This window comes from Streptomyces sp. NPDC053513, assembly GCF_044544765.1.
GTDB lineage: Bacteria > Actinomycetota > Actinomycetes > Streptomycetales > Streptomycetaceae > Streptomyces > Streptomyces litmocidini.
In genome coordinates this window covers 177,127-232,691 of record NZ_JBITXP010000005.1, presented here as the reverse complement: position 1 = coordinate 232,691, position 55,565 = coordinate 177,127, and the positions used below count along the sequence as shown (strand labels likewise).

Genomic DNA, 55,565 nt, shown 5'->3' with positions numbered 1-55,565 from the left:
GGCGCCCCGCCCCCGTTCGCGGACCGTCCTGGCGGCCGGCGTTGCGGTGGCCGTCCTCGCGGCGGGTTCCGTGGGCGCCTGGTTCGTCTGGGGCCGGAGCGAGAACGGGGCGGGCCCGGCGGCGGGCCCGCCGGCCTCCGTCTCGGTCACGCCGGAGACGGGCGGCCCGACCTCCGGGTCCCCGTCGGAGACCCCCTCGGAGTCCCCGTCCGCCACGTCCACGCCCTCGGACGACGTGCCCCCGCCCGGCTACCGCGCCCAGGAGGACCTCAAGGGCTTCACGATCGCCGTCCCCGAGGGCTGGAACCGCACCGAGTCCGAGCAGGGCGTGTTCTACAACGCGCCGGACGGGCGGAGCCTGATCCAGGTCTTCGTCATCCAGGAGGCGGGCATCACGCCGTACGAGGCGCTGCGCGGCGCCTCCGAGGACGGCCGGGCCAACAAGCCCGGCTACGCCGAGATCAGCCTCGCACGGGTCACGGGCGAGCCCGGCGCGCCCGCCGACTCCGCCGAGCTCGTGTACGCGTACGACCGCGAGGGCGGCCGCCGCAAGGTCGTCGACCGCGCGTTCACCGCCGAGGACGGCAACCAGTACGCGATCCTGGCCGCCGGCCCGGACGCCGACTGGCCGAAGCAGCGCGAACGGCTCGGCGTGGCCCTGGAGTTCTTCCGGCCCGGCGCCTACTGAGCCTGCGCCCGCACCTCGGCCGCCAGGTCCGCGAGCCCGCGCAGGGAGCGGAACAGCAGGCCGGGGCCGAAGGTGACGCGGGTCGCGCCCAGGCGGCCGAGCTCGGCGAAGGACGGGCCGTCCGGCAGGGCCAGGGCGTTGACCGGCAGGTCGCCGAGGGCCGCCCGCAGGCCCGGCAGGTCGGCGGGCGGGGCCTTGATCGGGTACACGCAGTCCGCGCCCGCCACCGCGTAGAGGCGGGCGCGGACGAGGGCCTCCCCGGCGGGGTCGGCGACGCCCTCGCGGAGGTACGCGTCGACGCGCGCGTTCAGGAAGAGTCCGGGCCCGGCCGTCGCCCGTACCTCCGCCAGCCACTCCGCGTGCGCCTCGGGGTCCTTGAGGCCGTTCGTGGCGTCGCTGTCCTCCAGGTTCACGCCGACCGCGCCGGTCTCCCGCACCCGCTCGACGAGTTCGGCGGGGGACAGCCCGTAACCGCCCTCCAGGTCCGCCGTGACGGGGACGGACACGGCCCGGACGACGCGCGCCACGGCGGCGAACATCTCGTCGGCGGGCGTCGCCCCGTCCTCGTGGCCGAGGGACGCGGCGACGGCGGCGCTCGGGATGGCGAGGGCGGGGAAGCCGGCGGCCTCGAAGGTGCGGGCGCTCGCCGCGTCCCACGGGCCGGGCAGCACGAGCGGGTCGCCGGCCGCGCGGTCGAGGTGCAGGGCGCGGAGGACCTCGGCGTTCTTCGAAGCGGCCTCCGAGACGGCCCTCGAAGCGCCCTTCGAGGCGTTCGCCGAAGCAGTCCCCGAAGCGGCCCCCGAAGCGTTCGCCGAGGCGGCCCCCGAGGCGTTCACCGGCGTGCTCACGACGCGGACTTCGGGGTGTAGTGGCCCGGCGTCATGCGCGTCGTGACGCCGATCCGGTTCCAGGCGTTGATCGTGACGATCGCGGCGATGACCCGGGCGAGTTCGGTCTCGTCGAAGTGCTCGGCGGCCCGTGCGTACACCTCGTCGGGCACGAAGCCGTCGGTGAGGACGGTGACGGCCTCGGTCAGGGCGAACGCGGCGAGTTCGCGCTCGGTGTAGAAGTGCCGGGACTCCTCCCAGGCGGCGAGCTGCACGATCCGCTCGACGCTCTCGCCCTCGGCCAGCGCGTCCTTGCTGTGCATGTCGATGCAGAACGCACAGCGGTTGATCTGCGAGGCGCGCAGCTTGATCAGGTGGTACAGGGTCGGGTCGATGTCCTTCGCGGCCGCCGTCTCCAGCCGGATCATCGCCCGGTAGAACTCGGGGAGGTGCTCGGCGAGGGGGAGGCGGGGCGCGTGCTCGTGGGCGTACACGGTCCGGTCGATCGATTCCGTCGTCGTCATGCCGACCACCGTACGAAGCAGTTGGCTCAGCTGTATGGTCCATTTCCATGGCGAACGACTGGGCCACTTTCGGGTCCGACCTCCACCTGGAACTCCGTGGCACCCGGCTCCGCGCGGGCCTGATGGACGCCCTGCGGGAGGCCGTCCGCAGCGGGCGCCTGGAGGCCGGCACCCGGCTGCCGTCCTCCCGTTCGCTCGCCGCCGACCTCGGCATGGCCCGCAACACCGTCGCCGACGCCTACGCCGAACTCGTCGCCGAGGGCTGGCTCACCGCCCGGCAGGGCTCCGGGACCCGCGTCGCCCGCCGCGCCGCGCCCCGCCCCCCGGCGCCGTCGGGCCCGCCCCCACCGTCCGGCACCGGCCGCGGCCGGACCGCCGCACTCGCGCACAACCTCCAGTCCGGCACCCCCGACCTCGCCTCCTTCCCGCGCGCCGAATGGCTCAAGGCCTACCGCCGGGCCCTCACCGCCGCCCCCAACGAGGCCTTCGGATACGGCGATCCGCGCGGCCGCCCCGAACTGCGCGCCGCGCTCGCCGAGTACCTCGCCCGCGCCCGGGGCGTGCACGCCCGGCCCGAACGGATCGTGATCTGCGCCGGTTTCGTGCACGGCCTGACGCTGATCGGCGGGGTGCTGCGGGCCCGGGGCGTACGGGACGTGGCCGTCGAGTCGTACGGACTCTGGCTCCACGACGAGCTCCTGCGCCGGGCCGGACTCGGCACCCCCGCCCTGGGGTTCGACGAGCGCGGCACGAGGACCGAGGAACTGGACGGCCTCGACGGATGCGGGGCCGTCCTCATGACGGCCGCCCACCAGTACCCGCTGGGCGGCGCCCTGCCCCCGGACCGGCGGGCGGCCGTCGTCGACTGGGCGCACGCCTCCGGTGGCTTCGTCCTGGAGGACGACTACGACGGGGAGTTCCGTTACGACCGGCAGCCGGTCGGCGCCCTCCAGGGCCTCGACCCCGACCGCGTCGTCTACTTCGGCACCGCCAGCAAGGCCCTGGCGCCCGGACTCCGCCTCGGCTGGATGGTCCTGCCGCAGGAGCTGGCGCAGGAGGTGGCGGCGGCCAAGGGGGCCGCGGACTGGACGTCGAGCGCCCCGGACCAGCTGGCCTTCGCCGAGTTCCTGCGCTCGGGGGCGTACGACCGGCACGTACGGGCGATGCGGCTGCGCTACCGGCGCCGCCGCGACCAGCTGGTGGCGGCCGTCACCGCGCACTCGCCGGAGACCCGGGTCAGCGGGATCGCGGCCGGCCTCCACGCCGTCCTGACCCTGCCGCCGGGCACCGAGCAGGCCACCCTGCGGGCCGCCGCCTGGCGCGGCCTCGCCGTCCAGGGCGTCAACCGGTTCCGCCGCCCCACGGTGCCGCCCACCCTCGACGGCCTCGTCGTCGGCTACGCCACGCCTCCCGACAGCGGCTGGCAGGGCGCCCTCCGGGCCCTGTGCGGGGTGCTGCCGTAAGAGCCGCTACGGCGCGGCGGACTCCGGCGCAGGGTCCGGGTTCGGGGCGGGGGCGGGGGCCTCGCCGAAGCGGGCCAGCGTCAGGGAGCCCGCCACCGCCACGGCGAAGCCGACGACCGCCAGCCAGCCGAGCCCGTCCCGCGTACGGTCCCCGAGCCAGGCCACCCCGACGATCGCGGGCCCGATCGTCTCGCCGAGCACCGCGCCCGCCGTCGCCGTGGTCACCGAACCGCGCTGGAGCGCCGAGGTCAGCAGGAGGAACGCCGCCCCGCCGCCGACCAGCAGCGCATACCAGACGGGATCGGCGAAATCGACGCCGTCGATCAGCCGGACCGCCACCTCCACCACCCCGAAACCGACACCCGCCCCGAGACCCAGGACGAGCGCCCGGGACCGCGCCGGCAGCCGGCCCGCCACCACGCCGACCAGCAGGACCCCGAAGGAGATCCCGAGGAGCGCCCAGTCCAGCGCGGCCGAGCCGTCCCGGTGGCCCTCCTCGCCGGAGGCGAGCGCCAGCATCGCGAGCCCCGCGCAGACCATGGCCACGGCCGCCCACTCCACCCGGCTCAGCCGCGCCTTCAGCACCCGGGAGGCGATGACCGCCGTGACCGCCAGACTCGCGGCGAGGGCCGCGCCCACCATGTAGATGGGCAGCGTCCGCAGGGCCACGATCTGCAGGACGAAGCCCAGGGCGTCCATCCCGAGACCGGCGAGATACCGCCACTGCCGCAGGACCCGCCCCATCAGCGCGACGTCGACGCCGCCCCCCGTCCCCGGCGCGGCGGCGCGGGCCCCCATCGCCTGGAGCACCGATGCCGCGCCGAAGCAGACGGACGAGGCCAGCGCGCAAATCATCCCGAGTAGCACGAAAAGACTCTAGGGGGTGCGGCCGGAAAACACCGGCCTACACTGTGCGGTCGCGACGGACGTGACGGGTTCGCGACAGCGAAGGTGAGGCGACGGACATGCGCAGGCTGAGGTCGAGCACGGTGGTGCTCGGCGGGATGGGTGTGCTCGCGGCGACGATCACCGCGTGCGGTTCGGAGCCGGACCGGCGGTGCGTGGACCCGCTGACCCGGGAGGAACTGCCCAGCTACCGGTGCGAGAGCGGCGGCGGAAGCGACGACGACAACGGCGGCACCACCCGGGGCGCGTACTACTACGGCGGATCCGTCCGCGACAAGCGCGTCAGCGGCGGCAGCTTCGACAAGACCGCCGTCGACAGCGGCGGCTTCGGCTGCTCCGGCACCGGCGGCGGCTGAGAGGGACGGGCACGCACGCACCATGGAACGCCACACCGTCGAACCCCGGCCCGGCTGGCAGCAGACCGTCGAGGAGCAGGGGCTCGTCTACCCCCTGACCCGCTACCCGGACGGCTCGCTGCGCCCGTACTGGGACGAGAGCGCGTACTACTCCTTCTCGCTGCCCGAGGTCGAGGCCCTGGAAGAGGTCGTCGAGGAACTCCACGCGCTGTGCCTGGCGGCGGCCGCGCACATCGTCGAGCACGACCGCTTCGCCGAACTCGGCATCACCGACCCGAAACTGGCCGGCCTGGTCGCCGAGTCCTGGCGCCGACGCGCCGAACTCCCCTCCCTGTACGGCCGCTTCGACCTCCGCTACGACGGCACGGGCCCGGCCAAGATGCTGGAGTACAACGCCGACACCCCCACCTCCCTGGTGGAGGCGGCGAGCCCCCAGTGGTTCTGGATGGAGGAACGGTTCCCCGGCGCCGACCAGTGGAACTCCCTCCACGAGCGGCTCGTCGACGCCTGGAAGCGCCAGGCCCACCTCCTCCCGCCCGGCCCCGTCCACTTCGCCCACTCGGACGGCGACGAACTCGGCGAGGACCTGATGACGGTCGCGTACCTGCGCGAGACCGCCCAGCAGGCCGGACTCGACACCGAGGCGCTCTCCGTCGAACGGATCGGCTGGGACCGGCTCTCGCGCCGCTTCGTCGACGACCGGCTCCGCTTCATCCGCAGCTGCTTCAAGCTCTACCCGTGGGAGTGGCTGACCACCGACCGCTTCGGCCCGCACGTCCTCGACACCCTCGACAACGGCGGCGGCACCGGCACGACCTGCTGGATCGAACCCGCCTGGAAGATGCTGCTCTCCAACAAGGCGCTCCTCGCGATCCTGTGGGAGCTGAACCCCGGCCACCCCAACCTGCTGCCCGCCTACCTCGACGGGCCGCGCGAACTCGCCTCCACCAGCGGCTGGGTCGCCAAGCCGCTGCTCGGCCGCGAGGGGGCGGGCGTCACCCTGCACGAGGCCGGTACGGAGCCCTTCGTACGGGACGGGGAGGCCTGCTGCTACCAGGAACTGGCCCCCCTGCCGGACTTCGACGGCAACCGGGTGGTGCTGGGGGCGTGGGTCGTGGAGGACGAGGCGGCGGGGCTGGGGATCCGCGAGTCGACGGGCCTCGTCACGGACGAGTACGCCCGCTTCCTCCCTCACGTGATCCTGTAACCCCACCGCCCCCGTTGTGGGCAGTCGTTCCGCTGGGGCGGAACGGGTGGGCACAACGGAACGGCGCCCCTTGCCGGGCCTAGGCTCCCGCGCCTGAACGGTCACCGCCGGTGCGCCGCACACGGGGTGCGGGTCCAGGCGCGGGACGCGGAGGCGCCGCTTAAGGGCGCCGTCCCGTGTGCCCACCCGTCCCGCCCCAGCGGGACGATTGCCCACACGGGCGGGTGGGCGGGAGCCCTGCCCCGCAGGGCGCGGGCCCCGTACGGAGGTGCGGGAGGGGCGCCGCCCCGTAAGTGGCCGCCGCGCGGTGCGTCAAGTCGTCAGGACCGACCTCAGCTGCTCCAGCCCCCAGTCCAGGTCCTCCTTCGAGATCACCAGCGGCGGCGCGATCCGGATCGTCGACCCGTGCGTGTCCTTCACCAGGACCCCCCGCTCCATCAGCCGCTCCGAGATCTGTCGGCCCGTCCCCCTGGACGGCACGACGTCCACCCCGGCCCACAGCCCGCGCCCCCGCACCGTCTCCACCGCGCCGCCGCCCACGAGCAGCCCCAGCTCCGCGTGGAGGTGTTCGCCCAGTTCCGCCGCCCGCTCCTGGAACTCACCCGTCCGCAGCATCGCGATGACCTCCAGGGCCACCGCGCACGCCAGCGGGTTCCCGCCGAACGTCGACCCGTGCTCGCCCGGCCGGAACACCCCGAGCACGTCGCGGTCGGCCACCACCGCCGACACCGGCACCACTCCGCCGCCCAGCGCCTTCCCCAGGATGTACACGTCCGGCACCACGCCCTCGTGCTCGCACGCGAACGTCCGCCCGGTCCGGCCCAGGCCCGACTGGATCTCGTCCGCCATGAACAGCACGTTCCGCCGCCGCGTCAGCTCCCGCACCCCCGCCAGGTAGCCGGCCGGCGGGACCAGGACCCCCGCCTCGCCCTGGATCGGTTCGAGCAGCACCGCCACCGTGTTCTCGGTGACCGCCGCCTCCATCGCCGTCAGGTCCCCGTACGGCACGATCTCGAACCCCGGCGTGTACGGCCCGTAGTGGTCCCGCGCCTCGTGGTCCGTCGAGAAGCTCACGATCGTCGTCGTCCGGCCGTGGAAGTTGTTCGCCGCCACCACGATCTTCGCGTGCCCGTCCGGCACGCCCTTCACCTCGTACCCCCACTTCCGGGCGGTCTTCACGGCCGTCTCGACCGCCTCCGCCCCGGTGTTCATCGGCAGCACCGCCTCCTTGCCGCACAGCTCCGCGAGCCGCGCGCAGAACTCGGCGAACCGGTCGTGGTGGAAGGCGCGCGAGGTCAGCGTCACCCGCTCCAGCTGCGCCTTCGCCGCGTCGATCAGACGCCGGTTGCCGTGTCCGAAGTTGAGCGCCGAGTACCCGGCGAGCATGTCGAGGTAGCGACGGCCCTCGACGTCGGTCATCCAGGCACCGTCCGCCGAGGCGACGACGACCGGAAGGGGGTGGTAGTTGTGCGCGCTGTGCGCGTCCGCGGAAGCGATCGCCTCTTCTGTCCTCGACACGGGGTCTCCGTTCGTCCTGCGGCTCGGGATGGCTCTCCCCAGGGGCTGTGGCCCCCTTCTTATCGTCGCTCGGATGCCGGACGGGGAAACCTCGGCCGCGACGCGCCCGCTACTGTGGAGACACGCACGGCGACTGGCGTACGGGGAAGCGACCCCGGGGGAGCCGCGCGCGCTCCACGAACACGAGGTGCCGCTCGCCTGGGCATCACGGGACCCCCGTCCCGTGCGGCACCCCGCCCCGGGACGATCCGCCGAACGCCCGGAGGACCTCACCATGACCACCCCGCAGCAGCACCCCGCACTTGCCGCCGCCGACCCCGAGCTCGCCGCCCTCGTCGGCGCCGAGGAACGGCTCCAGGCCGAGACCCTGCGCCTCATCCCCAGCGAGAACTACGTCTCCGCCGCCGTGCTCGAAGCCTCCGGCACCGTCCTGCAGAACAAGTACAGCGAGGGCTACCCCGGTCGCCGCTACTACGAGGGCCAGCAGAACATCGACCAGGTCGAGACCCTCGCGATCGAGCGCGCCAAGGCCCTCTTCGGCGTCGACCACGCCAACGTCCAGCCCTACTCCGGCTCCCCGGCCAACCTCGCCGTCTACCTCGCCTTCGCGCGGCCCGGCGACACCGTCATGGGCATGGCCCTGCCCATGGGCGGCCACCTCACCCACGGCTGGGGCGTCTCCGCCACCGGCACCTGGTTCCGCGGCGTCCAGTACGGCGTCCGCGAGGACGACGGTCTCATCGACTTCGACCAGGTCCGCGACCTCGCCCTCAAGGAGCGCCCGAAGGTCATCTTCTGCGGCGGCACCGCACTGCCCCGCACCATCGACTTCGCCGCCTTCGGCGAGATCGCCCGCGAGTCCGGCGCCGTCCTCGTCGCCGACGTCGCCCACATCGCCGGCCTCATCGCGGGCGGCGCCCACCCGTCCCCGGTCGGCCACGTCGACGTGATCTCCACGACCACCCACAAGACCCTCCGCGGCCCGCGCGGCGCCATGCTGATGTCCACCGAGGAGCACGCCAGGGCCCTCGACAAGGCCGTCTTCCCCGGCCTCCAGGGCGGCCCCCACAACCAGACCACCGCCGCCATCGCCGTCGCCCTCCGCGAGGCCTCCCTGCCCTCCTTCCGCGACTACGCCCACGCCGTCGTCGCCAACGCCAAGGCCCTCGCCGAGGCGCTCCTCGCCCGCGGCTTCGACCTGGTCTCCGGCGGCACCGACAACCACCTGATCCTGATCGACCTCACCCCCAAGCAGGTCCCGGGCAAGACCGCCGCGAAGGCCCTCGACCGGGCCGGGATCGTCGTCAACTACAACACCGTCCCCTACGACCCGCGGAAGCCCTTCGACCCCTCCGGCATCCGCATCGGCACCCCCTCCCTCACCTCCCGCGGCCTCACCACGGACCACATGGCGAAGGTCGCCGAGTGGATCGACCGCGCCGTCACCGCCGCCGGCACGGGCGACGAGGACTCCCTCCGCGCGGTCCGCGCCGAGGTCGCCGACCTCATGGCCGCCCACCCCGCCCCGGGCCTCCCGGTCTAGCCGGCAGGACCCGGGCCCGGTGGCCCCGCGCTCCTGTCCCCCGGGGCGCGAGGCCACCGCCGCGCTGTGTTCCCGGTCTCATCGGGGACCGGGTCCGCACGCTCCCGGCGGACGGCAGTCGGGGAACGGTCCCACACCTGAGAGAATGATGTGCATGGCCTCTGACAGTCCCCGTGTGCTCTCCGGAATCCAGCCCACCGCAGGCTCGTTCCACCTCGGCAACTACCTCGGCGCCGTCCGCCAGTGGGTCGCCCTGCAGGAGACCCACGACGCCTTCTACATGGTCGTCGACCTGCACGCGATCACGGTCCCGCAGGACCCCGCCGAGCTGCGCGCCAACACCCGGCTCGCCGCCGCCCAACTGCTCGCCGCCGGCCTCGACCCGGAGCGCTGCACCCTCTTCGTCCAGAGCCACGTCCCCGAGCACGCCCAGCTCGGCTGGGTCATGAACTGCCTCACCGGCTTCGGCGAGGCCTCCCGCATGACCCAGTTCAAGGACAAGTCCGCCAAGCAGGGCGCCGACCGCGCCACCGTCGGCCTCTTCACGTACCCGATCCTCCAGGTCGCGGACATCCTGCTCTACCAGGCCGACCAGGTTCCGGTCGGCGAGGACCAGCGCCAGCACATCGAGCTGACCCGCGACCTCGCGGAGCGCTTCAACGGCCGCTTCGGCGAGACGTTCACGATCCCCGCCCCGTACATCCTCAAGGAGACGGGGAAGATCTACGACCTCCAGGACCCGACGATCAAGATGAGCAAGTCGGCGTCGACGCCGAAGGGCCTCATCAACCTCCTGGACGACCCGAAGGTCACCGCGAAGAAGGTCAAGAGCGCCGTCACCGACACCGAGACGGTGATCCGCTTCGACCCGGAGAACAAGGCCGGCGTCTCCAACCTGCTCAGCATCATGTCCACGCTCACCTCCACGTCCGTCGAGGACCTGGAGAAGAGCTACGAGGGCAAGATGTACGGCGCGCTGAAGACGGATCTCGCCGAGGTCATGGTGGACTTCGTCACGCCGTTCCGGGCCCGCACCCAGGAATACCTGGACGACCCGGAGACGCTGGACTCGGTCCTGGCCAAGGGAGCGGAGAAGGCCCGCGCGGTCGCCGCGGAGACGCTGGCGCAGACGTACGAGCGGATCGGCTTCCTGCCCGCCAAGCACTGAGACGGCACCGAGTCCAAGGACCCTGGCCGAAAGGGTGGTGCAGGCCGCACACTGGCGCTGCACCACCCGTACACATTTCGACGGACGACGGAGGAGAACGACGTGGGGACCGTAACGCTCGGCGTTTCGATCGCGGTCCCGGAGCCCTACGGCAGCCTGCTCCAGGAGCGGCGCGCCGGCTTCGGGGACCCGGCCGCGTACGGCATCCCCACGCACGTCACCCTGGTCCCGCCGACCGAGGTCGCCGAGGAGCGGCTGCCGGAGATCGAGGCCCACCTCGCGGGCGTCGCCGCCGAGCACCAGCCGTTCCCCGTGCGCCTCAAGGGCACCGGCACCTTCCGCCCGCTCTCCCCGGTCGTCTACGTGAAGCTGGAGGAGGGCGTCACCCCCTGCCACCGCCTCCAGCACCGGATCCGCGACGAGGCCGGGCCGCTGGTGCGCGAGCTCCAGTTCCCGTACCACCCGCACGTCACCGTGGCGCACGGCATCTCCGAGGAGGGGATGGACCGGGCGTTCGAGGAGCTCGCGGGGTACGAGGCGGCCTGGACCTGCCGCTCCTTCGCGCTCTACGAGCAGGGCCCGGACGGGGTCTGGCGGAAGCTGTACGACTACGAGTTCGGCAGCGGCCGCCCGATCGCCGCCGTCCCCGCCCAGGGCGGCAGCCCGGTCGACACCCCGACGCCGACGGCCTGACCCCCCCGGGGCCCGGCCTCAGCGCGCCCGGAGCCGTACGTCACACCGGCAGGCGCCGGAACAGCGGCCTCGGCACGTGACGCACCGCCGCCATCACCATCCGCAGCGAGCCCGGCACCCACACCGTCTCCGAGCGCCGCCGCAACCCCAGCTCGATCGCGCCCGCGACCGCCTCCGGGGTCGTCGCGAGCGGCGCCTCCGCGAGCCCGGCCGTCGCCTTCGAGCGCACGGACCCGGGCCGCACGACCATGACGTGCACGCCCGTGCCGTACAGCGCGTCCCCCAGCCCCTGGGCGAAGACGTCGAGCCCCGCCTTCGACGAGCCGTAGATGAAGTCGGCGCGGCGCGCCCGCTCGCCCGCCACCGACGAGAGCACCACCAGCGAACCGTGCCCCTGCGCCTGGAGCGCGCCCGCGCACACCAGACCGGCCGAGACGGCACCCGTGTAGTTGGTCTGCGCGACCCGGGCGGCGGCGACCGGGTCCGACTCGTCGCGCGCCTGGTCGCCGAAGACCCCGAAGGCGAGCAGCACCATGTCGACGTCCCCCTCGGCGAAGACCTCCCCGAGCGCCTCCTCGTGCGACGCGGTGTCGAGCGCGTCGAAGGGCACGGTGCGCACGTCCGCCCCCAGCGCGCGCAGCGAGTCCGCGGCGGCCGTGAGCGCGGGGGAGGGGCGGCCGGCCAGCCGGACCGTGCGGGTGCGGCGCGCGATCAGCCGGCGGGCGGTGGCGAGCCCGATCTCGGAGGTGCCGCCGAGGACGAGCAGCGACTGCGGGGCACCGAAGGCGTCCTTCACATGAGCTCCCTGAACTCCTTGAACTTCTTGGGGCGTTGAGCCCCTGGGGTACTGGAGGCGCTAGAGGCGCTAGAGGCCGAGACGGCGGGCGAGGTCCGAGACGAGGACGGACCGCGGGTCGAGCGCCGCGCGCAGCGTCCGGAACTCGTCGAGCCGCGGGTACATCGCGGCCAGGGCCTCCGGCCGGACCCGGGAGTCCTCGGCGAGGTCGATCCGACCGCCGGCGCCCGCGACCTCCTCGTCGAGCGCGTCGAGGAAGCGCCCGAGTCCGGGCAGGCCGGTGGGGAGGCCGAGGGCGAGGGACCAGCCGGGGAGGGGGAAGGAGAGCGGGCCGGGGCCGCCCGCGCCGAGCCGTCGCAGGACGGCGGGGAAGCAGGGGAGGCGCCGGTCCGCGATCCGCCGCACGATCCGCCGGAGGGCGTCCTCCTGCCCGTACGGGACGACGAACCGGTACCGGACGAAGCCCTCGGGCCCGTGGATCCGGTTCCGGTGGGGGACGCCGTCGAGGGGGTGGAAGAAGGCCGGCAGCGACCGGAGACGGCCGGTGGCGGCGCGAGGGGCCCCGCGGTACCAGAACTCGTTGAGGAGCCCGACGGACGTGCGGCCGAGCGGTCCGCCGGGGACGTACGGCGGCGGCACGGGCAGCCGCCCCGGCCGGAAGGCCAGCGGTTCGCGGCGGGCCCGGTGGCGGCGGGGCAGCGCGTCGTACGGCACGTGGTCGCCGCGGGTCAGGACGGCGCGGCCGGTGGCGGCGCCCCGGGCGAGCAGGTCGACCCGGGCGGCGGAGTAGGAGTGCCGCCGGCCGCCGTCGGCGAGCCGGGTCAGCAGCGCGTCGAGGTCGGGGACGCGCTCGGTGTCCACGCGCATCAGGGAGGTCTCGACGGGCAGCAGCCGCAGGGTGGCCGAGAGGACCACACCGGTCAGGCCCAGGCCGCCGGTGGTGGCGTCGAAGAGCGGGGTCCCCGGCGACACGGCGCGGATCCGCCCGTCGGCGGTGAGGAGTTCGAGCGCGGTCACGTGCCGGCCGAAGGAACCCGCGACGGAGTGGTTCCCGCCGTGGACGTCGGCGCCGATCGCGCCGCCGACGGTCATGTACCGGGTGCCGGGGACGACGGGGAGGAACCAGCCGAACGGCAGCAGCGCCTCCATCAGCCGGTGCAGGGTGACGCCCGCCTCGCAGACGACGAGCCCGGCGGCGGTGTCGACGGCCAGGAGGCGGTCGAAGCCGGTCATGTCGAGGACGGTGCCGCCGGCGTTCTGCGCGGCGTCGCCGCACGCGCGGCCGAGGCCGCGGGCGACGAGACCCCGGCGGCCGGGGGCGAGGACGGCCTCGACGGCCTCGGCGTACCCGCGGGGCCGGTGCACGCGCGCGAGGGTGGGGGCGGTGCGGCCCCAACCGCTGATCGCTTCGCAGTCCTCGTCCGGGACGCGGGTCTCGACAGCCATGGAGGTGACCGTATAGCCGGATATGGCGATTGTGCCGGTATTGCGGAGCGGCTCGTCGGAACGGATGCCCGAAGGAACGCAAGGACCACCGGGAAGGGGCCCCACGGCCCGGCACCGGTCACGCCGTACGGGATGTCGGTCGCGGGTCCCCGCCCCCCGGCGGGGGATTCTCGTACCTGAGTGACCCGAGTGAGCGACGGCGCGAGGAGCAGACGTACGACATGGACTGGCTGACCAGACTCCCCGTCATCGGCCCGTGGGTCGCCCGCCTCATGCGGACCCACGGCTGGCACGCGTACGAGACCCTCGACGCGGCGCACTGGACGCGGCTCGCCGCCGCGATCACCTTCGTCTCCTTCATCGCCCTCTTCCCGCTGATCACGGTCGCCGCCGCGATCGGCGCCGCGCTCCTCACCGACGCCCAACTCGACACCATCGAGAAGAAGATCGGCGACCAGGTGCCCGGCATCTCCGACCAGCTCGACATCGGCGGGCTCGTCGCCAACGCCGGCACGATCGGGATCGTCGCCGGCGCCGTCCTGCTCGTCACCGGCATCAGCTGGATCGGCTCCATGCGGGAGTGCCTGCGCGCGGTCTGGGGGCTGGACGACGTCGAGGGCAACCCGATCGTGCTCAAGGGGAAGGACGCGCTGATCCTCCTCGGCCTCGGCGGCGTCGCGCTCGGCTCGCTCGCCGCGTCCTGGCTCGGCTCCACCGCCGTCGGCTGGAGCGCCGACCGGCTCGGCATCTCGGGCGGGGGAGCGGGCGGCGTCCTGCTCCAGGCGGCGGCCGTCCTCGTCGGCGTCGTCGCCGACTTCCTGATCCTGCTGTACGTGCTGACGCTGCTGCCGGGCGTCGAACCGCACCGCCGGGACCTCGTGACGGCGGCACTGATGGGCGCGGTCGGCTTCGAACTGCTGAAGCTGCTGCTCGGCGGCTACATGAAGGGGGTCGCGGCGAAGTCGATGTACGGGGCGTTCGGCGTTCCGGTCGCCCTGCTCCTCTGGATCAACTTCACCGCGAAACTGCTGCTGTTCTGCGCGGCCTGGACGGCTACGGAGTCACGTCGGCCGAGTCCTTCGGACCCGGGGCCGAAGTCTCCTCCGGAGACGGGGAACGGCGCCGACGGGCCGCGGCCCCGGCCAGCGGCCAGCGACGGTTGACCAGGAAGCCGGCCGCGGCCAGGAGGACGAGGACACCGCCCGCCACGGCCAGCGCGATCCCCATCCCGCCGGTCTTCCCGACGGCGGGCGCGGCCGCGTGGACCGGCTTCCGCGGGGTGTCCTTCCCGCCCTCCGGAGCCGTGCCGTCCACCGGGGTGGGGGACGCCGTGCGCGCGGAGAGCGGCGGCACCAGTTCACCCACCGGCGTCACCTTCCCGGAGGCGGCGAAGCCCCAGTCGAGCAGCCGGGCGGCCTCCCGGTAGACCGCGTGCTGCTCCTCCGAGGAGGGGTTCATGACGGTGACGAGCAGGACCCTGCCGTTGCGTTCGGCGACCCCGGTGAAGGTGGCGCCGGCGTGTGTGGTGTTGCCGTTCTTGACCCCGGCGATGCCCTGGTACGGGGCGACGCCGCTGTCTCCGGTGAGGAGCCGGTTGGTGTTCTGGATCTCGAAGGTCTCGCGCTTCTTGCCCGGCTTGGCCTCGCCGGGGAAGGTGGCGCGGGCCGTGGCGGCGTACGCGCGGAAGTCCGGGTTCTGCATGCCGTGGCGGGCGATGAGGGTCAGGTCGTACGCGGAGGAGACCTGGCGCGGGGCGTCGTAGCCGTCCGGGGTGACCACGTGGGTGTCGAGGGCCTGGAGTTCGGTCGCCTGGTCGTTCATCTCCTGCACGGTCCGCTGGAGACCGCCGTTCATGCTGGTCAGCACGTGCACGGCGTCGTTGCCGGAGCGGAGGAACACGCCGAGCCACAGGTCGCGGACGCTGTAGGTCTGCTTCTCCTTGATGCCGACCAGGCTGGAGCCGTCTCCTATCCCGGCCAGGTCCGCGGTGGTGACCAGGTGGTTCTGCGTCTTGTTGGGGAACTTCGGCAGCAGGGTGTCCGCGAAGAGCATCTTGAGCGTGGAGGCCGGGGCGAGCCGCCAGTGCGCGTTGTGCGCGGCGAGGATCTGCCCGCTCTCCGCGTCGGCGACGATCCAGGAGCGACCGGACAGCTCCTTCGGCAGCACCGGAGCGCCGGGGCCGAGCAGCACCTGCGTCCCCGGCTTGCCGAGCAGGGAACCGCCGACCCGGGACATCACGGCGGGAGGCTTGGGCTGCTTGTCCTTCCCGTCCTTTCCGTCCGCGTGCGCCGCGGGCGCGGCGGTGACGAGCGGCAGGAGCACAGCAGCGGCGACCGCCCAAGCGGTCTTCTTCGAAGCAGACACGGTCGAGAACGTACAGGTACGCACAACCGATCCGAACCCCGGCAGGCGGTTCGCCCGCCGTCCTCCACCCGGAAGCGGGGGCCGGGAGGCCGACGGCGATACTGGGGACATGAAGCTCAGCCGCCGCGTCTCCTGGTTCCTGCTCGCCTTCGGCGTGTGGTCCTGGTTCATCTGGGTCACCTTCGTCAAGAACCTCTGGAACGACGGGAGCGGCCTCGCCTTCGACGACGCGGGCGACCCGACGGCCTACTTCTGGGTTCATCTGCTGCTTGCCGTCACGTCCTTTGTCCTGGGGACGGTGATCGGCGTGATCGGGTTGCGTGGGGTGCGCGCCGCGCGCCGCGCGGACGCCTAGAAGAGGGGTTGCGGGGGCGTGGTCGTCTTTCTGCTGGTCCTGGTCGTGGTGCTCGCGCTGCTCGGTGGCGTGCACTGGTACGTGTGGCGGCGCCTCGTGCGGGACGTCACGGCGGCCGGGAGCACCGCGCGCCGGCTCGGGACGGCCGCCGTCGTGGTGCTGCCGCTGCTCTCGCTCGCCGCCCTGGTCTCCTCGCGGGCGGGCGCGCCCTTCTGGTTCCAGCGGACGGTCGCCTGGCCGGGCTTCCTCTGGCTCGCCGTGCTCCTCTACCTGGTCCTGGCGCTGGTCGTCGGCGAGGCCGTCCGGCCGCTCCTGCGCGCCTGGACGGGGCGTCGCGCCGCGGCCTCCGCTCCGGCGGAGCCCGCGCCCGTGGCCGTACCCGCGCCCCTGACGGCCGCTCCGGCGGAGCCCGTGACCGAGGCCGTGCCCGCAGCGCCCGCGCCCGCGCCCGCGGAGTCCGTACCCGCGGCCGCGACGGAGGCCGAGCTCTCCCGGCGGCTCTTCGTCTCCCGGGTCGTCGGGGGATCCGCGGCTGCCGTCGCCCTCGGGACCGTCGGGTACGGGACGTACGGGGTGCTGCGCGGGCCCCGGGTCAAGCGGGTCACCGTGCCGCTGGCCAAGATCCCGCGCGCCGCGCACGGTTACCGGATCGCCGTCGTGTCCGACATCCACCTCGGGCCGATCCTGGGGCGCGCCCACACCCAGCGGATCGTCGATTCGATCAACGCCGCCCAGCCCGACCTGATCGCCGTCGTCGGCGACCTCGTCGACGGGACCGTCGAGAACCTCGGCCCGGCCGCCGAGCCGCTCGCCCGGCTCCGGGCCCGGCACGGCTCCTTCTTCGTGACCGGCAACCACGAGTACTTCTCGGGCGCCGACGCCTGGGTCGACCACGTCCGGGAGCTCGGCCTGCGTCCGCTGCGCAACGCGCGCGTGGAGATCCCGGCCGGCTTCGACCTCGCCGGCGTCGACGACGTCGCGGGGGAGAGCGAGGGCCGGGGCCCCGACTTCGCGCGGGCCCTCGGCGACCGCGACCGGGCCCGCGCCGCGGTGCTCCTCGCGCACCAGCCGATCGTGGTCCACGACGCCGTGCGCCACGGCGTGGACCTCCAGCTCTCCGGGCACACCCACGGCGGTCAGCTCTGGCCCGGCAACTACCTCGCCGAGCTCGCCAACCCGACCGTCGCCGGCCTGGAGCGGTACGGGGACACGCAGCTGTACGTCTCGCGGGGCGCGGGCGCCTGGGGGCCTCCGGTCCGGGTCGGGGCGCCCTCCGACATCACGATCGTCGAACTCGCCTCGAAGCAGGCCTGACGGGGCGCCGTCACTCCCCGCGCCGTGACCGGCGCGTACCGCTCATCGACTTAAAGTCTCATATCCCGGACATATACCTGTCGTGTGAAAGTTTCCCCTTCCCCATGTGAAAGCCGTGTGATGGGATGCAGCCACGCGGCGTTTTCCGGGGGCCGTCGCATCAGGGGTGGTATCAAAAAAAGGAAGCACGGCAATGCGGTCGACGGTCCGTCTGCGGATCCTCATCACTTGTGGAGTACTGGTGGCCGCCGGCGTGGGGGGCTGGCAACTCCTGCCCTCCGACGGCGAGCGGACCGATCCGATCACCGTCGGCACGACCGACGAGGTCACTTCGCTCGACCCGGCGGGTGCCTACGACGCCGGCTCCTGGGCCATGTACAGCAACGTCTTCCAGTCGCTGCTGACGTTCAAGCCGGGGCTCAGCCAGCCGGTCCCGGACGCGGCCGAGAGCTGCAGGTTCTCCGGCACCAAGCTCTCCACGTACCAGTGCACGCTCCGCGACGACCTCACCTTCGCCAATGGGCGCAAGGTCACCGCCGAGGACGTCAAGTACTCCTTCGAGCGGATGCTGCGCATCAAGACCGACGTCGGTCCGCAGCCGCTCTTCCCGACCCTGAAGAGCGTCTCGGTCCAGGGCCGTACCGTCACCTTCCACCTGAGCGGCCGTGACGCCACGTTCCCGCTGAAGGTGGCCACGGGCGCCGGCTCGATCGTGGACAAGGACCACTACCCGGCCGACAGGCTGCGGACGGACCCCGCGGTCGACGGCTCGGGGCCGTACGTCCTCAAGGAGTACAAGGAGGGCGCGTCCGCGCGACTGGAGCCCAACCCCCGGTACAAGGGCGCCGTCACCAAGGCCGGCCACACGGTGCTGGTGAAGTACTACGGCCAGTCCGAGGACCTCGCCAAGGCCTGGAAGGCGAAGGAGGTCCAGGTGACGCACCGGCAGCTCCCGCCGGACTTCATCTCGACCCTGGGCACCAAGGACGGGACCCGGATCACCGAGGCGGAGAGCGCCGAGATCCGCAACCTCAACTTCAACGTCCGGCCCGGCTCGCCCATGGCGGACAAGGCCGTACGGCAGGCCGTCGCCGCCGTCCTCGACCGCCCGGCGATCACCGAGGGCGCCTACAAGGGCACGGTCGAGCCGCTCTACTCCCTCATCCCGCAGGGCTTCGTCGGCCACAGCACCGCCTTCTTCGACGTCTACCCGGAGCCGAGCCGGAAGAAGGCCCGGGAGCTCCTGAAGGACGCCGGGATCAAGACGCCGGTGGAGTTCACCCTCGGCGTCCGCAAGGACGCCACCTACGTCGCCGAGGCCGCCGAGATCAAGCGGCAGCTGGACGGGACCGGCCTCTTCGAGGTGAAGGTCGTCGAGGTCGACTGGAAGAACTTCCAGAAGGGGTACGCGAAGGGCAGCTACGACGCCTACGGCGTCGGCTGGCTCCCCGACTTCCCCGACTCCGACAGCTTCACCGCCCCGCTCGTCGGCACCGGGAACACCCTCCACAACGGCTTCTCCAGCAAGCGGATCGACGGCCTGATCGCCTCGACGCAGCAGTACAGCGACCGGGGCCGGGCGACGGGCGACTTCAAGGAGATCCAGAACGAGGTCGCCGTCGACGTGCCGCTCGTCCCGCTCTGGCAGAAGAAGGACTACGTCCTCTCCACGGAGGCGGTCACCGGCTCCCAGTACCTGTCGGACGGCACGGGCATCTGGCGCCTGTGGGAGCTCAGCTGGATCTGACCGGGCCTGGCCGGGTCTGACCGGATCCGGCTGGACCTCACCGGGCCCGACCGGGGCTATGGGGTGCTCTGCGGCTTCGGGCCCGTCCGCTTCTTGGGCTTGCCCGAGGCCGCCATCCCGGCCGCCGTCGGCATGAAGTCGGAGAGCAGTTCGTGCGTCTCCTTGACCAGCGGGCGCAGGATCCGGAAGCGGGAGAGCGAGATCGCGCGGGCGGTGACCGGCGCGAGGCGCTCCACCAGGCGCCGGCTGTTCGCCGCGCCCTCCGAGCGGTCGTACACCCAGAACAGCACCAGGCCCATCTGCTGGAGCCAGAGCAACTGCGGGAGCGCTTCCTTCAGTTCCGGGTCGACCTTGACCGAGGCGCCGGAGATGACCCGCCGGTGCACCTCGATCGCCGCCTCGCGCGGGCCCTCCGACTCGGGGGAGAAGGGGCTGAGCGGGCTGTCCGGGTCGGCGGCGTTCTTGAAGAACTGGGCCGCGAACTCGTGGTACGGCTCCGCGATGTCGAGCCAGCCGAGGTAGACCCCGCGGATCCGGGCGGTCAGGTCCTTCTCGGGGCCGGTCAGGATGGGCTCGACGGCCGCCTGGTGCTCCTCGGCGATCCGGTCGTAGAAGCCCTGGACGAGGTGCTCCTTGGAGGAGAAGTAGTAGTACGCGTTGCCGACGGAGACCCCGGCCTCCTGGGCGATGGCCCGCATCGTGGTCTTGTCGTAACCGCGCTCCTTGAACAGCCGGAGCGCGGTTTCGAGGATGAGCGTGCGGGTCTGTTCGCTCTTGGGGGCCTTCTTCTCCTCGGCCTTCTTCTCGTCGGCCGGCTTCTCGGCCGCCGGCTTCGCGTCGGCCTTCTTCTCTTCCTTCACGTCCTTCACAGGGGCGAGCCTAACCGGGCGGACCGGGCACCTCGCAGTGCCCGTCCCGGCAGGGCCCGTCGTCCGGTCCCGGTCCCCTGAGGGCCTCGCGCCACTTCGCGGCCGCCAGGACGGTCACCCGGGCGAAGGGCTGTCCGGCGGGGGTGGCCAGCCAGTGCGCCTTGGGCCGGTGTTCGGCCAGGGCCCAGAGGCAGACGATCCAGGCGGAGGTCTCGCGGTAGACCTGGCCCCGGTCCCCGATCACGGTGATCTCCCGCAGGGTGGCGGTGTGGTCGAGGGCCGGGAAGAGGCGCCGTGCCTGCTGCGAGCCGGCCGGTACGAAGTCGAGCGGGACGAGCTGCCGTTGGCGCAGCAGCCAGTGCCTGAGGTGCACGCAGAGCGGGCAGTCGGCGTCGTACAGCACGGTCAGGCGTCCCACGGGGGTCGTGGGGGCCGATCGCGCGGTCGGGGCGGGCACGGTCGGTCAGCCCTGGGGCGCGGGCGGGGCCCAGGGGCCGCCCTTGGGGGTGGTGGTCCAGCCCTGGGGGCCGACCGGCGGCACCTGCTCGCGCTCCATGACCCCGCGGCGGCGGATCTTGTTGAGCACGTAGACGTTTCCGAGGTGCATCACGCCGAGGACGAGCAGGACCACTCCGAGCTTGACGGAGAGGGCCTCGAAGAGCGCCCGGGCGTCGGCGACGGCGGCGTCCTGGCTCAGGTAGAGGGCGACGAAGCCGAAGTTGACGAGGTAGAAGCCGACCACCAGGAGGTGGTTGACGGCGTCCGCGAGCTTCTCGTTCCCGTGCAGGACGTCGGAGAGGAAGACCCTTCCGTTGCGGCTGAGCGTGCGGGCGACCCAGATGGTGAGGGCCACGCCGATCAGCAGGTAGACGATGTACGCGACGACAGTGAGGTCCATGCCCCACCCTCCCTTGAACGCGTTCAAAAGCTGGCAGGCATGACTGTAGACCCCCTCTTGAACGCGTTCAAGTCGCTGGGGGCGTGAAGTGGGCCGGGTGCGTCCCGCCCTCTGGGGCCCGGCGGGTGACGCCCCCTCATGACCCGGTCGGCACCGGCCGCTCGGCCGTCGTCCTGCTCCGCGGCGCGAGCGCGCCAGGCGCCTCCGCGCTTCCGGGGAGGCGGCGACCCCCGACGGCGGCCCTACCTGAACCGCCTCACCCCCGGCACCAGCGCCGTCCCCGCGCAGCACCCGCCCACCACCACCGCCGCGACCAGCAGCGGTACCCCAGGGCCCCAGGCCGAGGCGGCGAGCGGGGCGAGGGCGTACCCCAGGGGCATCGCGGCGAGCGAGAGCAGCCAGTCGTACGAGGTGACCCGGGCGAGCGCGTGCTCCGGGACCGCGCGCTGGACGGCGGTCTGCCAGACGGGGGAGAGGAAGCCGAGCCCCGCCTGCGCGAGCCCGTACGCCGCGATCGTCGCCGGGGCGGGCGCGGCGAGGGCGAGCAGCGCCAGCGGCAGCGCGTACGTGGCGAGGCCGAGGTTCGCGGTCAGGACCGGGCGCCGGGGGCGGGCCCGGTCGGCGAGCAGGGTCCCGAGGAGGAAGCCGACGGCGCCGACCTGGAGCAGGACGACCCAGGTGGTGCCGCCGCCGAGCCGGTCCACGGCGATGGCGGGGCCGAGGGTCATCAGGACGGCGGCGGCGCCGTTCCAGGCGCTGTGGCCGACGAGGCTGGCCCAGTACCAGTCCCGGGAGCGGACCTCCTGCCAGCCCTCGGCGAGGTCGGCGCGGAGCGAGCGGCGGGGGACGGGGATCCGCTTCACCCGTACGGCGGTCAGGAGCAGGGCGCTGACGGCGAAGGTGGCCGCGTCCAGGACGAACGCCCAGCCGGGGCCGACGGTCAGGACCAGGGTGCCGGCGAGCGCGGGTCCCGCGAGGCGGGTGGCGCTCTGGGCGACGCCCATCGTCGCGTTGGCCCGGTGCAGGGCCTCCTCCGGCACCGTGCCCTTCACGAGCGGTGAGCCGGTCGGCATGGCGAAGGCTCCGGCGGCGCCGCCGAGGGCCTCGGCGACGGCGAGGACGGCGAGGCTGGGGGCGCCGCCGAGCAGCTGGACGCCGACGAGGAGCTGGGTGGCGCAGCGTACGGCGTCCGTGGTGAGCGCGACCGTACGGGCGTCGAAGCGGTCTCCGGCGACGCCTCCCAGCGGCAGCAGGAGCAGTTTGGGGACCATCGCGCAGCCGAGGACCAGGGCGAGCGCCGAGGTGGAGCCGGTGGCCTCCAGGACGGCGAGGGCGAGGGCGGCGGGGATGGCGGCGTCGCCGAGCAGGGAGAGGGCGCGGCCGGTGAAGAGGAGGCGGAAGGAGCGGGTGCGCAGGGGGTGGGGTACGGGCGGGGCGGCGACGGGGCGCGCGGGGGCGGCGGGCATGCACCGCAGGTTATTTCGGTACCGAATAATTCGTCAACGAAATACTTCTCGGGAGAACGGCGCCCCGCCGACGTACGATCACCCCATGGGACACTCCGAGGAACCGCGTGCCCCCCGCGAATCCCGCGCGCCACACGCACCGCGCGACTGGACCGACGAGCACGTCGACCGCTGGCAGCCCGTCCTGCCCCGCCTCGACCCCGTCGTCGAAGGCGCGGTCACCCGGATGAAGAAGCTCTCGGTCCATCTGCGCCGGGTCAGGGAGCAGTCCCTCGTCGACTTCGACCTGGAACGCCACGAGTTCGAGACCCTCCACAAGCTCGCGGGGCGCGGCGGCAGCGCCGCCCCCTCCGAACTCGTCCAGGACCTCGACCTGGCCCCCGCCTCCGTCTCCGGGCGCCTCGACGCCCTGGAGAAACGCGGCTTCGTCCGCCGCACCCAGTCCACGACCGACCGCCGCCGGGTCGTCGTCGAACTCACCGCCTCCGGCCGCGAGACCTGGCTCGGCGCGATGGACGTCCTCGGTCACGAGGAGGAGCGGCTCCTCGGCGTCCTCACCCCCGAGGAACGCGACCTGCTCAACGGCATGTTGCGCCGGATCATGGTCGAGGCGGAGTCGGGCGCCCCCGTCCAGTCCTGGCACGCCTGAGCCCGCCCGGAACGCCTGGGCCCGTCCGTCACGCCTGAGCCCGCCCGGCCCGCCCGGCGTGACCGGGCTCGGCGGGCGAGCCCAGGCGTGACGGGACCGGGCGCGCGTCACACGCTCAGCGAGCGCGCGTAGTTGAGCTGCCCCATCACCCAGTGGAAGGTGTCCGGCCCGGTCGCCGGGATCATCGTCGAGTGGTGACGGCCGCCGCTGGTCACCGTGACCTGGACGAAGCCGGTGGTCTGCTTCTCCTTCATCAGCAGGAACAGCAGGCCGAGGAAGCAGAAGAGGAAGAAGATCACGGCGAGGACGATCGCCACGGTGGGCATCTTCTCCTCGGTCCGCGACATGTCCATCGCGTTCCACACGGCGCCCTTGAGGGGCATGTTGCCGGCCGGCGTGATGATCTGGTCGCCGACCACGGTGATGTCGCCGAGGCTCAGCACCGGCGCGCCCCCGACCGCGGGCCCGTGCTGCGGCGGCACCGGCACGCCGCCCGGCAGGGTCGGCTGGTAGGACGGCGTCTGCGGGTACCCGTACCCGGGCGTCGCGTCCTGCGGGTATCCGTACGCCGGGCTCCCGGGCGACCCGCCCTGCTGCCCCGGCCCCCACTTGTACTCACCGTCCGCGTAAGGGTTCGGCTCGCTCATCAGTCCCCGATTCTCTGTGCGATGGAAAAGCCGGGCGCAATGGAAGAGCCCGCCCCTGCACGCCGCAGCGTACAGAAACGGGCTCCCCGGCCGAACAGGACGTCAGAAGCGACGCGTGATCAGCGCGCGCTTCACTTCCTGGATGGCCTTCGTGACCTCGATGCCACGCGGGCACGCGTCCGTGCAGTTGAACGTCGTGCGGCAGCGCCACACGCCGTCCTTGTCGTTCAGGATCTCCAGGCGCTGCTCGCCCGCCTCGTCACGCGAGTCGAAGATGAAGCGGTGCGCGTTGACGATCGCGGCCGGACCGAAGTACTGGCCGTCGTTCCAGAAGACCGGGCAGGACGACGTGCACGCGGCGCACAGGATGCACTTGGTGGTGTCGTCGAAGCGCTCGCGGTCCTCGGCGGACTGCAGGCGCTCGCGCGTCGGCTCGTTCCCCTTGGTGACCAGGAACGGCATGACGTCCCGGTACGCCTGGAAGAACGGCTCCATGTCCACGACCAGGTCCTTGAGGACCGTCAGGCCCTTGATGGCCTCGACCGTGATCGGCTTCTCGGGGTTGATGTCCTTGATCAGCGTCTTGCAGGCGAGCCTGTTCTTGCCGTTGATCCGCATCGCGTCCGAGCCGCAGATGCCGTGCGCGCACGAGCGACGGAAGGTCAGCGTGCCGTCGATGTCCCACTTGATCTTGTGAAGGGCGTCGAGCACGCGCTCCTTCGGGTCGATCTGGATCTGGAAGTCCTCCCAGACCGCGGCGTCGGACACCTCGGGGTTGAAGCGGCGGATCCGCATCGTGACCGTGATGTACGGGGAGGCGGCGGAGTCCGCCTCGACCTTGTCCAGTACGGGGGTAGCCATCAGTACTTACGCTCCATCGGCTGGTAGCGGGTCTGGACGACCGGCTTGTAGTCGAGACGGACGGTCTCGGAGCCGTCCTCGCCGACCTCGCGGTACGCCATGGTGTGGCGCATGAAGTTGACGTCGTCGCGGTTCGGGTAGTCCTCGCGGTAGTGACCGCCGCGGGACTCCTTGCGCGCCAGGGCCGAGACGGCCATGACCTCGGCCAGTTCGAGCAGGTTGCCCAGCTCGATGGCCTCCAGGAGGTCGGTGTTGAAGCGCTTGCCCTTGTCCTGGATGGACACGTTCTCGTAGCGCTCGCGGAGCTCGGCGATCTTCTCGACGGCCGTCTTGATGGTCTGCTCCGTGCGGAACACCATCACGTTGGCGTCCATCGTCTCCTGGAGCTCGCGGCGCAGGTCGGCGACCCGCTCGTTGCCCGTGGAGTTGCGGAGCTTCTCGATCTGGGCGACGACGAAGGCCTCGGGGGCCTCCGGCAGCTCGACGTAGTCGTTCTTGGCGGAGTACTCGGCGGCGGCGATGCCGGAGCGCTTGCCGAAGACGTTGATGTCGAGCAGCGAGTTGGTGCCGAGGCGGTTGGCGCCGTGCACGGAGACGCAGGCGACCTCGCCGGCGGCGTACAGGCCGGGGACGACGGTGGTGTTGTCCGCCAGGACCTCACCCTCGACGTTGGTCGGGATGCCGCCCATGGCGTAGTGCGCGGTGGGCTGGATCGGGATCGGGTCCGTGTACGGCTCGATGCCGAGGTACGTACGGGCGAACTCGGTGATGTCCGGGAGCTTGGCGTCGAGCTGCTCCGGCGGGAGGTGCGTCAGGTCCAGGTAGACGTGGTCGCCCTCGGGACCGCAGCCGCGGCCCTCGCGGATCTCCGTGTAGATGGAGCGGGAGACGACGTCACGGGACGCGAGGTCCTTCATGACCGGCGCGTACTTCTCCATGAAGCGCTCGCCGTCCTTGTTGCGGAGGATGCCGCCCTCACCGCGGGCGCCCTCCGTCAGCAGGATGCCCATGCGCCAGATGCCCGTCGGGTGGAACTGGAAGAACTCCATGTCCTCCAGGGGCAGGCCGCGGCGGTAGCAGGCGGCCTGGCCGTCACCGGTCAGGGTGTGCGCGTTGGAGGTCACCTTGAAGAACTTGCCGGTGCCGCCGGAGGCGTAGATCACGGCCTTCGCCTGGAAGATGTGGATCTCGCCGGTGGCCAGCTCGTACGCGACGACGCCGGCGGACTTCTTGACGCCGTCGACCTCGGTGATCAGCTGGTCCAGGACGTAGAACTCGTTGAAGAACTCCACGCCCTCCTTGACGCAGTTCTGGTACAGCGTCTGGAGGATCATGTGGCCGGTGCGGTCCGCGGCGTAGCAGGACCGGCGGACCGGGGCCTCGCCGTGGTTGCGGGAGTGACCGCCGAAGCGGCGCTGGTCGATCGTCCCGTTGGGCGTCCGGTTGAACGGCAGGCCCATCTTCTCCAGGTCGAGGACGGCGTCGATGGCCTCCTTCGCCAGGATCTCGGCGGCGTCCTGGTCGACCAGGTAGTCACCGCCCTTGACCGTGTCGAAGGTGTGCCACTCCCAGTTGTCCTCCTCCACGTTCGCCAGCGCGGCGGCCATGCCGCCCTGCGCGGCGCCCGTGTGGGAGCGGGTGGGGTAGAGCTTCGTCAGCACGGCGGTGCGGCTGCGCTTTGTTGCCTCGATGGCGGCGCGCATGCCGGCGCCGCCGGCGCCGACGATGACGGTGTCGTACTTGTGGATCTTCATGACGTGGATTACCTCAGCCCCGTGCCTAGCGGATGTTCGGGTCGAAGGTGAAGATCACCAGCGTGCCCAGAAGGATGGTGAACACCGTGGCGGTGTACAGCAGGCCCTTGAGCCACAGGCGCGTGTTGGCCCGCTCCGCGTAGTCGTTGATGACCGTGCGGAGACCGTTGGCGCCGTGCAGCATGGCGAGCCAGAGCATCAGCAGGTCCCAGACCTGCCAGAACGGGGACGCCCAGCGGCCGGCCACGAAGGCGAAGCCGACCTTGGTGACGCCGCCGTCCAGGAAGAGCTGGATCAGCAGGTGGCCGAGGACCAGGACGACGAGGACCACGCCGGAGAGGCGCATGAAGAGCCACGCGGCCATCTCGAAGTTGCCGCGGGTCGCGCGAGGGGTCTTGCCCGTGCGCTTGCGGGGGGCTTCGATGTACGGCGCGGGGTTGTCCACGTCGTAGCGCGGGCCGCCCTCGACGGGTCCGATCGCGGAGGTGGTGTCAGTCGACATGTCTGGCGTCAGCTCCCGAACAGTTCACGTGCGGCGTGGCCGAGGACGGGGTACAGGGAGCCCGCCATCAGCACGACCCAGATGCCCACGACGGTCCAGAGCATCTGCTTCTGGTAGCGCGGGCCCTTCGACCAGAAGTCCACGGCGATGACCCGGAGGCCGTTCAGCGCGTGGAAGAGGATGGCGGCGACCAGGCCGTACTCGAGAAGAGCGACGATCGGCGTCTTGTAGGTCGCGACGACCTCGTCGTACGCCTCGGGGGAGACGCGGACGAGAGCGGTGTCCAGCACGTGTACGAACAGGAAGAAGAAGATGAGGACGCCGGTGACTCGATGAGCCACCCAGGACCACATTCCTTCCCGGCCGCGGTACAGCGTTCCAGCCGGCACGGAAAAACCCTCCGGGAGCGGGGATCGGGGTCGGCCGGCTTCTCTGTCGGTCTGACCCGGCCGGGTACGGTCCACCGGCCCCGGTCATCGTAGCGACGACTTGTCGGTTCGCTCGCCCGGGGTCCATCGGTGTGATCAAACAGGCACGGACGGGCTATCACACAGGCCGAAATCACCGCATTGCGGACGGAATCACGGCCCGGAGTGTCGCGGTGTGAGCCCCTGGGCCACCCGGAGGGCCAGTCGGGCGCGGGCGAGGCGGCGGAGCTCCTCGGCGGCGACCACCCGTTCCTCCTCCGCTTCGTTGCCGAGACGTGACCGGATACCGGCCAGTAACTGGTCGAGCCGCTCCTCGGGGCGCACTCCGTCGAGGCTGATCACGAACGCGTGTCCGAAACTGCTCTCGTACGCGGCGTGGGCGGCCCGCAGCGCGGTCCGGGCGGCCGGCGGGGCGTCCGGGTGGGGCAGCGCGGAGGACTCGGCGGCGAGGGCCTCGTCGAGATCGGCGCGGGAGAGGTCGTAGCCGGCCTCGTCGGCGGCGGCGAGCAGGGCGTCCACGGTCGGGTACGGACGGTGCGCCGCCACCCGTTCGGCCCAGCGCGTGCTGTGGCAGCAGGAGAGCAGCAGCGCCACCGCCTCGGCGGGCGAGGCCGCGTTGAACCCGACGAGACCCCCGGTGTGCCGGGAGTGGGTCTGCTGGGCAGGTAGGGCAGGGGTGTCCGCGGCGCCCGGCTTCCGGCAGGGGGCGTGGGTGTCGCTGGTCAGCGTGGACTCCGGTGCTCCGGGACGGGTGGGGTGGACGTGACGCAACGTTATCGACGGGATGGGGGAAGTGTCCGACGGATGCGCGATTTTCACCCGGAAGGGAGAGTTTCGGAACAGATGATGGACGATCGGCTTCCGCCCCGTCGAGTGGTCGGACTCCCGTCCTTACGGGAGGATTCCGAATGATGCGGTACTCCCTCCGAGGGCCTCGTCGGGCCCCCGCCCTCCTGGCGACCGCGGTGGCGCTGGCCACCGTGGCGGCCTGCTCGAACGGCTCTCCGTCCGGCCCGCCCTCCGGCCCGTCCGCCACGGGCGCGTCCGCGAGCGCCGCGCCCACGGGCACGGCGCCGCCTCCCAGCCCCACGCCGACGCCGCCGGCCGCGCCCACCCCCACGCCCTCGAAGTCCTATCCCCTCTCCACCGCGCCCGGCACCGTCCCCGCCGTCCGCGCCCACCAGGCCGCCCGCGGCCCCGGCTGGAAGCCCGCGCCCACGGGCGGGGTCGTCCTCGCCGCGAACAGCGGGGCCCTCGCCGACGAGGGGCGGCTGCTCGCCGGGGAGCTCGGCGTCCCGTACCGGGGCGCCGCCGCGGCCGGGCCCGGGGACGTCGAACTGGCCCTCGGCGGGACGGGCGCCCCCGAGTCGTACACCCTGACGGTGACGGGCGGCCGCGTCCGGATCGCCGGCCCCGACGAGGCCGGGGTCTTCTACGGCACCCGCACCCTCAAGCAGTCGGTGAAGGCGACCGGCGCGATGCCCGAGGGCACGGTCACCGACCGGCCGGCGAAACCGCAGCGCGGGCTCATGCTCGACATCGCCCGCAAGCACTTCACCGCCGCCTGGATCGAGGACCGCATCCGGGAGATGAGCGACCTGAAGCTCAACCAGCTCGGGCTGCACTTCTCCGACGACCAGGGCTTCCGGATCGAGTCCTCCAGCCACCCCGAGGTCGTCTCGGCCCAGCACCTCACCAAGGCCGAGGTCCGCCGGATCCTCGCCCTCGCGGCGAGCCGCCACGTCACGGTGATCCCCGAGATCGACTCCCCGGGGCACCTCGGCGCCGTCATCGCCGCCCACCCCGGGCTCCAGCTCGTCAGCGCGAGCGGCCGGGCCCCGCGCGGGACCGTCGACATCTCGAACCCGGACGCGGCGAAGATCGTGGACGAGCTGCTGCGCGAGTACGCCGGGCTCTTCCCCGGGGCGTACTGGCACCTCGGCGGCGACGAATACGTCGCCCTGATGTCCAAGAACCCCGAGGCGAGCTACCCGAAGCTGGCGCGGGCCGCGGTCGCGAAGTACGGACCCTCCGGCCGCGTCCAGGACCTCGCCACCGGCTGGCTGAACGACCGCGCGGCCGTAGTCCGCCCCACCGGCAAGACCCTCAAGGCCTGGAACGACGGCTTCTTCACGGGCGGGGTCGCGGTCCCGGCCAAGGACCTGGAGGTCGAGTACTGGACGGGCCGCGAGATCGGCGCCCGGCTGCCCGTCTCGTACCTGAGCGAGGGCCGCAAGGTGGTCAACCTCAACGACGACTACCTCTACTACATCCTGGGCGAGCCCAATAAGTTCCCGTATCCCACCGGCCGCCGGATCTACGAGCAGTGGACCCCCCGCGTCCTGCGCGGCTCCACCCCCGTGCCGGCGCGGTACGACCCCCAGATCCTCGGCGGCCGGCTCGCGGTCTGGTGCGACCTGTCGCGCGCGCAGACGCAGGCCCAGGTGGCGGCCGGCATCCGCCTCCCGCTCGCGGCCCTGGCCCAGAAGGTCTGGGACCCGCGCCCACCGGCGCTGACCTGGGCGCAGTTCAAGGGGCTGGCGTCGAAGGTGGGCTGACTTTTTGTCGTGGACGCGATCGGTCCGGATCGCGTACGTTCCCCCGGCGGCGGCCGAACGGCCGCCGCACGTTCCTGGGGGGAACCAGTTGCTCACGCTCAAGAATCCGAACGGCCTCGCGAGAGCCGTCGTGGCCCTGCTGGCCGGAAACATCCTCTTCGACGTCCTGCTCGGCCTGTTCGAGGTCCGCTGGCTGATGGCCGACGCGATGCCCTACACCTTCGATCCGGCCGTGTTCGGACAGGTCGACCTGAACGTGGCCTCCAACATGGCGTTCACACTGTTCACGGCGACCGCCGTCGTCTTCATCGTCTGGTTCCACCGACTGCGGAAGAACGCCGAGGTCTGGGCCCCTGATCTGCAGGGCCGGAAGCCCGGCTGGGCCATCGGCGGCTGGTTCGTCCCGATCGCCAACCTCTGGATCCCGCGGGGGATCGCCGTCGACATCTGGCGGGCCAGCCGCTGGCAGCCGTACGCCGCCGACGGCTCCCGGGGCCTGGTGCTCCTGAACGCCTGGTGGGCGTGCTGGGTGGCCTCCTGGGTCGTGGAGAAGGTCGGCACGCGGCTGTACAGGCATGACGACACGCCGGAGGCCTACGATGCCGCTGCCGCCTGGGCCCTCGCGTACTACGCCCTCGACGCCGCCGCCGCCGTTCTCGCCATCCTCGTCGTCCGGCGTCTGACCTCTATGCAGCACGCCAAGGCCGCTGGCATGATTCCGGCCGCGCAGTGACGAAAAAGCGCCCCTCGGCGCAGTAGTGGAAGTACTGCGTCCGCATCGGGTGGCGAGGAGGCGTCCATGACGTCGGGGAACGGCCGGAGCCTGCTGGAACTGATCGACGGGGCCGACGAGCGAGGGCTGGCCGCGGCCGGGCTCGCCTGCCTCGACCGCTGTCTGCCGTTGCTCGCCCCCGACCGGGCCGACGCCCTGCGTCCCGTGTGGGCGGCCGTCGCGCGCGGCGACGGAGACGCGTGGGGCGAGACCGTCGCCAAGGCCCGCGTCGAACTCGACGCCGACGGCACGGAGGACGCCGAGGCCGTGCGCCGCATGCTCGACCGGGCCCCGGCCGCCTGGACCGCCGAGGCCCTGCGCGCCTGGGCCGGCGACTGCTCCGTCGCGGCGCTCGCCCTGCACGGGCGGTACGACGCGGCCGAGGTGCCCGACGGGCTCGTCGAGCGCTGCCGGGCCGGGGACGCGGACGGCGCGGGTCCGCTGCTCGCGGGGGAGCTCCGCCGCCAGCTGGCCGTCCTGGAAGCCGCCGCGCACGGGCCCACCGGACTGCGCCGGGCCCGTGAGGTGTCCGTCGAGGGCGGCAGGGTGCTGCGCGCGGTCGTCTCGCGCCGGGCGCGGACGGCCTGAGCCGCGGGGTTCCGTACGGGACGAGGGGGCGGCCGGTGCCGGCCACCCCCTCGCTCCGTGCGGGAGGCCCCGGTCAGGCCTCCGGCGCCTGGACCGCGACCGAGGCGATCGCCTCAGCGATCTCCCGCTCCGCCGCGGCCTTGTCCACGCCGAGCCCGCTCAGCACGCCCCGCCCGTCCTCGTGCTCCAGGAGGGCCAGCAGGATGTGCTCGGTGCCGACGTAGTTGTGGCCGAGGCGCAGGGCCTCGCGGAACGTCAGCTCCAGGACCTTCTTCGTGTCCGCGTCGAACGGGATCAGCGCCGGGATCTTCTCGGCCCGCGGCGGCAGCGTCGGGGTCACCGCCTCGCGCACCGCCTCCCCCGTCACGTCGTGCCCGGCCAGCCACCGCATGGCGAGCGACTCGGGCTCGGCGAGCAGGCCGAGGGCGAGGTGTCCGGTCGTGACCTGGTCGTTGGCGGCCGCCCGGGCCTCCTCCTGCGAGGCCACGACCACCTTGCGGGCACGCGGGGTGAAGCGGCTGAACCCGGCGTTCGGGTCCATCGTGGAGGCGTCGGGCTCCTTCGGCACGAAGCGCTTCTGGGCCGCCTGCCGGGTGACGCCCATGCTGCGGCCGATGTCGGTCCAGGAGGCGCCGGAGCGCCGGGCCTGGTCCACGAAGTGGCCGATGAGGTGGTCGGCGACGTCGCCGAGGTGGTCCGCCGCGATGACCGCGCTGGAGAGCTGCTCCAGGGAGTCCGGGTGGACCTTCTTGATGGCTTCGATGAGTTCGTCGAGACGGACGGGGACATTCATGCCGACTGGATTCGTCATGAGGCAACCTTAGGTTGACAGTCCTCCACTGTCAACGGGCGGTTGACACCCGAAGGGCGTACTGCGCCCCGGGCGGCGAGAGGTCGCGAGAAAGAGTGAGAAGAAGGAGGGAAAAAGGGAGACGACCGGGGCCGCCACCCCCCACAGGAGAGGCCCCGGTCGTCGTCCACGGAGCCGCAGCACGGCTCCGTACTCCTATCAGCGCCGGGCGTGCGGTTTCTGTCACACCACCTCCGGACGCCCAGAGGTTGCAAGTTGCACAAAGACCCCGGACCGCGTGGACGAGACGCCGCGACACCACGTAGCGTGCAGGTGCGCGAGCCGGCGTGGCGGTGATGACCAGCCGCGATGACGCGGGACGCGGCCACGCTGCCGACGAACAGGGTTTAGGGGAGTGCTGGGGGACGACGCGGAGCTGACGGCCGCGGTGCTCGCTGCGCAGGACGGGAACGAGGACGCCTTCCGTACTGTGTACCGCGCCGTGCACCCCCGGTTGCTCGGCTACATACGCACACTGGTCGGCGACGCGGACGCCGAGGACGTCGCCTCCGAGGCCTGGCTCCAGATAGCCCGTGACCTCGACCGCTTCGACGGCGACGCGGACCGGTTCCGCGGCTGGGCGGCCCGGATCGCCCGCAACCGCGCCCTCGACCACGTCCGGATGCGCGGCCGCCGCCCCGCCGTGGGCGCCGACGAGACCGAACTCGCCGACAAGCCCGCCGACTCCGACACGGCAGGCGAAGCCCTGGAGGCCCTCTCCACCGGTGACACCATGCAGCTGATCGCCCAGCTCCCGCAGGACCAGGCCGAGGCCGTCGTCCTGCGCGTCGTCGTCGGCCTCGACGCCAAGAGCGCCGCCGACACCCTGGGGAAACGCCCCGGCGCCGTGCGCACCGCCGCGCACCGGGGGCTCAAGAAGCTCGCCGAGCTCCTCGGGGCCGACGGCGGGCAGGGCGACGGTCCGGGAACCGTCCTCCCCCTGGACGGCGTCCCTCCGCAACGCGGTCGCGCACCGGGGCCCGTGGCCCCCGGCGGTGTGACGCAATCACGTCCGCGTACGCAGAAGGACATGTGATGGCCGACGAGCGGTACCAGTGGCTCGATCAGGAGGCCGCGGAGCGGCTGCTCCGCGGTGAGCCGGTCGAGGCCGTCGACGACCGTGCGCGCGCCGAGGCCGCGCGCCTGGCCGAGGCCCTCGGCACGGCCCGTGTCCCAGCCGTCCCGCCGGCCGAGCGCACCGAACTGCCGGGCGAGGCGGCGGCGCTCGCCGCCTTCCGCAAGGCCACCGCCGAGCGGGCCGCGGCCGCCGGCGCCTCCGCGACCGCCGGAGCCACCGGGCCCGCGCCCGCCGGCCCCGCCACCGCCGGCGAACTCGGCCGGATACGCCTCGCGCCCGTGACCGCCCCGGCGCGCCGCTGGGGACGTTCCCTGCGGTACGGGCTGGCCGCCGCGGTCGCCGCCGTCACGGTCGGCGGCGTCGCCGTCGCCGCGGGCACGGGCGTGCTGCCGCTGATCGGCCCCGCCCCCGCCAGCTCCGTCTCGGCGGGGGAGACGACGGACCCGCTCGTCTCCGAGGAGCCCGGCATACGCGAGGACCCCGAGACGCCCCCGACGGAACCGGGCGACGGTGGCGGCCCCACGCCCGGCTCGTCCCCCTCGGCCGACTCGGGGTCCACCGCCCCCTCCCCCCGCGCCCCGGACGGGCACGGCACGGTCACCCGGCCCCCCGGCACCCCGACCCCGGGCAGGACGACGCCCGGCGGCGACGCGGCCGGCACCGATTCGGCGGCCGGCCGCGAGAAGGCCCTCCAGGCCTGCCGGGAGTACCGGACGGGAAAGCTCGACGACACCGGCCGGCAGCAGCTTCTGAAGACCCTGCGCAAGGGCGACACCCTGCGCGTCTACTGCGACCGGATCCTCTCCGGCGACACCGGCACCTCCGGAGGCGGGGGCCGGGACTCCGCCGGGAGCGGCTCCGAGGGCGACACGGGTGACGGCAAGGGCGACTCCGACGACACCTCCGACGGCGACCGCAAGTCCGGCTCGAAGGGCGGCTCCGCGAGCGTCGGCGGAAGCGGCGGCCTGCACGGCGGCACCGGGAACCAGAACGGAGGCGTCCGCCTCGACACCGGAGTCACCGCCGTACTGCCCGCGGGAATCACCGTCGGAACACGTCTTCCGCTCGGGGTGTAACACTTCTCGACCCCCCGACGCAGTAAGAAGTGCCGACTGGTCATCGGCCGCGCTGAGAGCCGGGGTTCCCCCCGTACCTACGGCTCCGCGCACCTGGCGCGGGTGGGACACGTTCCCCCGGTCCCACCCGCGCCCCTTCCTCTCCCGAGCCCCCTACCAGTGGACGACGACCTTGTCGCCGACCTTCACCTGGTCGAAGAGGGCGGAGAGCTTGGCCCGGTCCCGGACGTTGACGCAGCCGTGCGAGGCCCCCGCGTAGCCGCGGGCCGCGAAGTCCGCCGAGTAGTGCACGGCCTGGCCGCGGCTGAAGAACATCGCGTACGGCATGGGCGTGTGGTAGATCGTCGACGTCCAGTCCTTCGCCTTCCACTCCACCTTGAAGAGGCCCTCGCGGGTCGGCGTGTTCTCCGAGCCGAAGCGGACGTCCATCGAGGAGACGACCTTCCCGTCGATCATCCAGGCGAGGGTCCGGCTCTCCTTGCTGATGCACAGCACCCGGCCGGTCATGCACCGCGGGTCCGGGGTGTCCAGCTTGTTCGTCGTCGCCGGCTTCAGCTCGTCGGCGGTCGGCTTCCGGGTGACGGAGAGCAGCTGCTGCCAGGTCGCCGCGTCGACCGTGCCCGTCTCCGGCAGCCCCCGGCGCGCCTGGAACTTCCTGACCGAGGCCGCCGTCATCGTCCCGTAGAAGCCGGTGGGGGCCCGGTCGAAGAAGTCGAGCTGCCGCAGCCGCGCCTGGAGCTCGCGCACCTGCTCGTTCTCGTCCCCGTCGGCCATGAGGGGCTTCGCCGTGGGCTTCCCGGTCGAGGGGGAGGCGGTGGGGGAGCCGGCGGTGGCGGAGGGGGACGGCGGCTTGTCGTCCGTGGTGGGGGTGGCGGCGGGAGCGGTCGAGCTCGGCACCGCACCCGTACCCGTACCCGTGCCCGTGCCGCCGGCGTCCGGCGTGCAGCCGGCGGCGAGTGCCACCGCCGCGGCCGCCAGGATCACTCTGCGCATGACGGAAGAAGACCGCTTCATCGTTGCCCCCCGAGGTGTGTCGTGTGTACGTAGGGATGCTTCCCGCGCGCGTGTGGTTGCGCACCCGGGCCGCGAACCGCGCATCCTGTGGGCAGGGAGCGAAGGTCCCGGGCGGCAGGCCCGGGCCACGGGTCTACCGGGAGGCACAGGACATGGCGCGCGAGTCGGAGTCGGGGCTGCCCATCGAACCGGTCTACGGACCGGACGCCCTGGACGGATGGGATCCCGCCGAGAAGCTGGGCGAGCCGGGCTCGTACCCCTTCACCCGCGGCGTGTACCCCTCGATGTACACCGGCCGGCCCTGGACCATGCGGCAGTACGCAGGCTTCGGCACCGCCGTGGAGTCCAACGCCCGCTACCGGCAGCTCATCGCCAACGGCACCACGGGCCTGTCGGTCGCCTTCGACCTGCCCACGCAGATGGGCCACGACTCCGACGCCCCGCTCGCGCACGGCGAGGTCGGCAAGGTCGGCGTCGCCATCGACTCGATCGACGACATGCGGGTCCTGTTCGACGGCATCCCGCTGGACGAGGTCTCCACGTCGATGACGATCAACGCCCCCGCCGCGCTGCTGCTCCTGCTCTACCAGCTCGTCGGCGAGGAACAGGGCGTCCCGGCGGACCGGCTGACCGGCACGATCCAGAACGACGTCCTCAAGGAGTACATCGCCCGCGGCACGTACATCTTCCCGCCGAAGCCCTCGCTGCGGCTGATCGCGGACGTCTTCAAGTACTGCCGGGCCGAGATCCCGAAGTGGAACACCATCTCGATCTCCGGCTACCACATGGCCGAGGCCGGCGCCTCGCCCGCGCAGGAGATCGCGTTCACCCTCGCCGACGGCATCGAGTACGTCCGCACCGCCGTCGCCGCCGGCATGGACGTCGACGACTTCGCGCCCCGGCTCTCCTTCTTCTTCGTGGCCCGCACGACCCTCCTGGAGGAGGTCGCCAAGTTCCGCGCCGCCCGCCGGATCTGGGCGCGGGTGATGAAGGAGGAGTTCGGCGCGGAGAACCCCAAGTCGCTGATGCTCCGCTTCCACACCCAGACCGCCGGCGTGCAGCTCACCGCCCAGCAGCCCGAGGTCAACCTGGTGCGCGTCGCCGTCCAGGGCCTCGCGGCCGTCCTCGGCGGCACGCAGTCGCTGCACACCAACTCCTTCGACGAGGCCATCGCCCTGCCGACCGACAAGTCCGCCCGCCTCGCCCTGCGCACCCAGCAGGTCCTGGCGTACGAGACGGACGTCACCGCCACCGTCGACCCCTTCGCCGGCTCCTACGTCGTCGAGAGGATGACGGACGACGTCGAGGCCGCCGCCCTGGAGCTGATGGAACGGATCGAGGGGATGGGCGGCGCGGTCGGCGCGATCGAGCGCGGCTTCCAGAAGGACGAGATCGAGCGCTCGGCCTACCGGATCGCACAGGAGACCGACAGCGGCGAGCGGGTCGTCGTCGGCGTCAACCGCTACACGATCGACGTCGAGGAGCCCTACGAGCCGCTCCGCGTCGACCCGGCCATCGAGGCCCAGCAGGCCGAGCGCCTCGCGAGGCTGAGGGCCGAGCGCGACGGGGCGGCCGTGGACGCGGCCCTCGCGGAGCTGAAGAAGGCGGCGGAGGGCACGGACAACGTCCTCTACCCGATGAAGGACGCCCTCAGGGCCCGGGCCACGGTCGGCGAGGTCTGCAACGCGCTGCGGGAGGTCTGGGGCACCTACGTCCCGACCGATGCGTTCTGACCGATTCCGCCCGTTGAAACTCAAAGCGGGGTGTCGTACCGGTGTGCGACACTCCGCTTCATGCTGGGTGTCACCGATCTACCGACCTATCTCGCCGGGCTCGTCCTCATCATCCTCCTCCCGGGGCCGAACTCGCTGTACGTGCTGTCCGTCGCCGCCCGCAAGGGCACCCGGACCGGGTACAAGGCCGCCGCCGGCGTGTTCACCGGCGACGCCGTCCTGATGACCCTCGCCGCCCTCGGTGCCGCCTCGCTGCTCCAGACCACCCCGCTCCTCTTCATGATCGTGAAGTACGCGGGCGCCGGCTATCTGACCTGGATGGCGATCGGGATGCTGCGGGCCGCCCTGGCCATGTGGCGCACCCGGCACGAGGCCGCCGTCGAGGCCGCCGCCGAGCCGGACGCCGGACCGTCCGAGCACCCGTACCGCCGCGCGCTGATCATCAGCCTCTTCAACCCGAAGGCGATCCTCTTCCTGATCTCCTTCTTCGTGCAGTTCGTGGACCCCTCCTACGCCTACCCGGCGCTCTCCTTCCTGGTCCTCGGCACCCTGCTCCAGCTCGGCAGCTTCCTCTACCTGACGACCCTGATATTCGGCGGCACCCGCCTCGCCGAGGCGTTCCGCCGCCGCAAGCGCCTCTCGGCGGGAGCGACCTCCGCCGCCGGCGCCCTCTTCCTCGGCTTCGCCGCGAAGCTCTCGCTCAGCAGCGCCTGACCGGTCCGCTTGACCCTCACACGGTGTGAGGCCGTTCCGTAGGGGCGTCATGTTCACCATCGGAGACTTCGCCCGGCACGGGCGGGTGTCGGTCCGGATGCTGCGCCACTACGACGCCATCGGACTGCTGCGCCCGGCCCACGTCGACCCGCACAGCGGCTACCGCTTCTACTCGGCGGACCAGCTCGCCCAGCTCAACCGCGTCATCGCGCTCAAGGACCTCGGCTTCACCCTCGAACAGGTGGGGGCGATCCTCCGGGACGAGCTCGGCGCGGAGGAGCTGCGGGGGATGCTGCGCCTGCGCCAGGCCGAGCTGGAGGCGGCCGTGGAGGCGGCGCGGGCCCGGCTCGCCCAGGTCGGCGCGAGGCTCCGAGCCATCGAGAGCGAGGGACGCATGTCCACCCAGGACGTCGTCGTCAAGAAGATCCCCGCCGTCCGCGTCGCCGAACTGAGCGCGGTCGCCGCGAGCTTCGGCCCGCACGACATCGGTCCGGTCATCGGGCCGCTGTACGAGGAGCTGTGCGGCCGCCTCGAAGCGGCCGGGCTCACCGGTTTCGGCCCGGGCATCGCGTACTACGAGGACGCGGGCAAGGGGGACGGCTCGGTCCTCGTGCACGCGGCCATGACCGTTCCCGACGGCACGGTGGTCGAGGGCGTCGAGGTGCACGTCCTGCCCGGCGTCGAGGAGGCGGCGACCGTCGTCCACCGGGGCTCGATGGACACCGTCCTGCCGACCGCGCAGACCCTGGCCCGCTGGATCGAGACCAACGGCTACGTGTCGCAGCACTACGCCCGCGAGCTGTACCTGGAGTGCCCGGAGGACCGGTCCCGGTGGGTGACGGAGATCCAGGAGCCGATCGTCCGCGCCTGATCGCGCCTCCGCGGGCCCGGGACCCCCGCACGGGTCCCGGGCCCTCCCCATCAGCGGTGGTCCGTCACTTCCTCAGCGCCTTGCGCAGCCGCAGCGCGCGGCGCGCGAGCCGGCGGACCTTCGGGTGGCGGGGGATCGGCAGGCCGCCCGGCAGGTTCAGGACCGTGAGGCGGCGCCGGGTGAAGTGGTGCCGGGTGCGCTCGGCGAGCGGGCCCGAGAGGTGCCGCACCGCCGGCTCCCGCAGCTCCGGACGTATCTTCGGCTGCATCGCGAAGCCGACCGCCGCGACCAGGTCGTTCAGCTGCTCCGTACCGATCCCGGCGTCGTCGCCGTCCCCCTCCTCCAGGGGCGGGACGACCGCGTCGACGACCGTGAGCGGGATCCGGTTGCTGTTCTGGAACGGGGTGAGCCGTTCCAGGAGGGCGCGGGTGCCGACCCGGGCGGCCGGCGTCCCGTAGAAGGTCGCCGCCGTGAGCAGCGCCGTGGAGAAGCAGCCGACGACGAGCGCGGGCCGCAGCTCGCGGTAGAGCACCTCGGCGAGCACCGGCCGGTCCTCGACGGTCAGCTCGGCGCCGAGCTCCTCCGCCGCCTCCACCAGCGCCCGCGACCAGGAGTCCGGGGCCGTCGGGTGCGGCTTGAAGACGAGCCGCCGGTGGCCGCGGGCGACCGCGCCCCGGACCATCCGCAGGTGCAGCTCCTCCTCCTCGGCGGCGGTCAGCAGGTTCAGCGCGGCCAGGTACTGGCCGAGGAGCAGCGCGGGGCCCTCCTCCGGGGCCGCGGGACCGGCCAGCTCCTCGACGACCTTCGTGAACGCCTCCGTCGGCACCGCCTCCGGCACCGCCCCGAACTCGGCGAGCAGCAGCGGCGCGAGCCCGGGGACGAGGTCCAGGTGCAGCAGCCGGCCCACGCGGCCCCCGACGAGCGGGTCGATCTTGTTGCGGGTCGGGCCGTAGCTCATCAGACCGTCCGCGTACACCGTGATCGGCGCGTCGGGGAGCAGCTGGGCGATGGCGAGCGCGGGCGTGACCTGGAGCGATTCGAGGGCGAGTTCGACGCGGTCGTCGCCGAGGTCCCAGAGCTTGACCAGGTGGCGCTGGAGGAGCGGCAGATCGCTCGGGCGCGGGGTCCAGCCGGCCGGGTGGAGCGGGGAGATCGTCTCGTTCCAGGACAGGACGGAGTCGAAGCGGCCGCGCAGCCGCTCGAAGCCCTCGGCCTCGTCCAGGGCGGGGGTCGTCTCCGGCACGGCCGCGTTGTTGGTGACGAGGAGGATCCGCCGGTCGGCGGGGCCGAAGCAGCCGCTGTCGAGCGCCGCGGCGAGCGTCACGGCGCCGTAGAGGGTGGAGGCGCAGAAGATCTGGGTGGTCCGGCGGGCGCTCACGCGGCCACCTCCGGGGAGTCGCCGGAGCCCGTGCCGGAGCCGGAGCCCGTGCCCGTGCCCGTGCCGGCGTCGGCCCCCGTGCCCGCGCCGGAGCCGGAGCCGGTCTCGCGGGCCGGTCCCGTCGGCGGTGGCGCGGGCCGGCGCCGGCGCAGTCGGCGCAGCAGCGTCGCACGGTCCCCGCCCATCGCGGTCAGGGCCTCGTCGAGGACCCCCTGCGGCATCCGCCGCAGCGCGCCCGCGCTCATCGCCCTCAGCTGACGCGCCACCTCGGGTTCGAACCTTTCGATCGAACCGATGTGATGGGAGATCACCGCGCAATACGTACGGACGGCCTTCGGAAGAAGGAGATCCGCGTCCGGGTCCTTCGCCGTTTCCTCGATCACCCGGTCGAAGGCGCGGATGAAATCCAATTGCCGGACGTCGCCGATCTGGGTGAGCGAGGTCGCCACTCCCCGCCGGTAGAACACGCCGAGTTCTCCGATCGCGGCGAACGATTCCGCCTCGCGGTGGAGTTTCCAGATCCACGGCCGGTCCTCGGCGGTCCGCAGCCCGTGCGGGAAGTGCAGCAGGCCCCGGTCGAGGAGCCGCCGGTGGTAGATCCCGGCCCAGGCGTACGGGTAGTCGACCGAGGTCGTCCGGTGCGAGGGCAGGATCGCGTCCCGCGGGCGCAGCACCTCGCCGCGCCGGGGGACCGGCACCCGGCGCACCGCGCGGTTGCGGCCGGTGACCGTGACGTGGTCGGTGCGCAGGAAGTCGCAGCGCAGCGATTCGGCGGCGGCGACGAGACGGCCGTAGTAGCCGGGGGCGAGCCAGTCGTCCCCGTCGAGGAAGGCGATGTACTCGCCGCGGGCGGCGTCGAGGCCGGTGTTCCGGGCCGTGGCGAGGCCCTCGTTGTGCTCGTGCCTGATCAGGACGGCACCCGGGATCTCGCGCACGGCCCGCTCGAGGAGCTCCGGGGTCCCGTCCGACGAGCAGTCGTCGACAAGCAGGAACTCGAAGTCCTCGCGGGCGTTGGCCCGCAGGCTCGTGAGGGTGTCGGGGGCGTATGTCTGCACGTTGAAGAACGGCACGACGACGGAGAGCTTGACCACGCGGCCGACGCTAGGCGCCGCCCCGGCATTACCGCCGACCGCCGGGCGGCCTTTCGGTGAACACCAAGCGGCGGGCCGATTAACCGCCTTTCCCCGCAAAGGAAATCGGCCTTACCGCGTCCGGAATACGACCCGCTTCAGCGGGCGGAGAGGCTCTGTTCACCGTTTGTTGTGGCCCAGTTGGGCCGAAAAGCGGAATGCCCTTCTAGCGTCCTCGGCGTGCCAGCAAGTACCAGAGAAGCGGTACGGGTCGCCGTACTCGCCGACTCCGACACCCGGTGGAAATGGGGCGCCCTCACCGCGCGCCGCATCACCACGGCGACCGCCGAACCCACCGGATTCGTCCTGCGGGGACGGGCCACGCCCACCGCGCGCCAGCTCGCCGAGACCGGGGCGTCCGAGGCCGCCCCGCGCGAGGTGACGGGCGCGGACTTCCTGCGCGCGGTACGGGACGCGGAGGCGCGCGGCGAGGGATTCGACGTCCTCGTGCTCGCCCTGGTCGGCGGCACCGTCCGGGCCGTCCTGCAGGGCCTGGCCGACCTCGCCCTGGAGCGGCGCCCGGTGATCGTCACCGGCTACGTCGGCGTCGTCTACGAGAAGCTGACCGACGGCCTGCTGCTGCGCCACGGCGCCGACGTGGTCCTCGCCAACTCCCGCCACGACGCCGAGCGTTTCCGCGCCGTCTACGAGGGCGTGGGCGCCGGCGCCGACTCGGTCGTCGAGGCCGCGCTGCCCTTCCTGGGCGGCGCCCCGCACGCCCCCCGGGCCGGCCGCGACACCCTGGTCTTCGCCGCCCAGCCCTCCGTGCCCGCCACCCGGGCCGAACGGGCCTACGTGCTGCGCCGGCTGGTCGCGCACGCCCGCCTCCACCCGGGGCGCGAGGTGCTCCTCAAGCTCCGCTCCAAGCCGGGCGAACACACCACGCACCTGGAGGAGTTCCCGTTCCAGAAGCTGGTGCGCGAGCTCGATCCGCCGGACAACTTCCGCCTCGTCTACGGGCACATGGGCGAGGTCCTCGACCGCACCGACCTGCTCGTCACCGTCTCCTCCACGGCCGCGCTCGAAGCGCTGCACCGCCGGATCCCCACCGCGATCCTCACCGACCTCGGGGTCCGCGAGGCGCTCGGCAACCACCACTTCGTCGGCTCCGGCCTGCTGACCTCCTTCGACCGGCTCGACAAGGGGGACGTGCCGGCACCCGACGAGAGCTGGCTCGCCCGGCAGGGCGTCGCCTCCGACAGCCCGTACGAGCAGGCCTTCGACGCCGCCCGCGACCGCGTCGCCGAGCTCCTGGCGCTTCCCGCGCTGCCCCCGATCACCCCCTACTACACCGCGGAGACGGCCCCCGGCTACCTGCCCGGGATCCTCGCCCGCCACCGCCTGGACGTCACCGCGCCCGAGCCCCGCGAGAGCGGGCTGCGCCGGGTCGTCCGGGAGGCCGCGCGGGGCGCGTACCGCCACGGCGTGCAGCGCGTCGCCCCCGTCATCCGCCGCCTGGGAGAACTGTGATGACCCCGACCGTGCCGACCGTCCTCGCCGTGATCCCCGCCCGGGGCGGCTCCAAGGGCGTGCCCGCCAAGAACCTCGCGCCGGTGGCCGGCGTCCCCCTGGTGGCCCGCGCCGTCCACGCCTGCCTCGGCGCCCGCACCGTCACGCACGTCGTGGTCTCCACCGACGACGAGGCCATCGCGGCCGCGGCCCGCACCGCCGGGGCCGAGGCCGTCCGGCGGCCCGCCGGGATCGCCGGCGACACCGCCACCAGCGAGGCCGCCGTCCTGCACGCGATGGACGCCTTCGAGGCCGTCCACGGCCGCCCGGCCGACGTGGTCCTCCTCGTCCAGTGCACGAGCCCCTTCCTCACCTCCGCCGAGGTCGCCGAGACCGCCGAGCGCATCACCTCGGGCGCCGCCGACACCGCCTTCACGGCCGCCCCGTCCCACGGCTTCCTCTGGCGCGAGACCGAGTCGGGCGCCGAGGGCGTCAACCACGACAAGGCCCACCGGCCGCGCCGCCAGGACCGCGAGCCCGAGTACCTGGAGACCGGCGCCGTCTACGCGATGGACGCGGCCGGCTTCCGCACCCACGAACACCGCTTCTTCGGCCGCACCGCGCTCGTCGTCACCGACCCCGCCCGGGTCCTGGAGATCGACGACCCGCACGACCTCGCCCGCGCCAAGGCCCTCGCGCCGCTGCTCGACGAGCCCGTCACGCCCGGCTTCGCCGACGTCGACGCCGTCGTCCTCGACTTCGACGGCACCCAGACCGACGACCGGGTCCATCTCGACGCCGAGGGGCGCGAGTTCGTCTCCGCGCACCGCGGCGACGGCCTCGGCATCGCGGCCCTGCGCCGCGCCGGACTGCCCGTCCTCATCCTCTCCACCGAGCAGAACGCCGTGGTCGCCGCCCGCGCCCGCAAGCTCAAGATCCCCGTCCTGCACGGCATCGACCGCAAGGACCGCGCCCTCAAGGAGTGGTGCGAGGCCGAGGGCATCGACCCGCAGCGCGTCCTCTACGCCGGCAACGACGTCAACGACCTGCCCTGCTTCCACCTCGTCGGCTGGCCCGTCGCGGTGAGCAGCGCCCACGACTCCGTACGGGCCGCCGCCCGCGCGGTCACCGTCACCCCGGGCGGCGCCGGCGCGATCCGCGAGATCGCCGCCTGGCTCCTCGGACCCGAGCTCGACACCCCCAACTCGCCCAACCCGTAAGGAACGATCATGAACACCCGTCTGCGCACCCTCGGCTCCAAGACCGCCGGCCCGGGTCACTCCGTCTACGTCTGCGGCGAGATCGGCATCAACCACAACGGCGACCTCGACAACGCCTTCAAGCTGATCGACGTGGCCGCCGAGGCCGGCTGCGACGCCGTCAAGTTCCAGAAGCGCACCCCGGAGATCTGCACCCCGCGCGACCAGTGGGACATCGAGCGCGACACCCCCTGGGGCCGGATGACGTACATCGACTACCGCCACCGCGTGGAGTTCGGCGAGGACGAGTACCGCCAGATCGACGCGTACTGCAAGGAGAAGGGGATCGACTGGTTCGCCTCCCCGTGGGACACCGAGGCCGTCGCCTTCCTGGAGAAGTTCGACGTCCCCGCCCACAAGGTCGCCTCCGCCTCCCTCACCGACGACGAGCTGCTGCGCGAGCTGCGCGCCACCGGCCGCACGGTGATCCTCTCCACCGGCATGTCGACCCCGAAGCAGATCCGCCACGCGGTCGAGGTCCTGGGCTCGGACAACATCCTGCTCTGCCACGCCACCTCGACGTACCCGGCCAAGGCCGAGGAGCTCAACCTCCGCGTCATCCAGACGCTCCAGGAGGAGTACCCGAACGTCCCGATCGGCTACTCCGGCCACGAGACCGGCCTCCAGACCACGCTGGCCGCCGTCGCCCTCGGCGCCACCTTCGTCGAGCGCCACATCACCCTCGACCGCGCCATGTGGGGCTCCGACCAGGCCGCCTCCGTCGAGCCGCAGGGACTCCAGCGCCTGGTCCGCGACATCCGCACCATCGAGGCCGCGCTCGGCGACGGCGTGAAGAAGGTGTACGAGTCGGAGCTCGGCCCGATGAAGAAGCTCCGCCGGGTCCAGGGCGCCGTCGCCGCATGACCGGGCAGCTGGCGTTCGTCGAGAGCCCGGTCCAGCTCCTGAACGTCCTGGAGTGGGCGCACACGCAGAGCCTCGGGGGCCGCACGGCCCCCGCGACCGGCGACCCGGCGGACGCCGAGCCCGCGGACGCCCTCACGGTCGTCGTCCTCTCGCCGACCGACCCCATGTCGCGCGGCCAGCTGCGCCGGATGGCACAGCTGGCCCGCGACCACGGGCTCACCGTCCACTGGCAGGAGGCCCGCGGCGGCCGGGGTTCCCTCGTCCGCACCCTGCGCGAGCTCGCCCGGCCGCTGCGCGCGGCGGAGCGGGTGATCATCGGGGACCCGTTCTCCCGGTACGTCCAGCTGCTCCTGACCCTCTTCGCCCCCCGCCACCTGACGGTGGTCGACGACGGCACCGCGACCATGGAGTTCGCCGCCCAGCTCGGCCGCGGCGAGCGCCTGGTGCGCTGGCACCGCAAGGGCAGCCTGGGCCCCCGCGAGCTGGTCCTCGCCCCGGTGACCACGCTGGCCCGACGGCGGCTCGCCCCCGCCGGGAGGCGCACGGTCGAGATCTTCACCTCGCTGCCCGTGGAGGCCCCGCCGGGCGTCACGGTCACCGAGAACGCGTACGCCTGGACCCGGGACACCTTCGGACCGCCGCTGCTCACCGGCGGCGCGGACCTGGTCGGCACCTCGCTGGTCGAGACGGGCGTCGTCGACGCCGACCACTACGCACGCGTGGTGGACGAGCTGGCCCGCGCACACGGGGCCACCCGCTACTTCGCCCACCGCAGGGAGAGCGCCGAGAAGCTGCACCGGATCGCGGTCGACACGGGCCTCCAGGTGGTCCGGCCCGATCTGCCCCTGGAGCTGATAGCCCGACGCGGCCCCATCGGGCGCACGGTCGTCAGCTTCCCGTCCACGGTGGTGCACACCCTGCCGCTGGCCCTCGCCGGCACGGGGGTGAAGGTCGCCGTCGTCGAGATAGCGCCCGAGTGGCTGCGGGCGACCGCCTCACCGCGCGCGCAGGGTTTCCTGGCGGGCGTGGCGGGCACCGCGGCCCATGAGGTCGACCGGCTCACCACGCGTGTGACGCAGCACACGGACCGGCTCGAATTCGGCTGAGCGTACCCACTGGGAGTGAGGTTCATACCTGGGAAACCGAGATTCTTTCCCCTAAGGGGCTGAAATTCTCGTGATCAACGGGCAGTTGACCTCTCCGCGGGCCTACCCTTCAAAGAGTGAACCAGTTGAAGTCCCGTGAGCCAGGCTCCGTCACCCTGCCCGGAACGCTGTCCGAACCCCTGCGCGCCGAACTCGTCGCCTTCCGCAGGGACTTGCACATGCACCCCGAGCTCGGGAACCAGGAGTTCCGTACGACCGCCGCGCTCAAGGCCCGCCTGGAGGCGGCAGGCCTCGCGCCGAAGGTCCTCCCGGGCGGCACCGGACTCTTCTGTGACGTCGGCAGCCGGGCCGTCGGCCGGTCCATGCTCGCGATCCGCGCCGATCTCGACGCCCTGCCCATCCCCGACGCCAAGACCGTCGCCTACCGCTCCACCGTGGCCAACCGCGCCCACGCCTGCGGACACGACGTCCACACCACCACCGTGCTCGGCGCCGGACTCGTCCTCGCCGACCTCGACCGCCAGGGCCTCCTGCCGAACGCGGTGCGGCTCATCTTCCAGCCCGCCGAGGAGGTCCTGCCCGGCGGCGCCGCCGACGCCGTCGAGGCCGGGATCCTGGACGGCGTCGGCCGGATCATCGCCGTCCACTGCGACCCCCGGGTCGACGCCGGGAAGATCGGGCTCCGGGCGGGCCCCATCACCTCCGCCTGCGACCGCCTGGAGGTCACCCTCGACGGTCCCGGCGGCCACACCGCCCGCCCGCACCTCACCACCGACCTCGTCACCGCCGCCGCCCGGGTCGCCACCGACGTCCCCGCCGTCCTCGCCCGCCGCGTCGACGCCCGCTCGGGCCTCTCCGTCACCTGGGGCCGCATCGAGGCCGGCCACGCCCCCAACGTCATCCCGCAGCACGCCGAGCTCTCCGGCACCGTCCGCTGCCTCGACCTGCCCACCTGGCGGGAAGCGCCCGACCTGGTCCACGCCGCGATCGACGAGGTCGCCACCCTGCACCGGGCCAAGTCGACCGTCACCTACGTCCGCGGCGTCCCCCCGGTCGTCAACGACCCGGCCGTCGCCGAGCTGCTCCGCGACGCGATGGAGGCCCGCCGCGGCCCGTACGCGATCGAGGACACCGAGCAGAGCCTCGGCGGCGAGGACTTCTCCTGGTACCTGGAGCACGTCCCCGGCGCCATGGCCCGCCTCGGCGTCCGCACCCCCGGCGACACCCGGGTCCGCGACCTGCACGCAGGCGACTTCGACGTGGACGAGCGGTGCATCGAGTCCGGCGTGGAGCTCTTCACGGCCGCGGCCCTCCTCGACGCCGCACCCCAGCACTGACCCGGCCGGGCGGGCGGCGAGGCGCACACGGGCCGGGTGGCGGGGCGTACGGGACCGGGCGGCCGGGCGCACACGGGCCGGGGACCCGGGTCCGGGCGGGCCTGAAACCCTTACGGGAGGCCGTACGGAAGCCCGTACGAGAGGCCCGGAAGGGCCCTTCACCCGTCCGGCCCACCGCCGCCCCACGGTCGGCCCAGTGCCCGGCGCGTCGCCTCCCGACCCCTGTTCGGGAGTCCGTCTCCGACGGTATAACCGGCGGTACCGGGCCGAACGCCCCCGGTCGCCTCGACTGGCCGGTTCGCGACGATCCGATAACGACTCATGAACGGGTCTTTAACTGACATCTACGCGCGTTACGATCGCCGCGAAACCAGCGCCGGAAGAGGCGCTTTCGGTCAGTCTTGAAGGGACCCTCCTCTTGCGCCGGATCACCAGGATCACGACCGTGGGCATCGCCTCCGCGGCGCTCGCGCTGTCCGCCACCGCGTGCGGCAAGTCGTCCAACGACACGGGTTCGAGCTCCAGCTCGTCCTCGGCGTCGGGCGCCCTCAAGGCCGCCATCGCGTACGACATCGGCGGCCGTGGCGACCAGTCGTTCAACGACGCCGCCTACGCCGGCCTGAAGAAGGCCGAGGCCGAGCTCGGCGTCAAGGGCTCCGAGGCCGAGCCGTCGCAGGGCGAGAGCGACGCCGACAAGGTCGCGCGCCTCACCTCGCTGGCCCGCGCCGGGAACAACCCGGTCATCGGCGTCGGCTTCTCCTACGCCCCGGCCATCGAGAAGGTCGCCAAGTCCTTCCCGAAGACCACCTTCGGCCTCATCGACGACACGTCGAAGACCGGCCCCAACATCGCCAACCTCGTCTTCAACGAGGAGCAGGGCTCCTACCTGGCCGGCGTCGCCGCCGCCAAGGCGTCCAAGTCCGGCACGGTCGGCTTCATCGGCGGCGTCGAGGTCCCGCTGATCAAGAAGTTCGAGGCGGGCTTCACGCAGGGCGTCAAGGACACCAACCCCAAGGCGAAGGTGCTCACCCAGTACCTGACCCAGCCGCCGAACTTCGACGGCTTCTCGAAGCCCGACCTCGGCAAGGCCGCCGCGGAGGGCCAGCTCGACAAGGGCGCCGACGTGATCTACGCCGCCGCCGGTCTCGCCGGCGCCGGCGCCATCGAGGCCACCGCCACCGCGGGCAAGTGGGCCATCGGCGTCGACTCCGACCAGTACAAGCAGGCGGGTCTGGCCGCGTACAAGGAGCACATCCTGACCTCGGTCACCAAGGACGTCTCGGGCTCGGTCTTCAACGTGATCAAGTCGGTCAAGGACGGCAAGCCGCAGAGCGGTGAGATCCGTTACGGCCTCGCCGCCAACGGCGTCGGCCTGGCCGACTCCAACCCGGCGTACACGAAGATGACGGACCTCATCGCCGCGGTGGACAAGGCGAAGAAGGACATCGTCGACGGCAAGATCACGGTCAAGACCGCTCCGTAAGGGCGTCAGGTCACGACCTGAGCCCGGGCCCGGGATCCGATGGCACCCCCGCCGGATCCCGGGCCCTGGGCCCATTCCCGTACGGGTTTTCATTTTTCGGCAGCGCTACGCGCGTAGATGTCTCCCTGGCACGATAACTTCGCCCCGCCCTGCCCTCCCGCTCCCACTCCTTCCGGCCAAGGAGAGTGCGTCATCAACGCGTCCAGCCCCCCTGCCGTAGAACTGCACGGCATCACCAAGCGTTTCCCCGGCGTCGTCGCCAACAAGGACATCGCCATCACCGTCCGCAAGGGCACCGTGCACGCCCTCATCGGCGAGAACGGTGCCGGCAAGTCGACCCTCATGAAGATCCTCTACGGCATGCAGAAGCCGGACGAGGGCACCATCGCGGTCGACGGCGAGCAGGTCACCTTCTCCACCCCCGGTGACGCCATCGCCCGCGGCATCGGCATGGTGCACCAGCACTTCATGCTCGCCGACAACCTCACCGTCCTGGAGAACGTCGTCCTCGGCGGCGAGAAGCTCCACGGCATCGGCGCCAAGGCGCGGAAGAAGATCAAGGAGATCTCCGACGCGTACGGCCTCGGGGTCCGCCCCGACGCACTCGTCGAGGACCTCGGCGTCGCCGAGCGGCAGCGCGTGGAGATCCTCAAGGTCCTCTACCGCGGCGCGAGGATCCTCATCCTCGACGAGCCGACCGCCGTCCTCGTCCCGCAGGAGGTCGACGCGCTCTTCGACAACCTGCGCGAGCTCAAGTCCGAGGGCCTCACGGTCATCTTCATCTCGCACAAGCTGGGCGAGGTCCTGAAGGTCGCCGACGACATCACCGTCATCCGCCGGGGCACCACGGTCGGCACCGCCGACCCGAAGACCGCCACCACCAAGCAGCTCGCCGAGCTGATGGTCGGCAGCGAGCTGCCCTCGCCGGAGACCCGCGAGTCGACGGTCACGGACGTCCCGATGCTCCAGGTGGAGGGCCTGACCCTGACCGAGGCCGGCGCCGCCGCGGCGGCCCCGCTCACCACCGCCGCCCCGCCGGACCCGTCCGGTGCGGTCGCCGTCCAGGAGGTCGGCGCGGGCCGCAAGCTCCTCGACGACATCTCGCTCACCATCCACAAGGGCGAGATCCTCGGCATCGCCGGTGTCGAGGGCAACGGCCAGACCGAGCTCATCGAGGCCCTCATGGGCATGAACTCGCCCGACGCGGGCGTCATCCGCCTCGACGGCGAGGACATCTCCGCGGTCTCCGTGCGCAAGCGCCGCGAGGGCGGCATCGGCTACATCCCCGAGGACCGCCACCGCCACGGCCTGCTCCTGGAGGCCCCCCTCTGGGAGAACCGCATCCTCGGCCACGTCACCGAGGCCCCCAACTCCAAGCGCGGCATCCTCGACCCGAAGGCCGCCCGCAAGGACACCGAGCGGATCGTGCGCGAGTACGACGTCCGCACGCCCGGCATCGACGTCACCGCGGCCTCCCTCTCCGGAGGCAACCAGCAGAAGCTGATCGTCGGCCGCGAGATGAGCCACAACCCGAAGTTCCTGATCGCCGCCCACCCCACCCGCGGCGTGGACGTCGGCGCGCAGGCGCAGATCTGGGACGCGATCCGGGACGCCCGCCGCGCGGGCCTCGCGGTGCTGCTGATCTCCGCCGACCTCGACGAGCTGATCGGCCTGTCCGACACCCTCCGCGTCATGTACCGCGGCAAGCTGGTCGCCGACGCCGACCCCGCCACCATCACGCCCGAGCAGCTGGGCTCCGCCATGACCGGCGCAGCCACCGGCCGCCTCGAAGGCACCGAAGAGCAGTCCGAAGACGGTGACGCCCGATGATGAAAATCGACAAGGACAAGCTGATCATCGGGGCCGCCGGCCCCGTGCTCGCGCTGGTCTCGTCCTTCGTGCTCACCGTCCTGGTGCTGCTCGCGACGGGCCTCGACCCGATCGAGCCGATCCGCCTGATGATCGAGAACGCCGGGTACTCCGACGTCCAGGTCCTGATCGTCAACTACACCGCGATCCTCTATCTGGCGGCCCTGGCCGTGGCCATCGGCTTCCGGATGAACCTCTTCAACATCGGCGTCGAGGGCCAGTACCGCCTCGCTGCGATGGTCTCGGCGCTCGTCGGCGCGGCCGTCGACCTGCCCGGTCCGCTGCACATCCTGGTCATCGTGCTCGTCGCCGTCGCGACCGGTGCTCTCTGGGCCGGCATCGCGGGCATTCTGAAGACCACCCGCGGTGTCTCCGAGGTCGTCTCCACGATCATGCTCAACGCCATCACCACCTCCTTGGTGGCCTGGCTGATCCTGCCGAAGAACTTCGGCGTCCAGCCCGCCGGCTCCAACGACCTCACCACCGGTCAGATCCCCGAGTCCGGCTGGTTCCCGGGCATCGACATGGGCGAGGGCGGCCAGATCTACGGCTTCACCTTCGTCGCGCTCGCGCTCGGCGTCGTCTACTGGTTCGTCATCAACCGCACCCGCTTCGGCTTCGACCTGCGCGCCACCGGTGAGAGCGAGTCCGCGGCCCAGGCCAGCGGCGTCGACGCCAAGAAGATGATCCTCACCGCGATGCTGATCTCGGGTGGTCTCGCCGGTCTGGCCGGCATGCCGATCCTGCTCGGCGAGTCGCACACGTACAGCCTCGCCTTCCCGGTCGGCGTCGGCTTCACCGCCATCACCGTCGCGCTGCTCGGCCGCAACCACCCGGTCGGCATCCTCTTCGCAGCCCTCCTCTTCGCGTTCCTCGAGAAGGCGTCCTCCAGCCTGGACATCGCGGGGTATCCGAAGGAGATCACGCAGATCATGCAGGGCATCATCGTGATCGCCGTGGTCGTCTCCTACGAGCTCGTCCGCCGTTACGGCCTCCGCCGCCAGCAGCAGAAGGTCGGCGAGGAGCTCGCCGCCGGCGGCGCCATCAAGACCGACAAGGAGGTGGCGGCATGAGCACCGGCACCGTTGCCAAGCCGAGCGCCGCACCCAAGAAGGCCGGACGCCGCAAGCTGACCTGGCCCTGGATCCTGCTGATCGTCGCGGCCGGCCTCGTGCTCTTCTCGCTGGTCCGCGTCGTCTCCGGGGCCGACGACCTCACCTCCGTCGGCCAGATCTCCGGCGCGCTCCAGCTCGCCGTGCCGATCGCCATGGCCGGTCTCGGCGGTCTGTGGGCCGAGCGCGCGGGCGTCGTGAACATCGGCCTCGAAGGCATGATGATCCTCGGCACCTGGTTCGGCGCCTGGGCCGGCTACCAGTGGGGCCCGTGGACGGGTGTCGTCGTCGGCATCCTCGGCGGCGCGCTCGGCGGCCTCCTGCACGCGATCATCACCGTGACGTTCAACGTGAACCACATCGTCTCCGGTGTGGCGATCAACATCCTCGCGGTCGGCTTCACCCAGTACCTGTCGAACTTCACCTTCGCCGAGGCCGAGGGCGGCTCCTCCAAGCAGTCCCCGCGGATCGACCAGATCACCGACATCACCATCCCGGGACTCTCGGACGGGCTGATCGACCTCCAGCAGAAGCACTGGTTCCTGATCTCGGACATCGCCGGCATCCTCGGCGGCCTGGTCACCCACCTGTCGCTGCTGACGATCGTGGCCGCCCTGCTCATCCCGGCCACTTGGTGGCTGCTCTGGCGCACGGCCTTCGGCCTGCGGCTGCGCTCCTGCGGTGAGAACCCGGTCGCGGCCGAGTCCCTCGGCGTCAACGTCTACAAGTACAAGTACATCGCCGTCGTCGTCTCCGGCGGCCTCGCCGGCCTCGGCGGCGCCTTCCTCGCGATCGTCTCCACCGGCATCTACCAGGAGGGGCAGACCGGCGGCCGCGGCTACATCGGTCTCGCCGCGATGATCTTCGGCAACTGGATGCCCGGCGGCATGGCGCTCGGCGCGAGCCTCTTCGGCTTCACCGACAGCCTCAAGATCCGCGGCGGCGCCGAGAACGTCCACGCGCTGCTGCTGCTCGTCGCGCTGCTCCTGGTGATCGCCGCGCTGTGGCAGCTGTACAAGAAGAAGTACGTGGTGGCGGCCATCTCCGCCGCCTTCTCCGCCGCCTTCTTCCTCTGGTACTTCCTGACCGACGAGGTCCCGAGCCAGTTCGTCGACGCCGCCCCGTACATCACCACGCTGCTGGTCCTCGCCCTCTCGGCGCAGCGCCTGCGGATGCCCAAGGCGGACGGCCTGCCGTACCGGAAGGGCCAGGGCAAGTGACGCCCGCCCCTCCCGGGCCCGACTGGGACCTCCTGCGGGAGACCGCCCGCGAGGCGATGTCCCACGCGTACGCCCCGTACTCGGGCTACCCGGTCGGCGCGGCGGCCCTCGTGGACGACGGGCGGGTGATCTCCGGCTGCAACGTGGAGAACGCCTCCTTCGGCCTCGGCCTGTGCGCCGAGTGCGGACTCGTCTCCCAGCTCCAGGCGACCGGCGGCGGGCGCCTGACGCACTTCGTGTGCGTGGACGGCCGGGGCGAGTCCCTGGTCCCGTGCGGGCGCTGTCGTCAGCTCCTGTACGAGTTCGGCGGCCCCGAGCTCGTCCTGGAGACCCCGGCGGGGTTCCTGACCCTGGCCGAGATGCTCCCGCAGGCCTTCGGGCCCGACCACCTCGCCAAGTAGCACCTCGGAGCGACCCTTCCGGCACGATGGGAGGGTCGCTCCCCTTTCCTCCCCCCTCTATGCGCGTAGAAAGAGGCACACCATGGACGTCATCTCCGTCATCCGCACCAAGCGGGACAAGGGCGAGCTGAGCCCCGAGCAGATCGACTGGGTCATCGACGCGTACACCCGCGGTGTGGTCGCCGACGAGCAGATGTCCGCCCTGGCCATGGCCATCCTGCTGAACGGCATGAACCGCACGGAGATCGCCCGCTGGACCGCCGCCATGATCGCGTCCGGCGAGCGCATGAACTTCGACGCGCTCTCCCGCCCCACCGCCGACAAGCACTCCACCGGCGGCGTCGGCGACAAGATCACCCTGCCGCTCGCCCCGCTCGTCGCGGCCTGCGGCGCGGCCGTGCCGCAGCTCTCCGGCCGCGGCCTCGGCCACACCGGCGGCACCCTCGACAAGCTGGAGTCCATCCCCGGCTGGCGCGCGCTGCTCTCCAACGAGGAGATGCTGCACGTCCTCGACACCACGGGCGCGGTCATCTGCGCGGCGGGCGACGGCCTGGCCCCGGCGGACAAGAAGCTGTACGCGCTCCGCGACGTCACGGGCACGGTCGAGGCCATCCCGCTCATCGCCTCCTCGATCATGTCGAAGAAGATCGCCGAGGGCACCGGCTCGCTCGTCCTGGACGTCAAGGTCGGCACCGGCGCCTTCATGAAGAACATCGAGGACGCGCGTGAGCTGGCGCGGACGATGGTCGGCCTCGGTACCGACAGCGGCGTGAAGACGGTCGCGCTCCTCACCGACATGTCGACCCCGCTCGGCCTCACCGCCGGCAACGCCCTGGAGGTCCGCGAGTCCGTCGAGGTGCTCGCCGGCGGAGGCCCGAAGGACGTCGTCGACCTGACGATCGCCCTGGCGGCCGAGATGCTGGCCGCCGCCGGCATCAAGGACGCCGACCCGGCGAAGGCCCTCGCCGACGGCTCGGCGATGGACGTCTGGCGCCGGATGATCGCTGCCCAGGGCGGCGACCCCGACGCGACCCTCCCGGTCGCCCGCGAGCAGCACGTCGTCACGGCCCCGTCGACCGGTGTCCTCACCCGCCTCGACGCGTACGACATCGGCATCGCCGCCTGGCGCCTGGGTGCGGGCCGCGCCCGCAAGGAGGACCCGGTGCAGGCGGGCGCCGGCGTCGAGCTCCACGCGAAGCCGGGCGACACGGTGACGGCGGGCCAGCCGCTCCTCACCCTCCACACGGACACCCCGGAGAAGTTCGACTACGCCCTGAAGGCCCTGTCGGAGGCCTGGGACATCGCGCCGGAGGGCACGGCGTTCACCCCGAACCCGATCGTCCTGGACCGCATCGCGTAGGGCTGCATATTCCTCTGACACCTTCGGGCGAACGGGACCGGTGGACCCCCACCGGTCCCGTTCGGCATGCTGGGATCGGTGACGCACCGATAGAGGAGACCGCCATGAGCGCACTCACCGTCGACCACTCGTCTTATGACTACGGGTGGGACGACGTGGTCCGGATCTGGGAGGAAACGGACGCACCTGAGGGCTGCAAGGTGGAGATCATCGAGGGGATCATCACCGTGTCACCCACCCCATCCGCCCGGCACAACAACATCGCCTACAGGGTTCTGAGGCGACTCACGGCCGCGATCCCCGAGGAGTGGGGCGTTTACCAAACGCAGTCCGTCGCGATCCCGACTCGCATGAGCGCCTTCGTTCCGGACCTGCTTGTCGCCCCTCTGGCAGAAGTGGATGGACCCGGCCATCTCGTCCCCGCCGCAGTGGGAGAACTCGTCGTCGAGGTCACCTCGCCGTCCAATGCGAGTACTGACCGGATCACGAAGGCTGCCGGATACGCCGAGGCCGGTGTGCCGCTCTACCTCCTCATCGATCGCCACGCCCCAGGCGGGCCCACCGTGACCCTCTACGGTGAGCCGAAGGGCGATGTCTACCGCGTTCTCCGCGCGGTTCCGTTCGGCGAGAAGATCCACCTCCCCGCCCCCTTCGACCTCACCCTCGACACCGCCGAGTTCCCCGTCACATGAACAGCGGCGCCCGGTCCCGCCCCTGGCGATGAGTTCCGGGCACGCCGGCGGTCAGAGGGGTGTGGACACCAGTCAGCCCCTCGTCGTGACCCTGCCCGCCCATCCCACCAGGGAGGAGCTGGCCCGGCTCTGCGCCGAGCTCGCCGCCGCCCCGCCCGGCGAGGTCGTCTGCGAGGTCGGCGCGCTCGCGGCCGCCGACCTCGCCGCCGTCGACGCCCTCGCCCGGCTGAAGCTCGCCGCCGGGCGGCAGGGGCACCGGATCCGGTTCGAGGGAGCGGGGCCCGAGCTACGGACCCTGCTCCTCCTCACAGGCCTTGCCGAAACGCTAGGCCTCTAGCCGCGCCGGCAGGTCGAAGAGCGGGAACCAGCGCTCGGTGTCCAGGAAGAAGTCCATCCCGGCGACCTTGCCGTCCCGCAGCTCCAGGACGATCAGCGCCCACGGGCTGTAGCCGCCCTCCGGGTCCGGGTGGTAGTGGGCGAAGGCCGGCGCGCCGTTCGCCACGGTCGGGACCAGCTTCGAGCCCCGGCACACGTCGCCGACGCCCAGCATCCAGCCGACGATGTTCTCGTGGCCCTGGAGCCACAGGTCGTACGGCGGCATGGACATCGTCGCGTCCTCGTGGAGGAGCGCCGTCAGCGCCTTCATGTCGTAGCCCTCGAAG

General features: G+C 72.3%; 55 protein-coding genes and 1 riboswitch (1 of these 56 running past the window's edge). Of the genes, 33 read left to right on the top strand and 22 right to left on the bottom strand.

The genetic code is table 11. The features are described 5' to 3' along the window. Positions 1–46: 46 nt before the first annotated feature. Positions 47–688: a hypothetical protein gene (locus ACIGW4_RS11210; protein ID WP_399579839.1), complete on the top strand. Its 642-nt coding sequence runs from the start codon at positions 47–49 to the stop codon at positions 686–688. Here the strand turns inward: ACIGW4_RS11210 and ACIGW4_RS11205 are convergent. Then, positions 682–1,392 (bottom strand): isocitrate lyase/phosphoenolpyruvate mutase family protein, encoded by a 711-nt coding sequence (locus tag ACIGW4_RS11205; protein WP_399580011.1) that lies wholly within the window; start codon positions 1,390–1,392, stop codon positions 682–684. The two genes, ACIGW4_RS11210 and ACIGW4_RS11205, sit on opposite strands and share 7 nt — an antisense overlap. Before the next feature lie 140 nt (positions 1,393–1,532). Next, positions 1,533–2,039 (bottom strand): carboxymuconolactone decarboxylase family protein, encoded by a 507-nt coding sequence (locus ACIGW4_RS11200; protein ID WP_398710248.1) that lies wholly within the window; start codon positions 2,037–2,039, stop codon positions 1,533–1,535. A gap of 47 nt (positions 2,040–2,086) precedes the next feature. On the opposite strand from ACIGW4_RS11200, the gene ACIGW4_RS11195 reads away from it, so the two are divergent. Continuing rightward, positions 2,087–3,502: a PLP-dependent aminotransferase family protein gene (locus tag ACIGW4_RS11195; protein WP_399579837.1), complete on the top strand. Its 1,416-nt coding sequence runs from the start codon at positions 2,087–2,089 to the stop codon at positions 3,500–3,502. Between the two features lie 6 nt (positions 3,503–3,508). Here ACIGW4_RS11195 and ACIGW4_RS11190 read toward each other — a convergent pair whose 3' ends face one another. Beyond that, complete coding sequence (locus ACIGW4_RS11190) at positions 3,509–4,357, bottom strand: hypothetical protein (protein WP_123454861.1); 849 nt, start codon at positions 4,355–4,357, stop codon at positions 3,509–3,511. A 110-nt stretch (positions 4,358–4,467) separates the two neighbouring features. On the opposite strand from ACIGW4_RS11190, the gene ACIGW4_RS11185 reads away from it, so the two are divergent. Both ACIGW4_RS11185 and ACIGW4_RS11180 read left to right on the top strand, forming a co-directional pair. Then, complete coding sequence (locus tag ACIGW4_RS11185; protein WP_185094614.1) at positions 4,468–4,764, top strand: hypothetical protein; 297 nt, start codon at positions 4,468–4,470, stop codon at positions 4,762–4,764. Between the two features lie 22 nt (positions 4,765–4,786). Continuing rightward, positions 4,787–5,971 carry a glutathionylspermidine synthase family protein gene (locus ACIGW4_RS11180; protein ID WP_359591032.1) on the top strand — a complete coding sequence of 395 codons (1,185 nt, stop codon included), beginning with the start codon at positions 4,787–4,789 and terminating at the stop codon, positions 5,969–5,971. 312 nt (positions 5,972–6,283) lie between these two features. On the opposite strand, the gene rocD is transcribed toward ACIGW4_RS11180, so the two are convergent. Next, complete coding sequence (gene rocD, locus ACIGW4_RS11175; protein WP_123454869.1) at positions 6,284–7,489, bottom strand: ornithine--oxo-acid transaminase; 1,206 nt, start codon at positions 7,487–7,489, stop codon at positions 6,284–6,286. A gap of 119 nt (positions 7,490–7,608) precedes the next feature. Continuing rightward, positions 7,609–7,700, top strand: a riboswitch (ZMP/ZTP riboswitch). A gap of 63 nt (positions 7,701–7,763) precedes the next feature. Here rocD and glyA point away from each other — a divergent pair. From glyA to ACIGW4_RS11160, 3 genes are all read left to right on the top strand, one after another. Beyond that, positions 7,764–9,032 (top strand): serine hydroxymethyltransferase, encoded by a 1,269-nt coding sequence (gene glyA / locus ACIGW4_RS11170; protein ID WP_398710257.1) that lies wholly within the window; start codon positions 7,764–7,766, stop codon positions 9,030–9,032. A gap of 154 nt (positions 9,033–9,186) precedes the next feature. Further along, positions 9,187–10,200 (top strand): tryptophan--tRNA ligase, encoded by a 1,014-nt coding sequence (trpS, locus tag ACIGW4_RS11165; protein ID WP_123454872.1) that lies wholly within the window; start codon positions 9,187–9,189, stop codon positions 10,198–10,200. 102 nt (positions 10,201–10,302) lie between these two features. Next, on the top strand, positions 10,303–10,893 hold the full coding sequence (locus tag ACIGW4_RS11160; protein WP_123454874.1) for a 2'-5' RNA ligase family protein: 591 nt from the start codon (positions 10,303–10,305) through the stop codon (positions 10,891–10,893). Between the two features lie 40 nt (positions 10,894–10,933). Here ACIGW4_RS11160 and ACIGW4_RS11155 read toward each other — a convergent pair whose 3' ends face one another. Then, positions 10,934–11,689 (bottom strand): decaprenylphospho-beta-D-erythro-pentofuranosid-2-ulose 2-reductase, encoded by a 756-nt coding sequence (locus ACIGW4_RS11155; RefSeq protein WP_399579831.1) that lies wholly within the window; start codon positions 11,687–11,689, stop codon positions 10,934–10,936. A gap of 69 nt (positions 11,690–11,758) precedes the next feature. Continuing rightward, complete coding sequence (locus tag ACIGW4_RS11150; RefSeq protein ID WP_399579828.1) at positions 11,759–13,135, bottom strand: FAD-binding protein; 1,377 nt, start codon at positions 13,133–13,135, stop codon at positions 11,759–11,761. A gap of 221 nt (positions 13,136–13,356) precedes the next feature. Between ACIGW4_RS11150 and ACIGW4_RS11145 the strand changes: the two genes are divergently transcribed. Next, a complete protein-coding gene (locus ACIGW4_RS11145) occupies positions 13,357–14,298 on the top strand; it encodes a YihY/virulence factor BrkB family protein (protein WP_123454881.1) in 942 nt (313 codons plus the stop codon). Here the strand turns inward: ACIGW4_RS11145 and ACIGW4_RS11140 are convergent. Beyond that, the gene (locus ACIGW4_RS11140; protein WP_399579825.1) at positions 14,189–15,499 is read right to left on the bottom strand and encodes a D-alanyl-D-alanine carboxypeptidase family protein; all 1,311 of its coding nucleotides are present in this window, start codon (positions 15,497–15,499) and stop codon (positions 14,189–14,191) included. The two genes, ACIGW4_RS11145 and ACIGW4_RS11140, sit on opposite strands and share 110 nt — an antisense overlap. A gap of 109 nt (positions 15,500–15,608) precedes the next feature. On the opposite strand from ACIGW4_RS11140, the gene ACIGW4_RS11135 reads away from it, so the two are divergent. The 3 genes from ACIGW4_RS11135 to ACIGW4_RS11125 all read left to right on the top strand — a co-directional run bounded on the left by ACIGW4_RS11135 (position 15,609) and on the right by ACIGW4_RS11125 (position 18,915). Next, positions 15,609–15,854, top strand: coding sequence for an SCO4848 family membrane protein (locus ACIGW4_RS11135; RefSeq protein ID WP_359589775.1), 246 nt, complete (start codon positions 15,609–15,611; stop codon positions 15,852–15,854). Positions 15,855–15,872: 18 nt separating this feature from the next. After that, positions 15,873–17,168 (top strand): metallophosphoesterase, encoded by a 1,296-nt coding sequence (locus ACIGW4_RS11130; RefSeq protein ID WP_398710266.1) that lies wholly within the window; start codon positions 15,873–15,875, stop codon positions 17,166–17,168. A 193-nt stretch (positions 17,169–17,361) separates the two neighbouring features. Further along, positions 17,362–18,915, top strand: a complete 1,554-nt coding sequence (locus tag ACIGW4_RS11125; RefSeq protein WP_359589773.1) for an ABC transporter substrate-binding protein — start codon at positions 17,362–17,364, stop codon at positions 18,913–18,915. Positions 18,916–18,971: 56 nt separating this feature from the next. Here the strand turns inward: ACIGW4_RS11125 and ACIGW4_RS11120 are convergent, their stop codons facing one another. The 4 genes from ACIGW4_RS11120 to ACIGW4_RS11105 form a co-directional block, all read right to left on the bottom strand. Continuing rightward, entirely contained in the window at positions 18,972–19,784 is an 813-nt protein-coding gene (locus ACIGW4_RS11120; RefSeq protein ID WP_123454913.1) for a TetR/AcrR family transcriptional regulator, read from the bottom strand. Positions 19,785–19,794: 10 nt separating this feature from the next. Continuing rightward, positions 19,795–20,202, bottom strand: a complete 408-nt coding sequence (locus ACIGW4_RS11115) for a thiol-disulfide oxidoreductase DCC family protein (RefSeq protein ID WP_399579823.1) — start codon at positions 20,200–20,202, stop codon at positions 19,795–19,797. Between the two features lie 45 nt (positions 20,203–20,247). Then, positions 20,248–20,682, bottom strand: coding sequence for a hypothetical protein (locus ACIGW4_RS11110; protein ID WP_123454917.1), 435 nt, complete (start codon positions 20,680–20,682; stop codon positions 20,248–20,250). A 242-nt stretch (positions 20,683–20,924) separates the two neighbouring features. Continuing rightward, positions 20,925–22,148, bottom strand: coding sequence for an MFS transporter (locus tag ACIGW4_RS11105; protein WP_399579820.1), 1,224 nt, complete (start codon positions 22,146–22,148; stop codon positions 20,925–20,927). 85 nt (positions 22,149–22,233) lie between these two features. Here ACIGW4_RS11105 and ACIGW4_RS11100 point away from each other — a divergent pair, with 85 nt between their 5' ends. Next, complete coding sequence (locus ACIGW4_RS11100) at positions 22,234–22,797, top strand: MarR family winged helix-turn-helix transcriptional regulator (protein WP_123454920.1); 564 nt, start codon at positions 22,234–22,236, stop codon at positions 22,795–22,797. 107 nt (positions 22,798–22,904) lie between these two features. On the opposite strand, the gene ACIGW4_RS11095 is transcribed toward ACIGW4_RS11100, so the two are convergent. From ACIGW4_RS11095 to ACIGW4_RS11070, 6 genes are all read right to left on the bottom strand, one after another. Beyond that, positions 22,905–23,444 (bottom strand): hypothetical protein, encoded by a 540-nt coding sequence (locus ACIGW4_RS11095; protein ID WP_399579817.1) that lies wholly within the window; start codon positions 23,442–23,444, stop codon positions 22,905–22,907. A 102-nt stretch (positions 23,445–23,546) separates the two neighbouring features. Beyond that, positions 23,547–24,305, bottom strand: a complete 759-nt coding sequence (locus ACIGW4_RS11090; protein ID WP_123454925.1) for a succinate dehydrogenase iron-sulfur subunit — start codon at positions 24,303–24,305, stop codon at positions 23,547–23,549. Then, positions 24,305–26,059 (bottom strand): succinate dehydrogenase flavoprotein subunit, encoded by a 1,755-nt coding sequence (sdhA, locus tag ACIGW4_RS11085; RefSeq protein ID WP_123454928.1) that lies wholly within the window; start codon positions 26,057–26,059, stop codon positions 24,305–24,307. The genes ACIGW4_RS11090 and sdhA overlap by 1 nt, the downstream gene beginning before the upstream one ends. A gap of 25 nt (positions 26,060–26,084) precedes the next feature. Further along, positions 26,085–26,561, bottom strand: coding sequence for a succinate dehydrogenase hydrophobic membrane anchor subunit (locus tag ACIGW4_RS11080; RefSeq protein ID WP_123454931.1), 477 nt, complete (start codon positions 26,559–26,561; stop codon positions 26,085–26,087). A gap of 8 nt (positions 26,562–26,569) precedes the next feature. Continuing rightward, entirely contained in the window at positions 26,570–26,950 is a 381-nt protein-coding gene (gene sdhC, locus ACIGW4_RS11075) for a succinate dehydrogenase, cytochrome b556 subunit (RefSeq protein ID WP_015035721.1), read from the bottom strand. A 192-nt stretch (positions 26,951–27,142) separates the two neighbouring features. Then, on the bottom strand, positions 27,143–27,760 hold the full coding sequence (locus ACIGW4_RS11070) for a 2-oxo-4-hydroxy-4-carboxy-5-ureidoimidazoline decarboxylase (protein WP_123454933.1): 618 nt from the start codon (positions 27,758–27,760) through the stop codon (positions 27,143–27,145). 137 nt (positions 27,761–27,897) lie between these two features. Here ACIGW4_RS11070 and ACIGW4_RS11065 point away from each other — a divergent pair, with 137 nt between their 5' ends. From ACIGW4_RS11065 to ACIGW4_RS11055, 3 genes are all read left to right on the top strand, one after another. After that, complete coding sequence (locus ACIGW4_RS11065) at positions 27,898–29,547, top strand: glycoside hydrolase family 20 protein (protein ID WP_399579813.1); 1,650 nt, start codon at positions 27,898–27,900, stop codon at positions 29,545–29,547. Positions 29,548–29,635: 88 nt separating this feature from the next. Beyond that, positions 29,636–30,280, top strand: a complete 645-nt coding sequence (locus ACIGW4_RS11060) for a DUF4328 domain-containing protein (protein WP_398710279.1) — start codon at positions 29,636–29,638, stop codon at positions 30,278–30,280. A gap of 66 nt (positions 30,281–30,346) precedes the next feature. Continuing rightward, positions 30,347–30,907 (top strand): hypothetical protein, encoded by a 561-nt coding sequence (locus ACIGW4_RS11055; protein ID WP_359589766.1) that lies wholly within the window; start codon positions 30,347–30,349, stop codon positions 30,905–30,907. A 73-nt stretch (positions 30,908–30,980) separates the two neighbouring features. On the opposite strand, the gene ACIGW4_RS11050 is transcribed toward ACIGW4_RS11055, so the two are convergent. Beyond that, positions 30,981–31,718 (bottom strand): Clp protease N-terminal domain-containing protein, encoded by a 738-nt coding sequence (locus tag ACIGW4_RS11050; RefSeq protein ID WP_399579811.1) that lies wholly within the window; start codon positions 31,716–31,718, stop codon positions 30,981–30,983. 394 nt (positions 31,719–32,112) lie between these two features. Between ACIGW4_RS11050 and ACIGW4_RS11045 the strand changes: the two genes are divergently transcribed. Together ACIGW4_RS11045 and ACIGW4_RS11040 are read left to right on the top strand one after the other, a co-directional pair. Continuing rightward, complete coding sequence (locus ACIGW4_RS11045; RefSeq protein WP_123454947.1) at positions 32,113–32,793, top strand: RNA polymerase sigma factor; 681 nt, start codon at positions 32,113–32,115, stop codon at positions 32,791–32,793. After that, complete coding sequence (locus tag ACIGW4_RS11040; protein ID WP_399579809.1) at positions 32,793–33,911, top strand: hypothetical protein; 1,119 nt, start codon at positions 32,793–32,795, stop codon at positions 33,909–33,911. Before ACIGW4_RS11045 ends, ACIGW4_RS11040 begins: the two co-directional genes overlap by 1 nt. Before the next feature lie 153 nt (positions 33,912–34,064). Here ACIGW4_RS11040 and ACIGW4_RS11035 read toward each other — a convergent pair whose 3' ends face one another. After that, on the bottom strand, positions 34,065–34,904 hold the full coding sequence (locus ACIGW4_RS11035; protein ID WP_311319268.1) for a L,D-transpeptidase family protein: 840 nt from the start codon (positions 34,902–34,904) through the stop codon (positions 34,065–34,067). 173 nt (positions 34,905–35,077) lie between these two features. Between ACIGW4_RS11035 and ACIGW4_RS11030 the strand changes: the two genes are divergently transcribed. Genes ACIGW4_RS11030 through ACIGW4_RS11020 form a run of 3 tightly spaced genes read left to right on the top strand, consistent with a single transcriptional unit; the run spans position 35,078 to position 38,243 of the window. After that, the gene (locus tag ACIGW4_RS11030) at positions 35,078–36,658 is read left to right on the top strand and encodes a methylmalonyl-CoA mutase family protein (RefSeq protein ID WP_359589762.1); all 1,581 of its coding nucleotides are present in this window, start codon (positions 35,078–35,080) and stop codon (positions 36,656–36,658) included. Between the two features lie 60 nt (positions 36,659–36,718). After that, the gene (gene leuE, locus ACIGW4_RS11025; protein ID WP_123457455.1) at positions 36,719–37,372 is read left to right on the top strand and encodes a leucine efflux protein LeuE; all 654 of its coding nucleotides are present in this window, start codon (positions 36,719–36,721) and stop codon (positions 37,370–37,372) included. A 49-nt stretch (positions 37,373–37,421) separates the two neighbouring features. After that, positions 37,422–38,243 carry a MerR family transcriptional regulator gene (locus tag ACIGW4_RS11020; RefSeq protein ID WP_399579807.1) on the top strand — a complete coding sequence of 274 codons (822 nt, stop codon included), beginning with the start codon at positions 37,422–37,424 and terminating at the stop codon, positions 38,241–38,243. Positions 38,244–38,307: 64 nt separating this feature from the next. On the opposite strand, the gene ACIGW4_RS11015 is transcribed toward ACIGW4_RS11020, so the two are convergent. Both ACIGW4_RS11015 and ACIGW4_RS11010 read right to left on the bottom strand, forming a co-directional pair. Beyond that, positions 38,308–39,621, bottom strand: a complete 1,314-nt coding sequence (locus tag ACIGW4_RS11015) for a polysialyltransferase family glycosyltransferase (RefSeq protein WP_123454957.1) — start codon at positions 39,619–39,621, stop codon at positions 38,308–38,310. Continuing rightward, positions 39,618–40,712, bottom strand: a complete 1,095-nt coding sequence (locus ACIGW4_RS11010) for a glycosyltransferase family 2 protein (RefSeq protein ID WP_399579805.1) — start codon at positions 40,710–40,712, stop codon at positions 39,618–39,620. Before ACIGW4_RS11010 ends, ACIGW4_RS11015 begins: the two co-directional genes overlap by 4 nt. A gap of 219 nt (positions 40,713–40,931) precedes the next feature. On the opposite strand from ACIGW4_RS11010, the gene ACIGW4_RS11005 reads away from it, so the two are divergent. The 13 genes from ACIGW4_RS11005 (at position 40,932) to ACIGW4_RS10945 (ending at position 55,240) form a co-directional block, all read left to right on the top strand. Then, positions 40,932–42,221, top strand: a complete 1,290-nt coding sequence (locus ACIGW4_RS11005) for a DUF6716 putative glycosyltransferase (RefSeq protein WP_399579803.1) — start codon at positions 40,932–40,934, stop codon at positions 42,219–42,221. After that, on the top strand, positions 42,221–43,420 hold the full coding sequence (locus ACIGW4_RS11000; RefSeq protein ID WP_359589758.1) for an acylneuraminate cytidylyltransferase: 1,200 nt from the start codon (positions 42,221–42,223) through the stop codon (positions 43,418–43,420). The genes ACIGW4_RS11005 and ACIGW4_RS11000 overlap by 1 nt, the downstream gene beginning before the upstream one ends. Positions 43,421–43,429: 9 nt before the next feature. After that, the gene (locus tag ACIGW4_RS10995) at positions 43,430–44,323 is read left to right on the top strand and encodes an N-acetylneuraminate synthase family protein (RefSeq protein WP_123454964.1); all 894 of its coding nucleotides are present in this window, start codon (positions 43,430–43,432) and stop codon (positions 44,321–44,323) included. Then, positions 44,320–45,429, top strand: a complete 1,110-nt coding sequence (locus ACIGW4_RS10990; RefSeq protein WP_399579801.1) for a hypothetical protein — start codon at positions 44,320–44,322, stop codon at positions 45,427–45,429. The genes ACIGW4_RS10995 and ACIGW4_RS10990 overlap by 4 nt, the downstream gene beginning before the upstream one ends. A gap of 116 nt (positions 45,430–45,545) precedes the next feature. Continuing rightward, positions 45,546–46,766 (top strand): amidohydrolase, encoded by a 1,221-nt coding sequence (locus ACIGW4_RS10985; protein ID WP_123454970.1) that lies wholly within the window; start codon positions 45,546–45,548, stop codon positions 46,764–46,766. Between the two features lie 418 nt (positions 46,767–47,184). Further along, positions 47,185–48,249 (top strand): BMP family protein, encoded by a 1,065-nt coding sequence (locus tag ACIGW4_RS10980; RefSeq protein ID WP_123454973.1) that lies wholly within the window; start codon positions 47,185–47,187, stop codon positions 48,247–48,249. 117 nt (positions 48,250–48,366) lie between these two features. After that, positions 48,367–50,079 carry an ABC transporter ATP-binding protein gene (locus ACIGW4_RS10975; RefSeq protein ID WP_398710296.1) on the top strand — a complete coding sequence of 571 codons (1,713 nt, stop codon included), beginning with the start codon at positions 48,367–48,369 and terminating at the stop codon, positions 50,077–50,079. Further along, positions 50,076–51,191, top strand: a complete 1,116-nt coding sequence (locus tag ACIGW4_RS10970) for an ABC transporter permease (protein WP_123454978.1) — start codon at positions 50,076–50,078, stop codon at positions 51,189–51,191. The genes ACIGW4_RS10975 and ACIGW4_RS10970 overlap by 4 nt, the downstream gene beginning before the upstream one ends. Continuing rightward, positions 51,188–52,450: an ABC transporter permease gene (locus ACIGW4_RS10965; RefSeq protein ID WP_123454980.1), complete on the top strand. Its 1,263-nt coding sequence runs from the start codon at positions 51,188–51,190 to the stop codon at positions 52,448–52,450. Before ACIGW4_RS10970 ends, ACIGW4_RS10965 begins: the two co-directional genes overlap by 4 nt. Further along, entirely contained in the window at positions 52,447–52,851 is a 405-nt protein-coding gene (locus ACIGW4_RS10960; RefSeq protein WP_398710298.1) for a cytidine deaminase, read from the top strand. The genes ACIGW4_RS10965 and ACIGW4_RS10960 overlap by 4 nt, the downstream gene beginning before the upstream one ends. An 82-nt stretch (positions 52,852–52,933) precedes the next feature. Then, positions 52,934–54,211, top strand: a complete 1,278-nt coding sequence (locus ACIGW4_RS10955) for a thymidine phosphorylase (RefSeq protein ID WP_123454985.1) — start codon at positions 52,934–52,936, stop codon at positions 54,209–54,211. A gap of 104 nt (positions 54,212–54,315) precedes the next feature. After that, on the top strand, positions 54,316–54,903 hold the full coding sequence (locus ACIGW4_RS10950; protein WP_399579796.1) for a Uma2 family endonuclease: 588 nt from the start codon (positions 54,316–54,318) through the stop codon (positions 54,901–54,903). A gap of 61 nt (positions 54,904–54,964) precedes the next feature. Next, on the top strand, positions 54,965–55,240 hold the full coding sequence (locus ACIGW4_RS10945; RefSeq protein WP_398710302.1) for an STAS domain-containing protein: 276 nt from the start codon (positions 54,965–54,967) through the stop codon (positions 55,238–55,240). On the opposite strand, the gene ACIGW4_RS10940 is transcribed toward ACIGW4_RS10945, so the two are convergent. Continuing rightward, a protein-coding gene (locus ACIGW4_RS10940; RefSeq protein ID WP_399579794.1) for a sigma-70 family RNA polymerase sigma factor crosses the window boundary here: on the bottom strand, positions 55,229–55,565 show its end. It continues 635 nt past the right edge of the window; only the last 337 of its 972 coding nucleotides appear in the window; the start codon falls outside the window, past its right edge — the gene reads right to left on this strand; it ends in the stop codon at positions 55,229–55,231. The two genes, ACIGW4_RS10945 and ACIGW4_RS10940, sit on opposite strands and share 12 nt — an antisense overlap.

Excerpts from the sequence above, each read along its gene's own strand:
- ACIGW4_RS11080 (WP_123454931.1), bottom strand. The coding sequence starts at position 26,561 with ATGTCGACTGACACCACCTCCGCGATCGGACCCGTCGAGGGCGGCCCG.
- sdhA (WP_123454928.1), bottom strand. The coding sequence starts at position 26,059 with ATGAAGATCCACAAGTACGACACCGTCATCGTCGGCGCCGGCGGCGCC.
- ACIGW4_RS11185 (WP_185094614.1), top strand. The coding sequence starts at position 4,468 with ATGCGCAGGCTGAGGTCGAGCACGGTGGTGCTCGGCGGGATGGGTGTG.
- trpS (WP_123454872.1), top strand. The coding sequence starts at position 9,187 with ATGGCCTCTGACAGTCCCCGTGTGCTCTCCGGAATCCAGCCCACCGCA.
- ACIGW4_RS11190 (WP_123454861.1), bottom strand. The coding sequence starts at position 4,357 with ATGATTTGCGCGCTGGCCTCGTCCGTCTGCTTCGGCGCGGCATCGGTG.
- ACIGW4_RS10970 (WP_123454978.1), top strand. The coding sequence starts at position 50,076 with ATGATGAAAATCGACAAGGACAAGCTGATCATCGGGGCCGCCGGCCCC.
- ACIGW4_RS10975 (WP_398710296.1), top strand. The coding sequence starts at position 48,367 with ATGTCTCCCTGGCACGATAACTTCGCCCCGCCCTGCCCTCCCGCTCCC.
- ACIGW4_RS10990 (WP_399579801.1), top strand. The coding sequence starts at position 44,320 with ATGACCGGGCAGCTGGCGTTCGTCGAGAGCCCGGTCCAGCTCCTGAAC.
- ACIGW4_RS10995 (WP_123454964.1), top strand. The coding sequence starts at position 43,430 with ATGAACACCCGTCTGCGCACCCTCGGCTCCAAGACCGCCGGCCCGGGT.
- ACIGW4_RS11065 (WP_399579813.1), top strand. The coding sequence starts at position 27,898 with ATGATGCGGTACTCCCTCCGAGGGCCTCGTCGGGCCCCCGCCCTCCTG.
- ACIGW4_RS11180 (WP_359591032.1), top strand. The coding sequence starts at position 4,787 with ATGGAACGCCACACCGTCGAACCCCGGCCCGGCTGGCAGCAGACCGTC.
- leuE (WP_123457455.1), top strand. The coding sequence starts at position 36,719 with ATGCTGGGTGTCACCGATCTACCGACCTATCTCGCCGGGCTCGTCCTC.
- ACIGW4_RS11020 (WP_399579807.1), top strand. The coding sequence starts at position 37,422 with ATGTTCACCATCGGAGACTTCGCCCGGCACGGGCGGGTGTCGGTCCGG.
- ACIGW4_RS11000 (WP_359589758.1), top strand. The coding sequence starts at position 42,221 with ATGACCCCGACCGTGCCGACCGTCCTCGCCGTGATCCCCGCCCGGGGC.
- ACIGW4_RS11050 (WP_399579811.1), bottom strand. The coding sequence starts at position 31,718 with ATGACGAATCCAGTCGGCATGAATGTCCCCGTCCGTCTCGACGAACTC.
- ACIGW4_RS11090 (WP_123454925.1), bottom strand. The coding sequence starts at position 24,305 with ATGGCTACCCCCGTACTGGACAAGGTCGAGGCGGACTCCGCCGCCTCC.
- ACIGW4_RS11100 (WP_123454920.1), top strand. The coding sequence starts at position 22,234 with ATGGGACACTCCGAGGAACCGCGTGCCCCCCGCGAATCCCGCGCGCCA.
- ACIGW4_RS10965 (WP_123454980.1), top strand. The coding sequence starts at position 51,188 with ATGAGCACCGGCACCGTTGCCAAGCCGAGCGCCGCACCCAAGAAGGCC.
- ACIGW4_RS11195 (WP_399579837.1), top strand. The coding sequence starts at position 2,087 with ATGGCGAACGACTGGGCCACTTTCGGGTCCGACCTCCACCTGGAACTC.
- ACIGW4_RS11040 (WP_399579809.1), top strand. The coding sequence starts at position 32,793 with ATGGCCGACGAGCGGTACCAGTGGCTCGATCAGGAGGCCGCGGAGCGG.
- ACIGW4_RS11125 (WP_359589773.1), top strand. The coding sequence starts at position 17,362 with ATGCGGTCGACGGTCCGTCTGCGGATCCTCATCACTTGTGGAGTACTG.
- glyA (WP_398710257.1), top strand. The coding sequence starts at position 7,764 with ATGACCACCCCGCAGCAGCACCCCGCACTTGCCGCCGCCGACCCCGAG.
- ACIGW4_RS11055 (WP_359589766.1), top strand. The coding sequence starts at position 30,347 with ATGACGTCGGGGAACGGCCGGAGCCTGCTGGAACTGATCGACGGGGCC.
- ACIGW4_RS10950 (WP_399579796.1), top strand. The coding sequence starts at position 54,316 with ATGAGCGCACTCACCGTCGACCACTCGTCTTATGACTACGGGTGGGAC.
- ACIGW4_RS11035 (WP_311319268.1), bottom strand. The coding sequence starts at position 34,904 with ATGCGCAGAGTGATCCTGGCGGCCGCGGCGGTGGCACTCGCCGCCGGC.
- ACIGW4_RS10955 (WP_123454985.1), top strand. The coding sequence starts at position 52,934 with ATGGACGTCATCTCCGTCATCCGCACCAAGCGGGACAAGGGCGAGCTG.
- ACIGW4_RS11150 (WP_399579828.1), bottom strand. The coding sequence starts at position 13,135 with ATGGCTGTCGAGACCCGCGTCCCGGACGAGGACTGCGAAGCGATCAGC.
- ACIGW4_RS11105 (WP_399579820.1), bottom strand. The coding sequence starts at position 22,148 with ATGCCCGCCGCCCCCGCGCGCCCCGTCGCCGCCCCGCCCGTACCCCAC.
- ACIGW4_RS11135 (WP_359589775.1), top strand. The coding sequence starts at position 15,609 with ATGAAGCTCAGCCGCCGCGTCTCCTGGTTCCTGCTCGCCTTCGGCGTG.
- ACIGW4_RS11110 (WP_123454917.1), bottom strand. The coding sequence starts at position 20,682 with ATGGACCTCACTGTCGTCGCGTACATCGTCTACCTGCTGATCGGCGTG.
- ACIGW4_RS11145 (WP_123454881.1), top strand. The coding sequence starts at position 13,357 with ATGGACTGGCTGACCAGACTCCCCGTCATCGGCCCGTGGGTCGCCCGC.
- ACIGW4_RS11095 (WP_399579817.1), bottom strand. The coding sequence starts at position 23,444 with ATGAGCGAGCCGAACCCTTACGCGGACGGTGAGTACAAGTGGGGGCCG.
- ACIGW4_RS11200 (WP_398710248.1), bottom strand. The coding sequence starts at position 2,039 with ATGACGACGACGGAATCGATCGACCGGACCGTGTACGCCCACGAGCAC.
- ACIGW4_RS11030 (WP_359589762.1), top strand. The coding sequence starts at position 35,078 with ATGGCGCGCGAGTCGGAGTCGGGGCTGCCCATCGAACCGGTCTACGGA.